The sequence below is a fragment of the Streptomyces sp. NPDC001544 genome (genome assembly GCF_042894285.1).
Lineage (GTDB): Bacteria > Actinomycetota > Actinomycetes > Streptomycetales > Streptomycetaceae > Streptomyces.
Window position 1 is genome coordinate 112,575 of the sequence record NZ_JBIAVN010000014.1, and the last position, 40,947, is coordinate 153,521.

The 40,947-nt window shown below is 70.6% G+C and carries 31 protein-coding genes and 7 pseudogenes; 15 read left to right on the forward strand and 23 right to left on the reverse strand.

Features of this window, described 5'->3' with window-relative positions; genetic code table 11:
• Window positions 1–37: 37 nt before the first annotated feature.
• The gene (locus tag ACFY0F_RS29410) at window positions 38–205 is read right to left on the reverse strand and encodes a hypothetical protein (RefSeq protein ID WP_388800686.1); all 168 of its coding nucleotides are present in this window, start codon (window positions 203–205) and stop codon (window positions 38–40) included.
• Between the two features lie 418 nt (window positions 206–623).
• Here ACFY0F_RS29410 and ACFY0F_RS29415 point away from each other — a divergent pair.
• Window positions 624–863 (forward strand): annotated as a pseudogene (locus ACFY0F_RS29415) (GNAT family N-acetyltransferase); the annotation flags it as partial.
• A 281-nt stretch (window positions 864–1,144) separates the two neighbouring features.
• Here ACFY0F_RS29415 and ACFY0F_RS29420 read toward each other — a convergent pair.
• Window positions 1,145–1,759, reverse strand: a complete 615-nt coding sequence (locus ACFY0F_RS29420) for a TetR/AcrR family transcriptional regulator (RefSeq protein ID WP_388800688.1) — start codon at window positions 1,757–1,759, stop codon at window positions 1,145–1,147.
• A 110-nt stretch (window positions 1,760–1,869) separates the two neighbouring features.
• Between ACFY0F_RS29420 and ACFY0F_RS29425 the strand changes: the two genes are divergently transcribed.
• From ACFY0F_RS29425 to ACFY0F_RS29435, 3 genes and pseudogenes are all read left to right on the forward strand, one after another.
• Window positions 1,870–2,130, forward strand: a complete 261-nt coding sequence (locus ACFY0F_RS29425) for a hypothetical protein (RefSeq protein WP_388800690.1) — start codon at window positions 1,870–1,872, stop codon at window positions 2,128–2,130.
• Window positions 2,131–2,170: 40 nt separating this feature from the next.
• Window positions 2,171–2,944: pseudogene (locus ACFY0F_RS29430) on the forward strand (transposase).
• Window positions 2,945–3,322: 378 nt separating this feature from the next.
• Window positions 3,323–3,799, forward strand: a pseudogene (locus tag ACFY0F_RS29435) (IS5 family transposase); the annotation flags it as partial.
• Window positions 3,800–4,230: 431 nt separating this feature from the next.
• On the opposite strand, the gene ACFY0F_RS29440 reads toward ACFY0F_RS29435, so the two are convergent.
• Together ACFY0F_RS29440 and ACFY0F_RS29445 are read right to left on the reverse strand one after the other, a co-directional pair.
• Window positions 4,231–4,860 (reverse strand): TetR/AcrR family transcriptional regulator, encoded by a 630-nt coding sequence (locus ACFY0F_RS29440; RefSeq protein WP_388800691.1) that lies wholly within the window; start codon window positions 4,858–4,860, stop codon window positions 4,231–4,233.
• Between the two features lie 232 nt (window positions 4,861–5,092).
• Window positions 5,093–9,241, reverse strand: coding sequence for a type I polyketide synthase (locus tag ACFY0F_RS29445; protein WP_388800692.1), 4,149 nt, complete (start codon window positions 9,239–9,241; stop codon window positions 5,093–5,095).
• Window positions 9,242–9,488: 247 nt separating this feature from the next.
• Between ACFY0F_RS29445 and ACFY0F_RS29450 the strand changes: the two genes are divergently transcribed.
• Window positions 9,489–10,523, forward strand: coding sequence for a hypothetical protein (locus ACFY0F_RS29450; protein ID WP_388800694.1), 1,035 nt, complete (start codon window positions 9,489–9,491; stop codon window positions 10,521–10,523).
• A gap of 373 nt (window positions 10,524–10,896) precedes the next feature.
• On the opposite strand, the gene ACFY0F_RS29455 is transcribed toward ACFY0F_RS29450, so the two are convergent.
• Together ACFY0F_RS29455 and ACFY0F_RS29460 are read right to left on the reverse strand one after the other, a co-directional pair.
• Window positions 10,897–12,492, reverse strand: coding sequence for an FAD-dependent monooxygenase (locus ACFY0F_RS29455; RefSeq protein WP_388800696.1), 1,596 nt, complete (start codon window positions 12,490–12,492; stop codon window positions 10,897–10,899).
• A gap of 366 nt (window positions 12,493–12,858) precedes the next feature.
• The gene (locus tag ACFY0F_RS29460; protein WP_388800698.1) at window positions 12,859–13,905 is read right to left on the reverse strand and encodes an NAD(P)-dependent alcohol dehydrogenase; all 1,047 of its coding nucleotides are present in this window, start codon (window positions 13,903–13,905) and stop codon (window positions 12,859–12,861) included.
• A gap of 437 nt (window positions 13,906–14,342) precedes the next feature.
• Here ACFY0F_RS29460 and ACFY0F_RS29465 point away from each other — a divergent pair.
• A pseudogene (locus ACFY0F_RS29465) lies at window positions 14,343–14,926 on the forward strand (chorismate synthase).
• A gap of 243 nt (window positions 14,927–15,169) precedes the next feature.
• Here ACFY0F_RS29465 and ACFY0F_RS29470 read toward each other — a convergent pair.
• Complete coding sequence (locus ACFY0F_RS29470; protein ID WP_388800701.1) at window positions 15,170–16,567, reverse strand: MFS transporter; 1,398 nt, start codon at window positions 16,565–16,567, stop codon at window positions 15,170–15,172.
• Window positions 16,568–16,761: 194 nt separating this feature from the next.
• Between ACFY0F_RS29470 and ACFY0F_RS29475 the strand changes: the two genes are divergently transcribed.
• Window positions 16,762–17,634 (forward strand): helix-turn-helix transcriptional regulator, encoded by an 873-nt coding sequence (locus tag ACFY0F_RS29475; protein ID WP_388800704.1) that lies wholly within the window; start codon window positions 16,762–16,764, stop codon window positions 17,632–17,634.
• Between the two features lie 23 nt (window positions 17,635–17,657).
• Here ACFY0F_RS29475 and ACFY0F_RS29480 read toward each other — a convergent pair whose 3' ends face one another.
• From ACFY0F_RS29480 to ACFY0F_RS29550, 15 genes and pseudogenes are all read right to left on the reverse strand, one after another.
• Window positions 17,658–18,128 (reverse strand): hypothetical protein, encoded by a 471-nt coding sequence (locus ACFY0F_RS29480; protein WP_388800707.1) that lies wholly within the window; start codon window positions 18,126–18,128, stop codon window positions 17,658–17,660.
• Window positions 18,129–18,146: 18 nt separating this feature from the next.
• Window positions 18,147–19,808 (reverse strand): aromatic amino acid lyase, encoded by a 1,662-nt coding sequence (locus ACFY0F_RS29485; protein ID WP_388800710.1) that lies wholly within the window; start codon window positions 19,806–19,808, stop codon window positions 18,147–18,149.
• A 35-nt stretch (window positions 19,809–19,843) separates the two neighbouring features.
• The gene (locus tag ACFY0F_RS29490; RefSeq protein ID WP_388800713.1) at window positions 19,844–20,896 is read right to left on the reverse strand and encodes an AMP-binding protein; all 1,053 of its coding nucleotides are present in this window, start codon (window positions 20,894–20,896) and stop codon (window positions 19,844–19,846) included.
• Window positions 20,897–20,969: 73 nt separating this feature from the next.
• Complete coding sequence (locus ACFY0F_RS29495; protein ID WP_388800716.1) at window positions 20,970–21,710, reverse strand: SDR family NAD(P)-dependent oxidoreductase; 741 nt, start codon at window positions 21,708–21,710, stop codon at window positions 20,970–20,972.
• Between the two features lie 58 nt (window positions 21,711–21,768).
• Window positions 21,769–22,809 (reverse strand): acyl-CoA synthetase, encoded by a 1,041-nt coding sequence (locus tag ACFY0F_RS29500; protein ID WP_388800718.1) that lies wholly within the window; start codon window positions 22,807–22,809, stop codon window positions 21,769–21,771.
• On the reverse strand, window positions 22,806–23,081 hold the full coding sequence (locus ACFY0F_RS29505; RefSeq protein WP_388800721.1) for an acyl carrier protein: 276 nt from the start codon (window positions 23,079–23,081) through the stop codon (window positions 22,806–22,808). Before ACFY0F_RS29505 ends, ACFY0F_RS29500 begins: the two co-directional genes overlap by 4 nt.
• The gene (locus ACFY0F_RS29510; RefSeq protein WP_388800724.1) at window positions 23,068–23,514 is read right to left on the reverse strand and encodes a hypothetical protein; all 447 of its coding nucleotides are present in this window, start codon (window positions 23,512–23,514) and stop codon (window positions 23,068–23,070) included. Before ACFY0F_RS29510 ends, ACFY0F_RS29505 begins: the two co-directional genes overlap by 14 nt.
• A gap of 13 nt (window positions 23,515–23,527) precedes the next feature.
• A complete protein-coding gene (locus ACFY0F_RS29515; protein ID WP_388800727.1) occupies window positions 23,528–25,258 on the reverse strand; it encodes a prenyltransferase/squalene oxidase repeat-containing protein in 1,731 nt (576 codons plus the stop codon).
• Window positions 25,255–26,580: a phenylacetate--CoA ligase family protein gene (locus ACFY0F_RS29520; RefSeq protein WP_388800730.1), complete on the reverse strand. Its 1,326-nt coding sequence runs from the start codon at window positions 26,578–26,580 to the stop codon at window positions 25,255–25,257. The genes ACFY0F_RS29515 and ACFY0F_RS29520 overlap by 4 nt, the downstream gene beginning before the upstream one ends.
• Window positions 26,577–27,965: an aldehyde dehydrogenase family protein gene (locus tag ACFY0F_RS29525; RefSeq protein ID WP_388800733.1), complete on the reverse strand. Its 1,389-nt coding sequence runs from the start codon at window positions 27,963–27,965 to the stop codon at window positions 26,577–26,579. The genes ACFY0F_RS29520 and ACFY0F_RS29525 overlap by 4 nt, the downstream gene beginning before the upstream one ends.
• Window positions 27,966–28,009: 44 nt before the next feature.
• Complete coding sequence (locus ACFY0F_RS29530) at window positions 28,010–29,131, reverse strand: 3-deoxy-7-phosphoheptulonate synthase (protein WP_388800736.1); 1,122 nt, start codon at window positions 29,129–29,131, stop codon at window positions 28,010–28,012.
• 550 nt (window positions 29,132–29,681) lie between these two features.
• Window positions 29,682–29,886, reverse strand: a pseudogene (locus ACFY0F_RS29535) (TMEM165/GDT1 family protein); the annotation flags it as partial.
• A gap of 274 nt (window positions 29,887–30,160) precedes the next feature.
• The gene (locus ACFY0F_RS29540; protein ID WP_388800739.1) at window positions 30,161–32,473 is read right to left on the reverse strand and encodes an FdhF/YdeP family oxidoreductase; all 2,313 of its coding nucleotides are present in this window, start codon (window positions 32,471–32,473) and stop codon (window positions 30,161–30,163) included.
• 36 nt (window positions 32,474–32,509) lie between these two features.
• Window positions 32,510–33,130, reverse strand: coding sequence for an SRPBCC family protein (locus tag ACFY0F_RS29545; RefSeq protein WP_388800885.1), 621 nt, complete (start codon window positions 33,128–33,130; stop codon window positions 32,510–32,512).
• Window positions 33,131–33,372: 242 nt separating this feature from the next.
• Window positions 33,373–33,504, reverse strand: a pseudogene (locus ACFY0F_RS29550) (DUF6042 family protein); the annotation flags it as partial.
• A gap of 508 nt (window positions 33,505–34,012) precedes the next feature.
• On the opposite strand from ACFY0F_RS29550, the gene ACFY0F_RS29555 reads away from it, so the two are divergent.
• The 3 genes from ACFY0F_RS29555 (at window position 34,013) to ACFY0F_RS29565 (ending at window position 35,550) form a co-directional block, all read left to right on the forward strand.
• Window positions 34,013–34,624, forward strand: coding sequence for a hypothetical protein (locus ACFY0F_RS29555; RefSeq protein WP_388800742.1), 612 nt, complete (start codon window positions 34,013–34,015; stop codon window positions 34,622–34,624).
• A 453-nt stretch (window positions 34,625–35,077) separates the two neighbouring features.
• A complete protein-coding gene (locus tag ACFY0F_RS29560; RefSeq protein WP_388800745.1) occupies window positions 35,078–35,233 on the forward strand; it encodes a hypothetical protein in 156 nt (51 codons plus the stop codon).
• Window positions 35,234–35,406: 173 nt separating this feature from the next.
• Complete coding sequence (locus ACFY0F_RS29565; protein WP_388800748.1) at window positions 35,407–35,550, forward strand: hypothetical protein; 144 nt, start codon at window positions 35,407–35,409, stop codon at window positions 35,548–35,550.
• A gap of 136 nt (window positions 35,551–35,686) precedes the next feature.
• Here ACFY0F_RS29565 and ACFY0F_RS29570 read toward each other — a convergent pair whose 3' ends face one another.
• Window positions 35,687–36,025 carry a hypothetical protein gene (locus ACFY0F_RS29570; protein ID WP_388800751.1) on the reverse strand — a complete coding sequence of 113 codons (339 nt, stop codon included), beginning with the start codon at window positions 36,023–36,025 and terminating at the stop codon, window positions 35,687–35,689.
• Window positions 36,026–36,478: 453 nt separating this feature from the next.
• Here ACFY0F_RS29570 and ACFY0F_RS29575 point away from each other — a divergent pair.
• From ACFY0F_RS29575 to ACFY0F_RS29595, 5 genes and pseudogenes are all read left to right on the forward strand, one after another.
• A pseudogene (locus ACFY0F_RS29575) lies at window positions 36,479–36,982 on the forward strand (glycosyltransferase family 2 protein); the annotation flags it as partial.
• Between the two features lie 77 nt (window positions 36,983–37,059).
• Window positions 37,060–37,380, forward strand: coding sequence for a hypothetical protein (locus tag ACFY0F_RS29580; RefSeq protein ID WP_388800753.1), 321 nt, complete (start codon window positions 37,060–37,062; stop codon window positions 37,378–37,380).
• A gap of 192 nt (window positions 37,381–37,572) precedes the next feature.
• Window positions 37,573–37,947, forward strand: coding sequence for a hypothetical protein (locus ACFY0F_RS29585; protein WP_388800756.1), 375 nt, complete (start codon window positions 37,573–37,575; stop codon window positions 37,945–37,947).
• 197 nt (window positions 37,948–38,144) lie between these two features.
• Window positions 38,145–38,510: an ArsR/SmtB family transcription factor gene (locus ACFY0F_RS29590; RefSeq protein WP_388800759.1), complete on the forward strand. Its 366-nt coding sequence runs from the start codon at window positions 38,145–38,147 to the stop codon at window positions 38,508–38,510.
• Window positions 38,511–39,891: 1,381 nt separating this feature from the next.
• A partial coding sequence (locus ACFY0F_RS29595; protein ID WP_388800762.1) for a hypothetical protein occupies window positions 39,892–40,947 on the forward strand: 1,056 nt, incomplete at its 3' end.

Consider the following 40,947-nt stretch of genomic DNA (forward strand, 5'->3'; position numbering starts at 1 on the left):
GCCGGTGGTCCGTCAGTTACGGGCCCGCCCCGCGCGCCTACGGACGTGCCGTGAACCGCCCGTCGCCCCGCTTGTGCAGCCAGCCCCGGGCGGCGAACTTGGTCGTCTTCGCCCGCAAAGGTTCCAGCTTGCCGTGTACCGAGGCGTCCAGCCCCAGCCGCTCGCCGACCGCCCTGACCTGCACCGGGCCGTCCAACTCTCGCACGATCGCCAGGATCTTGCGGTAGTCGCCGGGCAGCCCGCCCTCGTCGGCCGCGTCGCCGTGGTGCGGGATGAGCAGACTGCCCGCCCGGCCACCTTCGCCGATGCCGGAGCGACAGCCCGGCCTCGGCCCGGGCCGGCTCAGCCAGGCCGTTCAACGCTCCGCTCCGCGATCGCCAGTTCGTGCCGCTCGGCCTGCCCCCTGGAGTTGCTTGCCCAACTTTTCGGCGAAAGCGTCCAGTTCACTCCGGCGGGCGGTGATCCGCTGCCGCTCCTGCATCCCCCGCGCCCTCCCGCGTTCTCACGGTGTGCCGACCTGCTGACGGATCGTAGGCGGGGCCCACCGTCCCGGCGGCAGGCGGTGCACCACCTGTTTGGGTGGGCTTGGGTGACGGTGTGAGCGGTGGCCTCGGACGCGCTGCGGCGACCGGCTTGTGGCACACGCCGGCCTCCTCCGGCTGGCTGTTGCGATCGGCGATGTCGAGACAGAGGTGGTAGGCGTCGGTGGAGTGGCCGTCGCACCCGACATGCAGGGCCAGGGGTTGGCCCGGCGCGTGGTCACAGCGGCACTTGACCACGCTCGCACGAAGGGTCCTCAGCATGCGCTGCTGTTCTGCCGACCTCCCCTCGTGCCGGCGCATTTTCATCACCGACGCCATCCGCAGCGGACTCCCTCCTCGCATCGTCCAGGTCATCGCCGGACATCTGCGCCCGCGCCTTCGACACCTCCTGTATTCACGAACACGCCTGCATCCGCTGCTCCATGCTCCGCCCCGACCCCGCCCAACGCCCTCGCCTGACCGAAATCCGCGACAATCTCCTGGCCCGCATCCTCGAAGCCGAACGCGAGGGCTGGCTAAGGGGTGTCCCGTAACTGCTGATCTGCTCTCAGCGGGCTGCATGCCTGAGGCTGGTGCGATGCCGATGTGTTGGGCTGGAGGCGTCAGCCGCGGTCGGATGCGTTTTCCAACAGGTGGTCGATGTGGTGCTGGAGGGTGGCCAGCGCCGTGGCCGGGGATCGGTGGCCTGCCAGGACGTGGACCGTGAGGCCGTCGGCCAGGGCGAGGAGCGTGTGTGCTTCGCGATCGGGGTCGAGGTGCTGGAGGATTTCCTGGGTGTCCTGGCCGTAGCGGATGAGCCACACGATGAGGCTGTGGAGCTTGGCATAGGTGTCATGCAGGACGACGGCCAGTTTCTCGCTGGCAGGGGCATGCGTGATGAAGGCCAGCCAGACGTGAGCCTGTGTCCTCGATTCCTCATCCAGCAGGGCGAGTTCGGCCAGGGTATGGAACAGCAAGGTCGACGCGGCCTGGGGGGTGGATGTGGCGGCGATGCGCTGGTTGGCGCGTTCGCTGACGTGTTGGGAGATGTGCTCCAGTGCGAAGAGCAGCATGTCCTGCTTGGTGCGGAAGCACCGCTGGACAGCGCCCATGGACACGTTGGCCTGGGCCGCGACGTCGCGGAGGCTGACGGCCTCCATGCCCGAGCGCGCGATCAGGGTGCAGACCGCCTCGGCGATCCGTCGGCGTCGGTCCTCGTAGTCGACCTGCCTGGGCACGGTTTGCTCCTTCCCGCGATCTGATGCACTTGCATCGTATCCGGTTCCGCTGCACGATGTGATGCGATCGCATCGGAATGATGCGTGGACACCGGGAGGGAAAGCTCGTCATGGCGAAACAGTTCCAGAGGACGGACAGCAGCTCAGGTCAGGGACTGCTGTGGCTGTTCGGTGCCATCCTGGCCGTCCAGGGCTTCGGCTCCGCCATCACGGAGGCGGGGTGGAATACAAGCTTTGGCGTCGCCGGTCTCCTGCGGGCAGCCCATGTGCCTGAGTGGGCGACGCTCCTGGTCGGCTTCGCGGGTTTGGCCTTGCTAGGAGTGGCGGCGCGCCGTCACTACGCGAGGAGGCGGGCGGACCGCCACCCGTGAGAAGTCCGCAGGCCAACCGGCGAGCTGGGATGCTCCGGGTGTGGCTGGGGGTGTGATCACGGCGTCGGAGTCGTCTTGGACAGCCCCGTTCACCGGGCTGAGCCCGCGGCTGTTCAGCAAGTTGGTGACCTCGCTGCGTCGCGAGGGCGCTGATGCTGTGCGGCGGGGCCGGCCGTGGAGCTTGCCGCTGGAGGACCGGGTGCTGCTAGCAGCGGCGTACTGCGTACGGACTTGACCTTGCGGCAGCTGGCGCCGCTGTTCGGCGTCTCGAAGTCCGCCGCGGACCGAATCATCGACGACATCGGTCCGCGTCTGGCGCTGCAGCACCGGCGCCGGTACCGGCGGGACACGGTGCTGATCGTGGACGGCACCCTGGTGCCAACGCGTGACCATACGATCGCCGAGCAGTCCAAGAACTACCGGTACTCCATCAACCACCAAGTGGTCATCGACGCGGACACTTATCTGGTCGTCGCGGTCGGCCAGCCCGTCGCGGGCAACCGCAACGACTGCAAGGCGTGGGAGGAGTCCGGTGCCAAAGCCGCTATCGGAAAGACCACCACGATCGCCGACGGCGGCTACCGCGGCACCGGTTTGGTCATCCCCCACCGCCGCAAGCGCAAGGACGAAGAGCTGCCCCCTTGGAAGGAGGAGCACAATCGTTCACACAAGAGCGTCCGTGCCCGCGTCGAGCACGCCTTCGCCCACATGAAGACCTGGAAGATCCTCCATGACTGCCGCTTGAAAGGCGACGGTGTGCACCACGCCATGCTGGGCATCGCCCCGCCTGCACAACCTTGCTCTTGCCGGATAACGAATTGCGGGACGTCCCTTAGACCGGATTCGCCAAGACCGGATCCTCGACGAGGCTCTCGCCAGCGCTGGCCCCGCTCAAGCTCATGCGGCTCTTCGGCATCACCGAAGACACCGCCATGCGCTATGTCACCGCCGCCCACCCCGAACGCACCGCACAACTTTCCAAGCAGACGCCCTGATGGCGCTGTATGAATTTGGCTCTGGCCGCAGTTCCGTGAAGGGCCCGATGCGTGGCAGCTCAGGGGACAGATGTGTCCGTGGAGGAGCCAGGGTTCGCCGTGCTTGTGACCGAGCCCGGGAAGGGCGGGCAGGAGGCTCTGCGGGCAGTCGGAGTGGTGACCGGACTGAGTCTGTGGCGTGGCAAGCTTCTACTCGACCGCGCCCCTGTGACGGTTCTAGAGGAAGCCCCGCTCGACGGCCGGGCAGCAAGCACCACGTCCTCACCGATGGTCAGGGGATCCCGCTCGCGGTGTCGCTGACCGGCGGCAACCGCAACGACGTCACCCAGCTGATACCGCTGCTGGACAAGGCCCCAGCCGTGGCCGGTGTCGTCGGCCGGCCCAGGCACCGGCCCGACATGCTGTTCGCGGACCGCGGCTACGACCACGACAAGTACCGCAGGCTGCTCAGGCAGCGGGGCATCCGCCCCGTGATCGCCGAACGAGGCCAGCCACACGGCACGGGCCTGGGCACCTTCCGCTGGGTCGTCGAGCGGACCATCTCCTGGCTCCACGGTTTCCGCCGCCTGCGGATCCGCCTGGAACCACGAGACGACATCCACGAAGCCTTCCTCGGCCTCGCCACCTGCCTCATCACCCACCGCCACGTCCCACGCCTTTGTAAGGACCTCTAAGCGTCGAAGCCTCTCCACAGCGGTTCCCGGATGACAGGTACCGGAGGCATCAGTACCTGTTCAGGCGGGCCCGTGGCCTGCACCAGCGAGGCGGACCTCGAGTACTGCAGCAACACGTCGAGCAGATTGTACACGATCGGAACCGCGCGCCAGACGCCGTGTGCGCCACCCCTGCGGTCGTCGACGGCATCTGCAACCTGCATCAACCACGCCGGTGACCCGGGCCGTGCCTTCCGTACCTTCACCTACGGAACCCTCGTGAGCTCGGGCTGCTCGGCAGCGGCACGGCGCACAGCGACGTTCGGTATGTGCCCTGCACATAGTGGGGACTCGGCTCGCGGTCGCCGGCGTGGTCAGCGACCCCAGGCCTTCCACTACTGCGAGAGGACCGACCATGCCCCCCGGCGGTGCGGCGCCGGAGGCGAGGGGTGTCAGGACTTGGTCGTGCCGGTCATCCCGTCGAGGAGGAGTCGCAGGATCTGCTGGAGTTCTCCCGCCAGTGATCCGGTCGTCTCCGAGGAGCGGTTGGCCCAGCGGTAGAGGGCGCCCAGATAGACGTCGCGCAGGACGTTGCCGACGACGATGGGCGACACCCCCGGGTTCAGCTCTCCTTGGCGTACGCCGCTGTCGACGATCCTGGCGAACACCTCGGCGACGTAGGGCTCTTCCAGTATTGGCCGGCCCGCCTTGACCCAGGCGGTGAGCATGGCGGTGGTGAGCTGCGGTTCCTCCTGGTTGATGCGGGCCAGCACCGCCATGCACTGCTGGAGCCGCGCCACCGAGTCGGGCGTCAGCACGGAGTCCTCGTCGAGTCCGGTCACCAGCGCGGCTCGCCTCCTCTCCCCCCAGGCGGTGATGATGTCTTCCTTGCGCTGGAAGTAGTTGAAGAAGGTGCCGCGCGCGACGTCGGCGCGTTCCGCGATCTCGTCGATGGAGGTGTGGTCGTACCCCTTCTCCACGAAGAGTTCGACCGCGGACAGGAAGAGACGTTCCCTGACCCGTTGCTTGTTGCGTTCCCGGCGGCCGACCGGCGGCGGCGTCGTTGTCGCGCGCGAGTCCATTCCGTCCCTCCTGTTCGTGCCTGGTTCCATCCGACTCATCGAGTCCGGACGGCATGCCCGGATGGGGGGGAAGCGACGTCCGGTCGGCACCCTCCGGGCAGCATCGTGTGGCGAACTTTTTTTATACCACGGTTCATTTTTATTGCTCCGCCGTCGTAGGGCAACGGTCGGGCGTCGGTTGTTCCCGGTTCGGCCGGGATCGGACGTCGCACGGTGATGCGTGTCGTGCGGGCTACGGTTGCGCCTCCTGCCGGGTCAGGTCCGCGCACAGGTCGGCAATGCTCTCGGCGCTCAGGAGGCGTCCGGCGGTGATCTCCGCGCCGTGGCTGCGCTGCAGGTGCAGCCGGAGCCGGGTGGCCATGAGCGAGTCGAGTCCGAGGTCGCGAAGAGACAGCCGCTCGTCTATGTCCGATGCCCGCAGGCCCAGCAGGGCCGCCGAGTGTGCGACGAGCGCCTGCGCGGCCCCCTCCCGACGGGTACGGCCGGAGGAGGGCGCGGAGAAGCGGGGCGCCGCCTCGTCCGGGGCGGTGCGTACGCCCGCCGATCCCTGACCAGCGGCGCGCGCCGCGCTCTCAGCGCTGTTGAACGCCGCCGTCACCTTCCCGGCCAGACGGGTGAGCGGTGTCGCGCACCGCCGGGTGACGGCCGGCACGAGAGAGCGCACGTGGGCCAGCGGGCGGGCCGCGGGGAGCAGGAGCGTGCGCACCTGTGCCAGGGGGAGGGACGCGGGGGGCGTGGGCGTAAGGCGCCGCAGACGGATGTCCGAGAACCGTGCCAGAACGCGGTGGTCCGGAGCGATCAGTACGACGTCGGCCAGGAGCAAGGCGCCGCCGTCCGCCGACCGCACGGTGCTCAGGCTCCAGAACTCGGGTTCCAGTTCCCCGTGGAAGCGGACCGCGCCGAAGGACACCGGCACGTGGGCGGCGTCGTCCTGGCCGGACAGGGCTCCGGGTCGCGCCGCCAGGATCGTCTGCAGCCCCGTCTCCCAGCCGACGTGCGGGAGGAGCTTCGCCGGCCGCACGCGGGCCACAGCTTCGCCGTCGCGCCGCCACAGGTGCCGCGTCCCCCGGAACGGCTCGGCGATGTCGTGTCCGTGACGTTGTGCCAGCAGCAGGAAGTCCCGCGCTCCCACGTAGTCCCGGCACCGGGCGAGCGCGGTGTCGAGGGCGTCGGGGGCCAGGTGACCGCCGTCGTCCGCCCCCGCCCTGACCACCCGTCCCGAGGCGCACAGCACAGGGCTCGCGGCGTGCCGCACCGAGGCCCGCACGGTCACGGAGCGGGCTGCGTGGCCTCCCTGTGCGTCGTCATCCAGGACGACGTGCAGCCTCGTGTCACCGGCGGCGTCGAGAGGCAGGCACTCGTCGCCGAGGTGTACGTCCCGCAGTTCCAGCGGCGCGCCGGGATCGGCCTGATGTGCCGTTTCCACCATCGCCGCCAGGTAGGCGACGGGCGGCACGGCCGCGACACCGTGGACGGCCACGCCGTCGCCCCAGTCGGCGGTCGCGCCCCATGCCCCGAGGTCGATCTGCCGTACAGGGAGGGCGTCGTGGCGGGGGGACGTCACGGGGCCGGCCGGTTCCTGCCGGTACTGCACGGCGTCCCACGCGTAGGTGGGGAGGGACAGCACGTGCCGCGGGCCGTCGCCGTACCACCGCCGCCAGTCCACGTACCCGCCATGGGCGAAGAGCCGTCCGGCCGCCCGGGCGAGTTCGGTGGGTTCGTCGCACGCGCGGTGCAGCGAGGCCACCGCGGAGGCCTCGGCGCCCGCCGCGGTGAGAGTGTCGTCCATGGCGGCGAGGAGGACCGGGTGGGGGCCGACCTCCAGGAAGACGGCGTTCGTCTCGTGGGCCGTCTTGCGCAGGGTGTCGGCGAACCGCACGGGGCGGCGCAGGTTGTCGGCCCAGTAGCCGGCGGTCAGCCGCGGGGCCTCGCCCTCGTGGCCGTCCACGGTGGACACCATGCGGGTCTCCCCGGGCACGGAGGAGATGCTGGCCAGTTCCCGTGACAGGTCCTCGCACACCGCGTCCATCTGCGGCGAGTGGGAGGCCACGTTGACCGGCACCGGGCGGCACAGGACGCCGTCCCGTTCCAGTTCGGTGCGCAGCGCGGTGAGGGCGGCGGCGTCCCCCGCGAGCACGGTGACGGTGGGAGCGTTCTCGGCAGCCACGGACACCGCGTCGCCGTAGGGCTGGGCGCGCCTGCGGGCCCGGTCTGCCGGGAGCTCGACGACGAGCATGGCGCCCCGACCGGCCCTGCGCTGCATCAGCCGGCTGCGCCGGCAGATCACCGCCGCCGCGTCCTCGAGCGACAGGCCGCCCGCGACGTGCGCGGCCGCGACCTCTCCCATGCTGTGTCCCATGCACCGGTGCGGCTGCACGCCGCGTTCACGCCAGGCGGCGGCGAGGGCCACCTGCACGGCCCACAGGAGGGGTTGGACGACGTCGACGTCCGTGGGCAGTTCGGCGCCGGACGTCAGTCGGTCCACGACCGACCAGCCGAGTTCCTCGCGTACGGCCCGGTCGCACGCCTCCAGCGCCGACCGGAAAGACGGTGAGGAACGGTACAGTGCCCGGCCCATGCCCGCCCATTGCGCGCCCTGCCCGGAGAAGACGAACACGGTCGGCCGGTCGCCCGCCGGGCCCGGGTCCGCCGTCCCTCCGTCCGGGATGTTCTCGCCGTCGGCCAGGACCCGCAGCCGCCGCGACAGGGCGTCGTGGTCCTCCCCCACGACCCACAGGCGGTGACGGTGCGTGTCACGGCCCAGGGCCGCGGCGGCGCAGATGTCGCGCAGCCGGTGCCTGCGCCCGGCCCCGCCGGGGCCGAGGTAGTCCGCGTAGTCCGCGGCAAGGCGGCGCAGGGAACCTGCCGTTCGCGCGCTGAGGACCAGGAGGTGGGTTCCGGTGAGTGCGGCGGTGTCACCGGCGGTGGCGGTGCCGGCAGTGTCGCCGAGGGTCGCGCTGGTGGCGGTGTCGCCGATCGCCTCGGTGGCGTCGGCCGGTTCGGCAACGCCGACGGACGGGCGGACTCCGGGTGCGCGGACGTGGGCGCTGGAAGCGGGAGCGCCCGCGCCGGACTCGGGAGTGTGGGCGCCGACGACCACGTGGGCGTTGGTCCCGGACAGGCCGAAGCTGCTGACACCGAGCAGGGCGCGGGGACCGGATGGGGTCAGCGGCTGGTTGCGGGTCACCACACGCACCGGCAAGCCGTCCTGGGCGAGCAGGGGGTGCGGTTCGTCCAGGTGCAGCGATGCCGGGATGACCCCGTGACGGAGGATCAGCACCGACTTGATCAGTCCGGCGATGCCGGCTGCGGCTTCGGCGTGTCCGATATTGGTCTTGACCGATCCGGTCAGCAACGGCCTCCCGCTCGCTCCCTGCCCCACCGCTTCGGCGAGCGCCCTGAGTTCGACCTCGTCGCCGACGTGGGTTCCGGTGCCGTGGGCTTCGACGTAGTCGAGTTCCGACGGCTTGACGCCCGCGCTGGCGCAGGCTTCGCGCAGCATGTCGGCCTGGCCCTCGACGGAGGGACGGAGCAGCAGTCCGCTGCCGGTGCCGTCGTTGGTGACCGCGCTGCCGAGCAGGAGCGCGTGCACGGGGTCGCCGTCCCGCAGCGCGTCGTCGAGCCGCTTGAGCACCACCGCGCCGACGCCCTCGCTGCGGACGAAACCGTCGGCGCGGGCGTCGCCGAACCGGCACCGGCCCGCGGGCGAGAGCATGCCTCCCTGGGAATAGGCGATGGAGTCGTGCGGGGACAGGATGAGGTTGACGCCGGCGGCGATGCACAGGTCGCTCTCGCCGGTGAGCAGACTCTGCCGTGCGGCGTGCACGGCAACCAGCGAGGAGGAGCAGGCGGTGTCCAGGACGACGCTCGGTCCGCGCAGGTCGAGGGCGTAGGAGACCCGGCCGGCCGTGACGGCGCGCAGCCGGCTGCCGACCATGCCATGCACGTCGGGTTCGTCGGTGCGGGGCGCTGTGTCCGCGTACTCGGAGGTCGCCTGCCCGACGAACACGCCGCCCCGGCTGCCCGCTAGGCGGGAGGGGCGTATCCCGGCCGATTCGAGGGCTTCCCACACGACATGCAGCAGGAGCCGCTGCTGCGGGTCCATGACGCGCGCCTCGGCGGGCGAGACGCCGAAGAACGCCGCGTCGAACCCGAAGGGGTCGGTGAGGAAGCCGCCGTGCCGGGAGACGGTCCGTCCGGGGGTCATGGGAGTGGCGTCGTGGCAGCGCTCGACGTCGAAACGGTCGTGTGGGACCGGGGTCACGGTGTCGGCGTTGGCCGTCAGGACGTCCCACAGTTCGTCGGTGGTCTCGATGCCCGGTAACCGGCATCCCATGCCGACGATCGCGAGGGGCGTCGGCGTCGACAGCTCAGTACGCATGTGTGACTCCAACCTTTCCAGGCGCGTCAGACGGTCCGTCAGGGCGGGAACGAAAAAATACACTCCAGGCCATTAATGGCCCGGGATGCCCTCAAGCTCGCCCTGTAAACCCACGTCGAGCACCGCATAATGCGGATATTCGGTGCATTCTGCCGCCAAGGTGGCGGATTAAAAGATGTACTTGCGTTCATAAGTAGTCTCGTGTTTATGCTTTTTCCACCGTTGCCGCAGCAGGTGAGGGGGAGACATGGACGTCGACCGGATCGTTCCGCGCATGGGAGACGAGGAACTGGCTGCCTATCGGTTCCTGATCACCAGCGGCGGGGCCCGGCCCGAGAGAGTGGCGAGCAGCCTGGGATGGGGCGCGGGCCAGACCGAGCGCGTGCTGTCCCGGCTGAGCCGGATGAAGCTGGCACGGTCCCGTGAGAAGGACCGCAGCGACTGGACCGCAGTCCACCCGGACATGGTCAAACTCCAGTACGCCAAGCCCCTTTCGGGTGTCATCGACGCCTGGCAGGCCCAGCTGGAGGGACTGCGCGCACAGCTCGACACGCTCAGCGGCCTGTGCAGCGAGGAAGAGGGCGAAGGCGTCACCCCTGTGGTCACCATCGAGGGCGCGCCCGACATACGCGACGCCCTCGCGGTCGCTGCGGGGCGCTGCGCCGAGGAGCTTTTGGCGGTGCAGCCACTGGGCCGTGGAACCGTCGCTCCCGCCCGGGACGTGGTGTGCCGGGACGGTGAGGCGATGGCGTCGACGGTCAGTGTGCGGGTGCTCCTCCCCCACCTGTCGCGCTACGACGCGGAGGTGCGCGACTGCACCGAGCGGATCTTCGCGTCGGGGGGCGAGGTGCGCACCACCGCCGCGTCCCTGCCGCCGCTGCTGGTGTTCGACCGTTCCGTGGCCTTCCTCTTCGACGACGGGGACACGGACAGGGCGCACATGATCCAGCACAAGGCACTGGTGGGATTCATGGTGCACATGGTGATGAGCGCCTGGGCGAGCAGTGCCGCCTTCGAGCGGACGGGCGGCAACAACCGGATTCCGGAGTGCCTGACCCAGGAGACGAAGACGGCGATCGTCCGGCTGCTGGCCGCCGGCTACAAGGACGAGGTGGTGGCCAGGCGCCTGGGCATCGGGGTGCGGACGTGCCGGAAGTACATCGCCGAGCTGTTCGGTGAACTGGGGGCGGAGAGCCGGTTCCAGGCCGGCTGGATGGTGCGCGACCAGATGCTCCTGGCCGGCTCGGACGAGGCGGAACCCATCACCGCCCGGGTGAACTGAGCGAGCGGGCGGCTCCCGCGGGGGTTGCAGATATCGAGTGACGGCCTTCCGGCCTGGCGCGGACCACACCGTCCGCGCCAGGCCGGAAGGCCGTTCGCCCGCGGGCCTGCTCACGTCCCCGGCGCTTTCCCGGCGGCGGACGGCGGCGGGCGGCGGCGGGCGGCGGCGGGCGGCGGTCTGCCGACGCGCACACGGCGCGCCGACTGGCACCCGGCTCGTCGGCTCGCGCACCGAACGGACGCGCGGCGGAGGCCACTTCGTCAGCGCTCGGGCTCGGCGGCCACGGAGAACAACCCTGCGGTCCTGTGCGCGGGCCCCGGCGGCTGCCGGGGCGCCACTCCTCCGGGCCGATCAGCCCACCTCCCGGCTCCGGTCAGCGCGCGAGTATCGCCCGGAGTACTGCCGTCAGCTCGCCCTCCGGGTCACCCGCCGCCTGCGGAGCACGCCACGCCACCACGGCGTCGGGACGGACCAGCACCGCACCCGTCGGCCCGACCCCGTAGCGGTCGCACCAGGTGCCGTCGCGATCGGCGAGGTGCTCGCCGATCCGGTAGGCGTCCAGGTTGACCCCGAGCGTGCCGGCGGCCTTCTCCGCGGCGACGACCCAGTCGCCGCCTTCATGACCGGCCAGCAGCACGAATCCGCGGCCGAACAGGTCGTGCGTGGACAACTCCCGTATGCCATCGGTCAGGACGACGTGCGGGGCCCGGCCGCCGGGACGCCCGGTGGGATGCCACGGGTCCTCCTGAAGACTGCCGTCGTCACCGGCCTCAGTGTGGACCGCTGAAGAGTGGTACCGGAATCCCAGGAACTCCTTCGGCATCGGGATGGGTGCCTGGGGATCGGCCGGGTTGTAACTCGCGGGCACGCGGCCCTCGGAGATCTTCGCCAGTTCGACCTCGCGCTCCAGGGTGATGGTGACTTGGGGGCGGCGCTCGGTCTCGTACGTGTCCAGCAGGACGGGTCCCGCCTGCCCGGTGAGCACCAGGGCCAGCCGCCAGGACAGGTCGTAGGCGTCCTGGATGGCTAGGTTGCCGCCCTGCCCCCCGTTGGGCGGGCAGGCGTGCGCGGCGTCGCCGGCCAGGAACACCCGGCCGTCGCGGAACCGTTCGGCCAATTTGTGATTGATCGGGAAGAAGCGGGCGTTGACGAAAGTGACGTCGATGTCGGGGTCACCGATGGCGCGCCGGATCCGCTCCAGGCAACGCTCCTCCGTGAAGTCTTCCGGGCTCTCCCCGCGTTCGGGGAAGTAGTCGACCCACAGGGTGTGCCGCTCCGAGCCGTCCAGGATGAAACTGGAGCCACTGCCGGGCATCCCGATGACCTCGACCGCGCCCTTCTCCACGTACCGCGTCAGGTCGGCCTCGAAGGTGATGATGTACATGTGGCCGATCGTCCCGCCGCCTTCGACGGCGATGCCGAGCATGTCCCGCAGCTGGCTCGTGTTGCCGTCGGCCGCCACCAGATAGTCCGCCTCGACCGTGTACCTGCGGCCCGTGGCCGCGTCGCGGAGCGTCGCGGTGACCTTCTCGTCGTCCTGGGCGACGGCGACCATCTCGGTACCGTGGCGCAGTTCCGCGCCCGCCTCCTGGGCGCAGGCCCGCAGGATGGCCTCGACCCGGGCCTGCGAGATCCAGGCGAGCGGCGGCACCGAGGACAGCTCCCGCGGGTCGGGCTGCCCCTCCGGGTCCAGGAAGCGGCGTTCGGGATCGGCCAGGCACGCCCCATGGCTGATGCGGGGCCACTGAGCGTCCCCCACGGCCGCCTCGAGACGACGGCGCACACCGGGCAGGGTGTGCAGCAATTCCTGCGAACGGGTGTTCAGGCCCCACGCCTTCGGCAGCGTGGAGCCACCCGGACGCCGCTCCACGAGGAGCGGGCGCACACCGCGTGCGGCAAGGCTCAGGGCAGTGGTGAGCCCGGTGTAGGCACCACCGACGACAAGGACGGGAACGCGCTGGACTGACATGCGATATGCCTCCGTTTACTGCTGTGTGCGGAGCGGGACCGGAGCCGGGCCGGAGAAGGGCCGGGCGTGGTTGGGCCGGACCGGACGGGGACGCGGCCCCGGTGACGAGGCGAAGGGTGATGAGGGCACCGGCCCCGGGGAGCGGGACGCGCGAGGCCGACCCGGCTGGAGCGCCGGCGCCGATGAAGCGTGCCCCGGCGCGGATTCGACCACGGCAGGTGCCGGTGCCCGGCGAACCACCCTGAAGAGGCCCGGTGTTGCGAAGACGCTGCCGCCTCGTCGGGGCCGCGAGGACAGCGAGCGTGATGGGGCCCCGCGAGGGCAGCAGACGCTACGGGCCCCACCGGCGCTGCGGGCGCTGCGGGGTCAGGGTGCGCCGAGTGTGGCGATGTCGATGACGTACCGGTAACGGGCCCGGGACAAATTCTCCCAGGCGTCGGCGACCTGGGCCGCCGCGATCCGCTCGATCTCGGCCGCGATGCCGTGCCGGGCGCAGAAGTCGAGCATCTCCTGCGTCTCGCGGATGCCGCCTGTCGAGGAGCCGACGATGCCGCGGCGCGCGCTCAGCAGCGAGAACGTGTTGTACGAGGCGACCGGATCGGCGGGGGCTCCGACGTTGACGAGCGTACCCCCGAGGCCCAGCAGTCCGAGCCAGACATCCAGGTCGAGGGAGGCCGGCACCGTGTTGAGGAGCACGTCGAAACAACCCCGGAGGGCCGCGACTTGGCCGCTGTCCCGCGTGTCCACGAACCGCGCGGCACCGAACGCCAGGGCGTCGTCCTTCTTCTCGGGCGACCGGCCCAGCACCGTGACCTCGGCACCCATGACCGCGGCGATCTTCACGCCGAGGTGCCCGAGGCCGCCCATGCCGAGGACGCCGACCCTCGTGCCCGGCCCCGTCCGCAGTCGGCGCAGAGGTGAGTAGACGGTGACGCCCGCGCACAGCAGCGGCGCCGCGCTGTCCAGTGGGAGCCCGTCGGGGACCGCCAGGACGAAACGGTCCGCGACCACGATGGAGCGGCTGTAGCCGCCCTGCGTCACCGAACCGTCGAGGTCGCGGGCCGAGTACGTCGCGACGAATCCCTCGACGCAGTACTGCTCCTCGCCGGACACGCACGGGCGGCACTTGCCGCAGGATCCGACCATGCAGCCCACCCCCACCCGGTCCCCCGGTGCGAAGGCGGTGACCTCATCGCCGACCTCCGACACGACTCCGGTGATCTCGTGTCCGGGCACGAGGGGGAAGAGCGTGCCGCCCCAGTCGTCGTGGCCGAAGTGGACATCGGTGTGGCAGACACCGCAGAACGCGATGTCGATCCGGACGTCGTCGGGGCGTAACGGGCGCCGTTCGACAGCGGTCAGCGTGAACGGTGCTCCTTTGGCGGGCAGGCAGAGAGCGGTGGCGGTGGGCATGGTGATCCTGTTTCCCTCGGCTGGAAGGGGCTACGGGCAGCCCCGGGTCAGTGTCGGAACGCCCCGGCCGAGCCGGTGACGCCGCGGGAACGCACGACAAGCAGCTTGCCCGCCGGGACGGACCGTCCGCCATCACCGCGGAGTGCAGCAAGCTGTGGTGCAGTTTGCTGCACACCGGGGCCCCGGACGGGGTGGCACTACCATGAGCGGCGGTGCGTCACGGAGCCGCCTCTCGCGCGGGAGCGCGCGTCGGTGACACGGCCCGTTGCACGGCCGCAGCAGCGTGACCAGCGGCGCCGCACCCGTGCCGGCCGACTCCGCGACCGTACCCACGACTCCGTACGCAGTGCCGCCCCCGAGGAGCTTCGCGTCCTGTTCCACGGCGACGGTGTGCACGCGTTCGGCACCGTTACGACCGACACGACGAAGGAGCATCGTTGAGCAGGCTGCGTTGGCTGACCGCGGGTGAGTCCCACGGTCCCGCACTTGTCGCGACGCTGGAGGGCCTTCCCGCCGGCGTGCCGATCACCACGCAGATGGTGGCGGATCACCTGGCGCGGCGACGGCTCGGCCATGGCCGCGGTGCGCGCATGAAGTTCGAGCAGGACGAGGTCACCTTCCTGGGTGGTGTCCGGCACGGGCTGACCCTGGGTTCCCCGGTCGCGATCATGGTGCGCAACACCGAGTGGCCGAAGTGGGAGAAGGTCATGGCGGCCGACCCGGTGGATCCGGAGGAGCTGGCCGCGCTGGCCCGCAACGCGGCGCTGACGTGCGGGCGGCGATGAAGCCGATCACGACGGTGCCGCGGGCGCTGCAGACGGTGGACGTGACCACCGGTGAGGCCACCCAGGCCCATCACCAGCGTTCCGACGTCTCCGCGGTCCCGGCCGCCGGGATCGTCGCGGAGGCGATGGTGGCGCTGGTACTGGCGGACGCGGTGGCGGAGAAGTTCGGCGGCGACAGCGTCACCGAGACCCGCCGTAACGTGCGTTCCTACCTCGCCGACATCGCGATCCGCTGACCGCCCTGCGGTCGGCAGGCACCGTCGCCCTCACCGTGCAGCAAGGCCGCACACCGCCGGGCGGCCTCGCGGCGAGACACCTGGCTCAGGCCCACCGGCCCGTGCGCCGGGAGTTCGCCGCCCCGGTCCTACCGACGAGGTCACCTCGGCGGCACCGGACGTCACCTGAACGGCGGTGCGACCGCGTGCTCGCTGCGGGCGCACCGCCGTGTGCTTGCTCGCAGCGCTCGCGCCGCCGTTTGCTCACCGACGCGGCAGCAGCAGGGCCGCGCCGAGCGCGTTGCCCGCCAGCAGAGCGGCGGCCAGCAGCAGGCTTTCGCGCATGCCGGGCATGAAGTCCCCGGCGAGGAGCGCGCCGAAGACGGCGATGCTGAGCGCTCCGCCGGTCTGGCGGCTGGTGTTGAGCAGTGCCGCCGCCGTACCGGCCCGTTCGGCCGCGACGTTGTCGAGCATCAGGGAGGTCAGCGCCGGCATGGCGAGCGAGCCGCCGATGCCCAGAGGCACCATGGGCAGGGCGATCAGCCACCACGGTGTGCCGGCGCCGACGGCGGCCAGGCCGCAGCAGCCGGCCGTGCCGACCAGCAGCCCCGCGACGATCACCGCGCGCGGGCCGTACCGGGCGACGGCCCGCGGGGAGAAGTAGTTGAAGTGGGCGGTGATCACGGCCATCGGCACGAACATCAGCCCGGCCGAGAAAGCCGACTGCCCCCGCTGCTCCTGGAAGAACAGGCTCAGCACGAACACCCCGCCGTAGAAGGCGGCGTTGCAGGCGAAACCCGCGACGACGGGCACGCTGACGCCACGCCGGCGGAACAGCTCCAGCGGCAGCATGGGGGTGCGCCGCCGTGCCTCGACCGCCACGAAGCCCGCCCCGGCCAGCACCGCGATCCCGGCCGCGGCCAGGACGGTGCCGGTGAGCCCGTCGTGACCGCCCTCGATCACGGCGAAGGTCAGCGCGGCCAGCGTCACGACCGCCGTGAGCTGACCCGGCGGGTCGAACACGGCGGGGTGACGCGGGGAGGGAGCGGCCCGCAGCAGGATCAGGAAGCCGGCGAGCCCAGCGGGCACATTGAGGAAGAACACCGCACGCCAGCTCCACTCCGTGGTGAGCAGGCCGCCCAGGAGGGGTCCCGCCGCGATGGCGACCGCGCCGCCCACCGTCCACAGGGCGATCCCGCGCGCCCGCGCCTGCGCGTCGGGGTACGCCTGGCGGATCAGCGCCAGCGAGGTGGGCACCATCACGGCGGCCGCGCTTCCCTGCACCACGCGCGCCGCCGTCAGCGCGCCGAGGGTCGGCGCCACCCCGCAGGCCAGCGAGGCGAGGGTGAAGACGGCGAGCCCCCAGCCGTACGCGCGGCGCGCACCGACGGCGTCCGACAGCGCGCCCGCGGAGAGCATCAGCGCCGCGAACATGAGGGTGTAGCTGTCGGCGACCCACTGGAGGCCCGACAGGGAGCCGCCGAGGTCGTCTCCCACGGCGGGCAGCGCCACATTGACGCCGGAGACGTCCAGTGTGATCACGAAGAAGCCGAGGACGGCGGCGACGAGGGCCGCGGTGGTGGAACCGGTCGTATCCGGGCCGTTTCGGCCCCGCTCGCCGGTGGTCGGTCCGGTGCCTTCCCCGGATCGCGTCAAGCTCATCGTGCACTGCTCCTCACTGCGCCGCCCCTGCCGGGGCAGGGGGTCGGCGCCGGACGACAAAGGACGGAAAAGACCAGGTCCCCCCAGCCTTCCCGGCGTGTGCGGCCCTCGGCAGACCGGGCCGTGCGGGGGAACGGTGTTCCTGGCTGTGACAGGGCCCCCCTCCGGGCGGGACCTTTTGGGACAATGGGTGGATGAGTGAAGGCACGGAGTTGGGACGCTTTCTGCGCGCTCGGCGGGGCCAGGTCCGGCCGGAGGACGTGGGACTGCCGGCCGGCACCGGTATCCGCCGCACTCCGGGACTGCGCCGCGAGGAGCTGGCGACGCTGGCCGGAGTCAGCGTCGACTACTACACGCGACTGGAGCGTGGCCGTGAGACACGACCGTCGCCGGCCGTCGTCACCGCGCTCGGCCAGGCGCTGCGGCTGTCCGGTGACGCGCTGCAACGGCTGCACGAACTGGTGGCGCTCGCCGCGGGACAGGCTCCGGCACCGTCCCCCGATCCGGCGCACACCGTGCGGGAGTCGGTGCGCGTGCTGCTGGAGACGCTGCGCCCGGCACCGGCGTACGTCGTGAGCCGCGTCAACGGTCTGCTGGCCGCCAACCGGCCGGGGCTGCGCCTCTTCCCCGGCATCACGGACTGGCCCCCGGAGCACCGCAACATCACCCGCTACATGTTCCTGCATCCCATGGGGCGCAAGCTGTACCGCGACTGGGAGCAGATGGCGGCCCACAGCGCCGCGCACCTGCGTGCGATGGCGGGTGCCGATCCGGACATGCCGGAGCTGTCCCAGCTGGTGGGGGAACTGGTCGTCAAGAGCCCGGAGTTCGCCCGTCTGTGGGAACGGTACGACGTCCAGGCGCGAGGCGGCGGAGAGAAGCATTTCCGTCATCCGGAGGTCGGGTCGATGTGCCTGCACTTCGAGGTGATGGCGATCTTGCGTACGGACGGTCAGCGTCTCGTCACCTATCAGGCGATGCCCGGCACCCCGGACCACGACGCCATGCTGCTGCTGGACATGGCCAGCCCCAGGGAAGCGGCGTACTCCGAACGGCCCGGGCGATGACGCCGGCGGCGCCGAAATGACGCTCACCTGTCGAGCACGATGTGGTAGGTCTCGTGCGGGGTCTGGATGTCGTTGCAGGTCAGTTCGCCGGTGGCGCCGCGGTAGGTGCCGGTGCCGCCGGTGACGGCCATCCGTACCGTGTCGCTGCCCTTGGTCCACAGGGACTGCGCGGTGAGCTGTCCGTCCGGCAGCCGCACGGACAGCACGCAGTTCGTGGTGATCTTCGCGCCGTCCAGCTTGGTCACCTGGCAGGAGCTGCCGTCCTCGCCGACCTGCTTGCCGTCGCGGAACAGCTTGTCGGCGTAGACGAACTCGTCTCCGACGCTCAGCCCGTGAGTGCCCACATCGGTCTGCACGACGCCGTCGTTGCCTATGGCGAGGTCGATGGTCCTGCGGGAGGTGGCCTGTGCGGGAACGGTGAGCACACAGGACGCTCCCAGGGCCAGCACGGCGGTGCCGACGGCGCCGAAGAGGGCGAACTTGCGCTTGGTCATGTGACACACACTCCTAGGTCACGCACCGCCCGACGCGGTGCTCGGGTCGTCTCGTACCAGGTCGTGGTCGGCGAACCCTGCGGCGCGCCGCAGGGCCCCCGTCTCGATCAGGCGGCTCACCGCCGCGATGTCCTCGTCCAGCCGGCGGTCGTGGGAGACGAAGGCGCTGTGCTCCCTGATCAGCGCGTGCACCGCCCGAACGGCCGGTGACGCCTGCTCGACGCCCCGCAGTTCGATCGCCTGCGCCAGGGCGAGCAGGTGGATGGCCGCCACCTCGCGCACCAGGCCGTTGACGGTGCGCGCGTCACGCGCCGAGATCGTGCCCATGCTGACGATGTCCTGATTGTGTGACTCGGTCGAGCGCGAGAACACCGACACCGGCCCCGTCTGTTTGAGGGCCTCGGCGGTGACGGCCGAGGCCGCTATCTGCATGCCCTTGAACCCGTGGTGCAGGCCCGCTTCGGGATCGTCGGCACGGCGCGCGAGGACGAGGTTGGGCGGGAGTCCTTCGTTGAACTTCTCGTCCACCACGAGTGCCAGTTGACGGTCGAGCAGGTTGGCGAGATTGGCCACCGCGGTCTTCAGGCTGTCCATGGCCTGGCCGACGTGGCCCGCGTAGAAGTTGCCGCCGAGGTGGAGGCCCGACTCCTCGACGTCGAAGAGCGGGTTGTCGCTGGCGGAGTTGATCTCGGTGTCGAGCCAGTCCTCCGCCCAGTCGAGCGTGTCGTGGGCGATCCCGATGATCTGCGGTGCGCAGCGCACCGAGTACTTGTCCTGAATGCGCTCGTTGAGCTGGACGTAGCTGCGCCCGGCCAGCGGGCGGCGGCGCATGAGGATGTCGTCGAAGGACGTGGCGAGCCGCGATCCGGACAGCAGGGTGCGGACGGTCGCGGCGGCCCGGACCTGGCCGGGATGGGGTTTGTTCTCGTGGATGAAAGGGTGCAGCGCGGACGCGTTGCCGTGCAGCGCTTCCAGTGTCATGGCGGTCGCGAGTTCGGCGGTGAAGGCCAGCTCCCGGGCGTCCGCGGCGGCCAGGACGGCGTAGGCGGTGGCGAAGGCGGTCCCGTTGACCAGCGCGATGCCCTCCTTGGGCGCGAGCCGCAGCGGCTCGATTCCTTCGTCGCGCAGGGCGTCGAGCGCCGGACGTACGGTGCCGCGGTGCCGTACCTGTCCTTCGCCGATCAATGCCGCGGCCAGGTAGCACAGCGGTACGAGGTCGCCGCTGGCGCCGACCGAGCCGCGTTCCGGGATCAGGGGCAGGATGTCCCGTTGCAGGCAGTCCAGGAGCGTGGACACCGCCTCCGGCCGGATCGCCGAGACTCCCCTGGCCAGCGCGTTGGCCCTGATGAGCATCGCCGCCCGGGCGACGGCCGGGACGGCGGCCGGCCCCACGCCGTTGAGGTGGTAGAGCACCAGGTTGCGCTGGAGCTCGTGGGCCTTGTCCGGCGAGATCTGCCGAACGCAACTGTCCCCGAACCCCGTGGTCACGGCGTAGATGGGGATTTCCTGGGCGAGCAGCGTCTCCTTGAGGCCGACAGAGGCGTGCATCCGCTTGACGGCGACTTCGCTGAGCTGCACGCGTGTCCTGCCGTCGTCACCGCGCGCGACGGCGGCGACCGCGCGGGGCGACAGGCCCGTTCCGTCGATCTCGAGGTGCCGGACCGTGGGCACGTGCGCCATCGGTACTTTTCCTCTCCGGAGTCGGGGAGGCGTCCCTAGTAGACGCCCTCGATCATCTTCTGGCCGTCCACCTCGGCGACGGGGTGGATGTCCCGCAAGGAGTCCCCGGCGCCCGTCGGGCTGGGGACCCGCGTGGCCAGGTCGCGTTCCAGACTGTTGGGCACCAGGCCGTACTCGGTGAGGTAGTTCATCACCACGGCTCCTTCCGATCCGTAGGGGACCGGTGTGCCGGTGTCGGGGTCCACGACCCGGTACAGGACGTAGGGGGCGTACGAGTCGAACACCGTCTCACCCGTGCCCTCCGGGTCGGGCCGCTGGACCGTTCCGCTGAGCACGGAGGTGCTGCCGTACGACCCCCTGAACCGCACCTTGGGGAAGAACTCCGTGGACAGGTAGTCCAGGGTGTCGGGGTCCATGTGCGCTCCGGTCCAGATCACCAGGCGCACCTTCTCCTGGATCAGGGCGCGGACCGCGGGCCGTTCGGCCATACGGGCGAGCACCGGGGGCGTGGTGATCAGGAAGGCGATGTCCTGGGAGCTCAGGACCAGTTCGGCCTGGTCGACGAGGTGTTCGACGTAGGCGGCGGCGCCGGCGGTGTCTCCGGCGGCCATGAGGCGTTTCACCCAGCGCGGGTCCAGGTCGATGGAGAACCGGACACCGCCCCTGGCCTGTGCGATCCGCCGGGAGTACTCGCCGAGCATGTGGGGGCCGCTGGGTGCGACGGCCAGAGTGTGCCCCGTTCCGTCGTCCGGGTAGTGGGAGTTCTCCCACTCCATGTACCGGTCGAACCAGCCCTCGAACATCATGAAGCGCTTGGGCGCGCCCGTGGTGCCGCCGCTCTCGTACACGGCGAACACCTTCTCGGTCGCGTCCAGTCCGCGCGGGATCAGGTCCTCGATCGGGACGTCGCGGAGGTCGTCCACGAGGTTGGGGAACTTCAGCAGGTCGTCGACGCAGCGCACGTCCTGGACGGGGTCGAAACCCAGCCGGTCGCGGCGTTGCAGCCAGTACCGGGAGCCCGTCGCCGGGTCGAAGTGCCAGCGCATCATGGCGCGGACGTGCGCGTCGGCCTGTTCGCGCGCGTTCATGGTGGGTCACCGTGCTTTCTCGGTCGGTCGGTCGGGGGTCGGGAGGCGGTGGCGGGCCGGGGCGTCGCAGCCGTCAGACGCCGTGGTGCGCACCGCCGTTGATCTGGACGATCTGCGAGGTGATGTAGCCGCCGGGCTGCCCGCAGAGGTAGAAGCCGAGTTCCGCGATGTCGACGGGATCGCCCGCGCGGCCCAGGGCGGTCTGGCGGACCAGCTTCGCCTCGCGGGCCGCGGGGAGGCCGTCGCCGAAGAGGTCGGTGCCGGCCACGTAGCCCGGTGCGATGGCGTTGACGTTGATGTCCCGTGGGCCCAGGCGCGTCGCCAGGAGGTGGACGTAGGAGTGGAGGGCGGCCTTGGCGGCGCCGTACCCGCCCGTCCCGCCCGATCCACGGTAGGCGGCGACGGAGCTGTAGAGGACGATGGCGCCGCCGTCGGCCATCAGGGGGACCAGTGACTCCACGGCGAGGACGGCTGTCAGGACGTTCGAGCGGTACGCGTCACGCCACTCCGTCAGGACCGGTTCCACGTCGCCGGCGTCCGTGCCCGGCGAAGGCGGCACCGCGCCCGCGCAGCACAGCAGGCCGCCCACGGGCAGTCCCGTCGCGGTGACGTGGTCGCGCAGGATGTCCGCCGAGCCGGGGTCGGCCATGTCGAGCGCGAGCGGCTCGACGTCGGCTCCCGGCACGTCCGCCTCGATCTCCTGCACCGTCCGGGTGAGCCGCTTCTCCTGCCGGGCGATCAGGAGCACCTTGTCGTCGTTCTCGGCGAATCGCTTCGCCGTCGCCTTGCCGATGCCGGCGCTCGCGCCGGTCACCACGATCAGCCTGGACAGAGTGAACCCTCCTATGAGGTGTGGTCGAGGTGGATCAGGGTCAGGTCAGGGATTGCGAACAGGACGGGAGCGTCGCGAGCAGGGCGGCCCGGTCCGGTTTCCCGCTGGCGGTCCTCGGTACGGCCGCGAGGTCCACGAGCCGTGACGGACCGGGGAAGTCCCGCAGCGCGGCCCGGATGTCCGCCTCGTCCACTCCGCTGCGCCGGCCGGACCAGAAGATGACGTAACCCTCCCCGGCGAGCGGGTCACCGGTGAGTGGCAACGCGACGCAGTCCGCGTGCGGCAGGCGGGCCCTCAACTGCTCCTCCACGCGCGTCAGATGGACCTTGACGCCGTTCACCTTGATCAAGGAGCTGCTGCGGCCGACGAGCCGGAAGGACCGGTCGCCGGTGAACTCGACCAGGTCTCCGGTGGCCCAGCGGGCGGGAGGGCGGGTCCCGCCCTCCGGCCGGGCCAGCCGCGGGCTGCGCACGACCAGTTCCTGCGTGTGTCCCATCGGTGCGCCCCGGTCACGCATCAGGGTCACGTCGGGCAGCGCCTGCCAGGGGGCCGCGCCGCTTCCCTCGGGGGCGACCGGCCGGTGGGCGATGCCTCCGGTCTCGGTCGATCCGAGGAGTTCCCAGGCCCGCAGCAGGGGGCCTGCCCAGCGGACAAGCCGGTGGGCGGCCGGCGGCGGTGCCGCCGCGCTGTGCAGGGCGACGACCGAGCGGGCGCGCTCCAGTGCCGACCGGCCGCGGTGCAGCAGGTTCCAGGCCATCGGGACGCAGACGATCAGGACCCGTGCGCCGGAGGGGACCGACAAGGGCGCCAGGGGATCGGTCCACGCCCGGTGGACGGGGACGCCTGCCATACGGGGCAGCCACTGGCCGAACAGAGCGCCGAAGAGGTGCTGCGGCGGGGCGTAGGTGATCACCTGGTCGACCGGCCCGACGAGTTGGGTGCCGATCAGCTCCACCTCGCGCTCCATCTGCCGGGGCAGCCGGAACCAGCGGCGCGCGGCTCCGGTGCTGCCGGACGTGTCGAAGGGCACCTCGTCGGGCCCGGCCCGCCATCCCTCGGTACGGGTCGCCGGCTGTGTCATGCCGCCTGGTCCTCCGCGCACTCGCGGACGTACGCGGCGGTCCGTTCGAGGGTGCTGAACCAGTAGCGGACGTCGTCGCCCACGAAGTCGACCTCGATGCCGAACTCGCCTTCCACGGCGGTGACGTACTCCAGGGCCGCCAGGCTGTCGAAGCCCGGCAGTGCGCCGGACAGGTCCGCGTCCGCGGGCAGCGCGCGGGCGGCCTCGCCGAACCGCTTCTCGAGGAGGGTGCGGACGCGGGCCTGGATGTCGGTCTGGTCAGGGGCGGGCATGCTGGAGTCCTTTCTGCTGGTCGCGGCCGGCCGGTGCCGGGCCGGCGCTGGTCATGGAGCCTTCGTGCAGGTAGAAGACGTGGTCGGGCCGTGTGGGACGGAAGTGGACCGTCAGATGGGCGCCGTCCGGGTCGACGCCGAGCGCCTGCGCGATCTCGTCGGCGAGTCGGGCCCGGTAGTCGTGGTCGCGGTCGCGGTGGATGTGGCACACGACGGACGCCCAGCGGGCTGTCCGCTCGGGGCCGGCGTCGTCCTCGTACGTCGTCAGCGGCATGCCGCCGGCGAAGTACGCCATGGGTTCGGCGGTTCGGAAGGAGACCACGACGTGGGCGGGGTCCGAACCGCGTGCTGCCATGAACCGGGTGAGGCGCAGCGCGGCCCTCAGACGGGTGGAGGGGGTCAGCGGATTGCTGGTCACTTCGACGGTCGGCAAGGCCGTGTGCCTTTCACGAGAGGGCCAGCGGCGGCAGGGGGTGCCGTTCCGGTGCCAGGCGCAGTTCCAGGCGCCGTCCCAGGCAGTCGGCGAGCGGGCCGCCGCTCGTCGGCATGAGGGGGGTCCAGGCGAACCCGGAGTCCGCCGTGCGCACGCTGTCCAGGAAGCGCGTCAGGTGGCCGGCGTCCCACTCGATGCCGAACGTGTCCGCCGTCAGCACGGCTTCGTAGGTGCTCAGCAGGTCCGGGACCCGGTTGTCCACGTCCGCGTATCCGCCGCCGCGCACCCGGTGCCGGGCAAGGGCCTCACGGACGTGCTCGGCGTCGGCGCCGGCCGACCGTCGCAGCGCCCGCAGGGCCTGCAGGGTGGCCCGCAGCGTGGGCCGTCCGCCGGGCACGTTGGCGTACCGGCCGGGAGCCGTCTCGCAGGTGGCCACGTAGGCGGCGATACCGCGCAGGGAGCCGGTGACGCCGGTTCCGCCGCTGCGGTGCAGGATCTCGGCGGCCGAGGAGGTCGACACCATGTCGGAGGCGCGGCCCTCCCAGTAGCCGAAGCCGCCGTCGGGGTTCTGGATGGCGCCGGTGAGCCAGTGCGCGATCCTGGCGCGGGCCGGGGCGTCGTCCGCGAAGGCTCCGGCCGACAGGGCCCACAGGGTGCACCGAACCTCGCTGCCCCGCCCAGGCATGTACATGATGCCGTCCTCGTTGGGCAGCATGCAGCTCTCGGTCCACTCCAGGGCCTGGCGGGCCGCGGTGCCGGACAGCCGGCCGGCCAGCAGGTGCGCGGAGGTGGTGAGGACGTCGGAAGCGAGTTCGGGGGTGCGGTAGGTGAAGCCGCCGTGCGCCGTGCGGAAGGTCAGGAGCGTGCCGACCACCCCGTCGGCGACGCCGTCGAGCGCGGCGCCGAGTTCCCGTAGCGCTCCGACGGCGCAGAACGCGGCCCACACGTCCGTCACGGGGTAGCCGGGCCACCGGGTGAAGGACCCGCCGGGGCGCAGCCGGGCCAGGATCCAGGCGACGCAGGCCTCGCGGTCCCGCGGGGCCTCGCCGAGGCGGCTCAGGGCGCTGACGGCCCGGAACGTCGCCCACAGGCAGTCGGTCCCGTCACCCTCCTGGAAGGTGAAGCCGCCGGCCGGGCTCTGCCGGTCCTGAAGCCAGTTCACCAGCCGCTCACGGTCCCACGGCAGCGGACCGCGTCCGCCCGTGGCCGTGCTCCACGCGGTGACGGCGTAGTAGCAGGCTCGCGCGTCGGAGGTGCCGTCCTTGGCGTGGGCGGGACTCCAGGCCAGTCCGCCGTCCGCGGCCTGCAGCGCCGCCAGCCAGCCGGGCAGTCCCTCCGGCGGGCGCTCGCCGTAGATCTCCACCAGGGTGCGTACGGCGTAGTAGGTGGCCCACACGTCGGACGTCTGGCCGGGTGTCATGGCGAACCCGCCGTCCGCGTGCGCGGTGCTGCGCACCCAGTCGGAGCTGGACGCGCGGAGCGTGCCGCGGCTGCCCTCGGGCAGGTCGGCCAGGGCCTGCGTGCAGTAGTAGGTCGCCCAGGCGTCGGAGCTCATGCCCGCCGACCACGCGAATCCGCCGTCGGCGTTCTGCCGGGAAGCCAGGAAGGAGGCGACGGTCTCGGGGGCGGGCAGATCGCCGGTGCGGCCGAGCCAGGCGAGGGTGCGCACGGCCGCATAGGTGCACCACAGGTCGGACTCCCCGGAGACGGTGCCGGACGACTGCCGCAGCGCGTCGTACGTCATACCGGCACCACCTCGGAGACGACCCGGAAGTTGGAGCGCTTCCAGCTCTTCTGGGAGCCGCCGCTCTTCGTCGTCGCGGGCAGCCGGTTGACGAAGCGGACCTCGTCCCAGCGGAAGCCGAGGCGTTCGCCCGTGCGCCGCTGGATCAGGTCGTTCTTCGCGGACTCGGTGTCCCGGTCGGTTCCGGGGTCCCGCTCCAGCAGCAGCCTGGCCCACGTCCCGTCCTCGGCGAGCTCGATCAGGTAGCCCATGACGTCGCGGTTCGCGTAGACGACGCTCTCCAGGTCGCGGGTGCGCACCCGGCTGCCCTTGATCTCGGTTCCGTCGGTGCCGCGGCCGTGGACGGTCACCACCGGGGCGTCGTCACCGCAGGGGCAGCCACCCGACAGGGACACCTCGTCGCCCATGTCGAGGCGCAGCAGGGGGCGGGCGTCGTTGTTGAGCGGGGTGACGACGAGCCGGCCCTCGCGGCCCGCTTCGGCGGGCACGATGCCGCTCTCGTCGGCGATCTCGCAGTAGTTGGCGCCGCGCAGCAGGTGGAGGCGGTCCTGTGCGCAGCAGGCGGCCAGCGTGCCGCTCTCCGTGCTGCCGTAACTCGCGTCGTAGGCCCGCGCGTTCCACCACTGGCCGGCCATCGCGCGCAGCTCGGGGGTGCTGACCTCGCCGAGCAGCATGAGCAGTTCGACGGACTCGCGCATCCGGGCCAGCAGGCCCCGCCGCTTGAGGACCTGGGAGAACTCCAGCAGCACGCCGGGCGCCACGAAGAGCACGGTCGGCCGGAACACCTCCCACAGCTGGATGATGCGGTCCCAGTCGGAGATCCCCGTGGTGTACGGGTATGCCTTGGCGTGGGGCACGCCGAGGAACTCGCAGACGCCGACCATGAGGTCGGCCACCGGCACGATGTCCGAGGGCAGCAGGATCAGGGCGCGGTGACCGCCGTCCGCCAGCATCGTGCGCCAGGCCTCGGCGACGGAGACGGTGTTGGCGATCATGTCCCGGTCCGTGCGGGGGGTGGGGGTGGGCACGCCGGTCGTGCCCGTGGTCTGGTAGTACTTCAGGCCCGCGCCGACCGGCACCCGCAGGTAGTCCAGAGGCCGGGCCTTGAGGTCGTCCTTGGAGGTGGCCGGCAGGTCCCGGAATGCCCGCATCGAGAACGCGCCGAGCGAGGCGTAGGCGGACGTGCCCCGAGCCCGGTGCCAGACCTCGTCCAGCTTGGACGTGTAGTAGGCCTCGTCGGAGCGGGAGGCGCGGCGGCGCGCGGTCACCTCCTGCTGGATGCGCTCCATGAAGTCGAGGCCGCTCCTGGAATTGATCTTCACGTGTCACTCCTCTTCTCGTCGGCGTGGGCCAGGCCCTTGGCGCGCATCAGGAACTCCCCGAGGAAGCCGTCGTGGGGGACGTCGGGATGGAGCCACGAAGTCGGCCTGCTCCCGTACACGTTGGAGACCGAGGGCAGGTCCAGCGCCCGGGCGTGCAGTTCCGCGTCCCGGGAGTGCAGTGCCAGCACCAGGGAGCCGTCGAGCACGTCGAGGGCGCCGCGCTCGAAGGGCGCGACCCACACGCAGGGAAAGGGCACCTCGTACGACAGCAACGGGTCCTTAGCGGACGCCAGTTCCACGACCGCGGGCGTCACGGCCGACAACGAGCCGTCGCCGCCGAGCCGTTCCACCCGGGGGGCCAGGTGCACGACCGCGTCCTTCGCGCGGTCCAGCACCGCCGCCACCAGGAGTTCCGCGTCCGCCTGCGGCATGCACGGCAGGCGGGCCGCGTCGTCCGCGGGCGGTGCGGGTGCCACCGTCGCCAGGGCGGTGGCCAACTCCTCGGCGAACGCGGTGACATCGTGCTCGACCAGTACGCCCGTGGTCGCCGTGCACGCGGTCCCCGCGTGGTACAGGGCACCAGCGGAGGCGAGCCCGAGCCCGGTGTCCCGGTCAGCGTCGGCGGTGACGACCAGTTTCGAGCGGCCCGGGCCCTGCGGTCGTACGTCACCGCGGTTGCGGTAGGTGTCGACGACCGCCTGCCCGCCGTAGACGACGGCCCGATCGGCGCGGTCGACGATCAGTCGCGCCGTCGCGTGGTCGCACGGTGCCAGGACGAGCTGTCCGGCCGGCAGTCCTGCCTGCCTCAGTGCGGCGACCAGGCGGAGCGGGGTCAGCGGGTCCCGGTTGGAGGGACGGACGACGACCCGGTAGCCGAGCGCCAGTGCCTCGGGCCACATGGCGTGCACACCTGGGCTGTTGCCGGCCGCGTGGACGGCGAAGACGTCACCGACGCGGCACCAGACGGCGCCGGCCGACGGTGCGTCGGCCACGGCGGTGCCGACCGGGAGACAGCCCGACGGCCGCGCCGAGGACACCGTCCGCCCCGCGTCGCGCAGGGCCGCTGTGATGAGCCGGTCGCACTCGCGCACGACGGCGACGGGCGTGCCCGTCAGTTCTGCCACGCGTCGCTGGTGGGCCGCCAGGTCGTCGCCGAGGATCTCCTGGTCCTCGAAGACGTCGGCCGCCTTGCCGAGCACGGCCGCGGCCCGGGGGGCGGGCAGGGGCGCGGTCGCGCGTAACTGGTCGATCCAGTGGGAGACGACCAGTGCCGGGACCGACGCCAGTTCGAGCGCGGGAACGCCCGAGGCGTCCTCCACGGTGGTGCGTTTCCGCGTCCGGTAGGGGCCGGCCGGACCCAGCGCGGGGATGTCCAGCACGCTCACTCTCCTGTTCCTTCCAGCCGTGACGGGGTGGGGTGATGAGCGGATCAGCGTGCGGCGGACGTCGCGGTGCGGCGCCTGCGGGTCGCCGCCGCGAGATCGCGCAACACATCGGCCGTGGTGTCCCACCCCATGCAGGCGTCGGTGATGCTCTGGCCGAACACGAGCCCGTCGAGGCCGGGTTCCTGACGTCCGGGAACCAGGAAGCCCTCCAGCATGACGCCGCGGATGTCCACGTCACCGGCCGCCACCTGGGCTGCTATCTCGCGGGCGACCACGGCCTGCCGCTCGTGGTCCTTGCCGCTGTTGCCGTGACTGGCGTCGATCATCAGACCGGTGGGCAGCCCGGCCGCCGTCAGCAGCTCCACCGCCGCGCGCACGTCCTCGGCACGGTAGTTGGGCCGGCCTGAACCGCCCCGGAGGATGACGTGGCAGTCGGGGTTGCCGCTCGTGCGCAGGGCCACCGGCCTGCCGTCCTGACCGAAGCCGAGGTAGGCGTGCGGGGCCGCCGCGGAGCGGACGGCGTCGACGGCGACGCGCACCGAGCCGGTGCTGCCGTTCTTCATACCCACGGGCATGGGCAGGCCACTGGCCAGTTGCCGGTGCACCTGACTTTCCACGGTCCGTGCGCCGATGGCTCCCCAGGAGACCAGGTCGGCCAGATAGGCCGGCGCCGCCGGACTCAGCCACTCGGTGGAGATGGGCAGCCCCATCTCGGCGATCTCCAGCATGAGCGCCCGTGCGGTGCGCAGTCCCCCGTTGAGGTCGAGACTGCCGTCCAGCGCGGGGTCGGCCAGCAGTCCGGTCCAGCCGACGGTGGTGCGCGGTTTCTCGACGTACACCCGCATGACGATGGCCAGGTCGTCGGCGAGGCGGGCGGCCAGTTCGCTCAGGGACCTGGCGTACGCCAGACCGGCGTCCACGTCGTGGATCGAGCACGGCCCGACGACGACGAGCAGGCGGTCGTCGTCACCCTGCAGTACACGGCGGGTCATCTGGCGTCCGGCGCTCACCGAACGCGCTGCGGCGGCGGTCGACGGCACCGCGCGCAGCAGCTCCCGGGGGGTGCTGGCCGCGTGCGCGCGGTGGCGCCCGCCTACGCCGTTCGGGGGTAACCGCTGCGTCAAGGAGCCGGTGCGTTCCCTGGCCGGCAGGTGAAGACTCTGCATCGTTCCTCAATTCATTCCGTTTCAGCGCATATACGGGCGTCGGCAACGAATGATTCGGGCGGACGTCGGCTCCCCCGGGGGTGCGCAGGCTGACCGCGTCGGTGACGGCGACCCCGCCGTGTGCGCGATCGTCCGGGGAGCACACGCATCACCGTGCCCGATGCGCGAGAGCGCTCGCCACCTGTGCCGGTTGCAGCAAGTTGTTGTGCACCTTGCTGCACGCCGGCGATCCCGGAGCCGGACACGGTGGCGGCCCGGCGCGCCGCACTCGTAGAGAGCCTGGAGGCCGGGTGTGCCGGGCTCCCCGGCTCCCGACTTCGACGCCTTCATCATGGGGCTGTGCAGTTGAAGCCGGCGACGCCCGCGGTACTGCGGCCTGCTGTCGTTCAACCCACGGAATCGATCGCCTCATCCGACGACGGGGCCGGTGGCGGAAACGTCGCGCTGCCTGGCGGTTCGGCCGCGTTCACCGTCGTCATGCGCTCGGTCACGGGCCTCACAGGCGTCTGCAACGGCCGGACAGAGCGCCACAGCGGAGCAGTCAAGCGGCGGCGATCAACCGCCCCGCCAGCAGGGCCAGGGCGGAGACCGACATCAGGGCGGCGGCGGATCCCACGGCGGTGGGCAGCCAGCCGTCGGTCGCGGCGAGGTTGGCGGTGGTGATCTGGGTGAGGTCGCCCCATTCGCTGATGAATGAAGACGGCCATGAAGGCGGTGCTGTAGACGAGCCAGAAACCGGTGACGGTCTCGCCTTCGGACCCGACACCAACGTCCCCCGCCTTCTCGCCTGGATGAACGAAGTCCACACCACCCCCAACTCCGTTCGGAAACGAGACATGACGACCTGGCTGCGCCTCATCGGCGCATCGATCATGGGCATCCTCGTCCCCGTCCCCTCCAGCGTGACCTCCCCGATGACCGAGGCGGAAGGCGCCTGGGTCCGCGCGAACGCGCCAGACACCTGTGCCGCACGGCGGGGCCCCGCTGCTGTCATCGGGCCCCGCCGGGGTGCGGCGTCGTCGGTTTCGGTCAGACGGGTGCCGGCCGGGATCGGTCGGCCGTGGTTTCGAGGCGGACGACGATGCCCTTCGACGTGGGCTGGTTGCTTACGTCGGCGACGCTGTCGAGCGGCACCAGGACGTTCGTCTCCGGGTAGTAGGCGGCGGCCGAACCCTTGGCCGCGGGGTAGGACACGACCTCGAAGTTCTCGGCCCGGCGCTCGGTGCCGTCCTCCCAGACGCTCACCAGGTCCACGCGATCGCCCTGCTCGAGGCCGAGTTCGGACAGGTCGGCCGGGTTGACGAGGACCACGTGGCGGCTGCCGTGGATGCCGCGGTAGCGGTCGTTGTTGGTGTACGGGACGGTGTTCCACTGGTCGTGCGAGCGCAAGGTCTGCAGCAGCAGGTGACCCTCGGGGGCCCGGGGGACCACCCGCTCGTTACAGGTGAACCGGGCCTTGCCGGTCTCGGTCCTGAACACGCCCTCGTTGACCGGGTTGGGTAGCTGGAAGCCTCCCGGACGGGTCACCCGGGCGTTGAAGTCGTGGAAGCCCGGCACGATCCGGGAGATGCTGTCGCGGATGGTGTTGTAGTCGCCCTCGAACTTGGCCCAGGGGATGTCCCCCTCGCCGTCGAGGCTCAGCCGGGCGAGCCGGCACAGGATGGCGACCTCGCTCAGCAGTACGCGCGAGGCCGGTTCGAGTCGTCCCTGGGAGGTGTGCACCTCGCTCATGGAGTTCTCGACGGTGACGAACTGCTCGCCGTCGGCCTGGACATCACGCTCGGTGCGCCCCAGCGTCGGCAGGATCAGGGCGGTGTCGCCGCAGACGGTGTGCGAGCGGTTGAGCTTGGTGGAGATGTGGGCGGTCAGCCGGCACGAACGCATCGCCTTCTCGGTGACGTCGCTGTCGGGCGCTGCGCGCACGAAGTTCCCGGCCAGGGCGAGGAAGACCTTCACGCGGCCCTCCAGCATCGCCTTGATCGAGTTCACCGAGTCCAGGCCGTGCCGGCGCGGCGGGTCGAAGCCGAACTCCTTCTGCAGGGCGTCCAGGAAGATGTCCGGCATCTGCTCCCAGATGCCCATGGTGCGGTCACCCTGGACGTTGCTGTGGCCGCGCACCGGGCAGGCGCCCGTACCCGCGCGCCCCAGATTGCCGCGCAGCATCAGGAAGTTGACGATCTCCCGGATGGTCGGCACGCCGTGCTTGTGCTGGGTGATGCCCATCGCCCAGCACACGATGACGCGTTCACTGCGCAGGACCTCGTCGCGGACCTTCTCGATCTCCTCGCGGGTCAGTCCCGTCGCCGCGCGCACGTCGTCCCATTCGACGGTGCGGGCGTGCCGGGCGAACTCCTCGAAACCGGAGGTGTGGGCGTCGATGAAGTCGTGGTCCAGGACGGTGCCGGGACGCGCGTCCTCCGCCTCCAGCAGCAGCCGGTTCAGTGCCTGGAACAGGGCGAGATCCCCGCCCGGCTTGATGTGCAGGAAGCGGTCGGCGATCTGGGTGCCCCGCCCCACGACCCCACGCGGCTTCTGCGGGTTCTTGAAGCGCCGCAGCCCCGCCTCCGGCAACGGGTTCACCGCCACGATGCGGCCGCCGTTGCGCTTGGCCTCCTCCAGGGCCGAGAGCTGCCGCGGGTGATTGCTGCCCGGGTTCTGCCCCACCAGGAAGATCAGGTCCGCGTGGTGGAGGTCGTCGAGACTCACGGTGCCCTTGCCGACGCCCAGCGTCTCGTTCAGGGCGAAGCCGCTGGACTCGTGGCACATGTTGCTGCAGTCGGGCAGGTTGTTGGTGCCCAGGGCGCGTGCGAAGAGCTGGAAGACGAAGGCGGCTTCGTTGCTGGCCCGGCCGGAGGTGTAGAAGACCGCCTCGTCGGGCGAGTCCAGCCCCTTGAGTTCCTGCGCCAGGACGCCCAGGGCGTCGTTCCAGCCAATGGGCTCGTAGTGGTCCGATCCGGGCCGTTTGATCATCGGCTCGGTGAGCCGGCCCTGCTGGTTGAGCCACATGTCGGAACGGGCCGCCAGATCGGACACGCTGTGCTCGTGGAAGAAGTCGGCGGTGATCCGGCGCGTGGTGGCCTCGTCGTTGATGTGCTTGGCGCCGTTCTCGCAGTACTCGTTGCGGTGGCGCCGGCCCGGGGCGGGGTCCGCCCACGCGCAGCCGGGGCAGTCGACCCCGCCCACCTGGTTCATGGTGAGCAGGTCGACCCCGGTCTTGCGCGGGGAGGTCTGCTCCAGGGAGTACTCCAGCGCGTGCACGACGGCGGGAACCCCGGCCGCCCACTTCTTCGGCGGTGTCACGGAGAGGGAGGACTCCGGCTCCTCACCGGGCGGGTTCTGCATCGCTTGGCCTTTCTCTTGCCGTGTGCGGTACCCGGGTCAGCCGACGGGCCACTGGGCGACACGGCTCCTGGGCGGTTCCGGGGTGTCGTGCTGGACCCGGCCGTTGCGGATGGTGCCGCGCCAGGCACCGCCCTCCTGACCGAGTCCTTCGATGAAGTGCTTGAAGCTCACCAGTTCGCCGCGCACCAGGCGGGCGGTCAGTCCCGTGACCCTGGACGAGCGGGTGAGGGCCTGCGCGGCCCCCTGCGGTTGGAGGAGCATACGGACCGTGATCGCGGTGCCGCCGAACTCCGTGGGCCGGAACTCGACCTCGCCCTGGTGGGTGGGGTGCTGCTCCAGGCCACGCCAGGCCAGGTAGGCGTCGGGGTCCTGTTCCACGATCTCGACCGCGAAACGGAGGCGCAGGGGGCCGTAGCCGATGGTCCACGCGGTGACGGTGGGCCGGAGCTGCTCGACGTCGCGCACCACGGTCGAGAAGCGCGGGAACGTCTTGAACTGTGTCCACTGGTTGTAGGCCGTGCGGACCGGCACCGCGACCTCGACCGTCTCCTCGACGTGCCGCTCGCGCAGCGGACGGCGGCGTGTGACGCCGTCACCGTCGGAGCGCCTGCCCGGGGTGTTCGGCGGGGCCTGCCCACCGTCGTCTTCGTGCGCCATCATGGTCCTTCTTCCGGTGAGGGAGCCGGGGCGTCCGGAGACCCGGCCCTCCCCTTTTTGGGGCAGGGCATCTCTTCCGGTTCCCCGATCCCGGGTTTCGAGTCACCCGACCGCGTAGGCGCCCCGGGCGGCCCCGAGCGCGAGAAGGGGCCGGGCCCGGCTGGCAGGGGGGCGCCGAGCCCGGGGCGTGGTAGGGGCGTTGGTCACGGGCTTCTCCAGGTGGCCGACGGTCACCTCCGGCTTCACCCCGGGCACGGCCACCACCGGGTGCCGTCCGGTGTCTCCTCGCGGCGGGCCAGGCCCCACGTCAGGTAGAGCTCGAACAGGTCCCGCACGGTCTTGGGCACCGGGTAGCCGACGGCCGTGAGCATGGTGGCGCGCGCAGCCTGGCCGTCTCCGTCACGCGTGACAGGTTTGCACGGTCTCCTGGCAGGACGAGCAGTTGCTGTTCCCCGCCGGGCAGGGGGACTGGCGGGCGTCGCGCTGGTCGGTCCCCATCAGTCGGACGAAGTCGCCGCCCAGGGGCAAATATTCCGCGTCGTCGTCCGCACCGACGACGGCTACCAGTCCGTTACCACTGTCGGGGAACTCGCCGACCCCGACTGGGCCACGGATCCAGCAATCTGCCAGATACTGTCCATCTGTCTGCGTAACGCTCTCCCCTGACGCCGGCGAAGCCACAGCGCGGCCGGACGACCGATGGGCAGCGGGCTCGACGAGGAGACGAGCACGGCCGGCCCTCCGGCGTGAGCGCCACTGCGCGTAGAGCGGGCGGAGGGGTACGGCGACACCGACCTGCAGGCGTCGACCGGCTCACTCACTGCTGGTGTCCGTCCCTGGGAAACGGCCCACCAGCCCGAGCCGACTGGTAAGGATGACGATATGGATGATCACCAGCCCGGCCCCGACGGTGAGGCCGCCCTCCAGCACGCCCGCGAACTGTTGGCCGCGGGCGACCGCGACGGCGCAGAGGAGCGATTCGCCAAGGCAGCCGAACTCGGTGCCTTGGACGCGCCTTGGCGGATCGCGCAGGCCTATCTCGAGGCGCACGACGTGCGCACCGCCCCGTGGATGCGGCGAGCCGCGACCTCCTTGAGCCGGCCCGGCGGCATCACCGTCGCCCCCCACACACTGCCGATCACCACCATCGAATGCGAGGACTACGAGGTCCTTGTCGAACAGGTCTGGTGCGTCGCGGTCACCGACTGCGACCCGCAGGCGGCCATCGCGGCGCTGCGAGCCGCCGCCCCCTCGATCGGCCAGGCGACCGAAGACGGCCGCGTACCCGCCGCCGACCAGATCGCCACCGCGCCTTATTACGCGAACTGCACCTGGGTCGACGAAACGAAGCTGACACTGACCCTGGACGCCAAGGGCGGGGTCATGCCGATGCTTGCGCGCGTCGTCCTGACCGTCCTCGTGGCAGAGCTCGAGCGCACCGGTGCCACCCAGGCACGACTTCACACCCCGCGTTCGGCTTGGCCCCTGTACTGAGACGCGCCTGGTAGCGGTGGCCGATGCCCCCCGCATCAGGACCGCGCGCCGACAGCTGGGCCTACATCACCGCCGGCTGCTGGTCCTCGGTCGAGACCGACGGCCACGGCCTGGAATCGTCCTCATGCGCCCGTCCGCGACGAGCGTTTCGCCGAGCTCTTGGCCATGACCCCCTACTACCACGCCGATCCCCCGCCTCGACATCGAGCACAGCCTGCCCATCGGGGAGTTGTGCTGCCCGGGTCCCACTGCGACCACCTGTGATCACTCCCCTACCTCCACCGCCCCGGTCTGGAGTCTGCCGATCTGATTCCCCATCAAACCGGACATGCGAAACCCTGCCGGCTGATGTGAGTCGTGTCTGCAGACCGCCCATTGGCTGGGCCTGCGGTCGGGACCTGAGGGTAAGCAGGTGGTGCGGACCAGTAGTTCGACTGAATCACGAGGAGGCTTATGAAGCAGGCTGCTGACGGTACTGGCCAGGAGCTGGCCAGCCGGCCGATAGCGGTGTCCACAGCGTTCGACGGCAGTGAGAAGATCTCCGACGCCCGTGATCTCGCCAGAACCTTCCTGACAGATCTCCGCGCCCAGCACGGACTGGGAGTGTAGAGCGTGCTGCGGCCATGGTTCAGCTGGTGGTGAGCGAACCGGTGACCAATGTGCAGAAACAGCTCCCGGTCCCCTCCTGCTGACCCTGGAACTCAAAGACGGCGCCCTTGAGGTGACCGTGTGGGACAGTGATCCGACCCTGCCGACAGCGAGGGAAGCGGACCCGGGCCCGGGTGGGCCTGCACGGTCTGGAGATCACAACGGCGGTCTGCCGGGACCTGGAGATGCACCGCGAGCCGGTGGGCAAGCGCATCAAGGCGGCCGTCGTTCTTGCCGACGACACCGTCGGTGACGAAGCCGGCCATCGAACGATGTGATCAGCCAGCCAGGGACTCTGCCGACAGCCGGCTCCCTGGACCGCCCGGTCATGGCCTATCCGTGCTCACACGCCCGCACTCCGGGCCCTGTTTGTATTCCAGAGACCGGAGTGCGGGCGTCCTAGGTGTACTTCGTTCAGCTGCAGACCGAAGCGATGCAGACGGTGATGTTCTTGACTGTCACGCTGGGGTTGAAGGACTTGTAGGTGTTGACCGTCACGTTCTTCAGGGCCGTCGCGCTGATGGTGGACTTGTCGAGGTTGTTTTCCAGTACTCCCAGCTCGTTACCGGTCAGTGCCCGGTTCCCCGTGATCTTCAGGCTCACCGGCCCGGTGCTCGTGCTGTTGCAGGTGACGACGTTGGCGAGGCCGTTACTGCAGCTGAAGTGGCCCGTAGCGGACGCCGTGGAGGCGCCTCCCAGCACGACGGCGGGGACCAGAGCCATGAACAAAGCGGCGGGGACAAGCTTCTTCACGACGGTGTCTTCCTCTCACAGTGCGAACCCGTGGACTGCCCTTCCCGGGCTTCTCAGCCAACGGAGTGCAGGGCCCCAGGGTCTTTCCGCCACATGGACTAACCGCTGGAAGGCCTTCGACACTCCAGGCAAGAAGACACCACCCAAATAGGGGCACTCCGGCCCATTTGTTCGAAAACTCTTCTCGGTCGAGGATGCCGAGGGCGGTGTCGGGTCGGCAGTGGATGCAGGGCGGCACCTGTCAGCGCAGGGCATCGATCGCTTACTGCCGGCTTGGCCGGACGGCATCGGCCGCTCTTGGCCGCCGCCCAGCAGTCACCGGCGTGCACAGCGTCCACATTCGAGTGGTTGAGACCGTACTGGATCAGCCAGTCCGGCGAGGCCGACGGCATCTCCTCACCCGTGGGGGGACGGCTAAGCTGCGGCCGTTCGCCGTTCGATGGGAGTTGGCCTGTGAGTCACACGCGCCTTGGGGTTGCCGTCCTGACCATGGGCAACCGGCCTGCTGAACTGGCGGCGCTGCTTGAGTCGGTGGCCCGGCAGGATTTGCCGCCGGCGGGGGTGGTGGTGATCGGCAACGGCACGCCGCTGCCCGAGCTGCCGGATGGCACGGACGGGGTGGAGATGGCGGAGAACCTGGGGGTCTCCGGCGGCCGGAACGCCGCGATCGCCCACCTGCGCCGGTGCGGAGATGTCGACGTGGTCGTAGACCTGGACGACGACGGTCTCCTGGTGGACACGGACGTGTTCTCGAAGCTGGCCGCGATGTACGAGACCGACCCGACGCTGGGTGTGGTGTCGTTCCGGATCGCCGACGAACACGGCGAGACCCAGCGGCGGCACGTTCCGCGTCTGCGGGCCAAGGGCCCGATGCGTGGCGGTGAGGTCACGACGTTCCTGGGCGGCGGGCACGCGCTGTCCATGCGGCGTTCTTGCACCTTGCGGCGGTGTGGCGGGCGCCGCGATGCTGAGGGCTCTCATTGGTACGCGGCTGGTGTCATCGAGCTCGTAGCCCCGGCAAGCCGTACCACCTCATGAGCGGTGACCGAGGCGCGGGCGCCGAGGCGTTCTCCAGTTGGGACTGGCTCCTGCCTGCGCACAACGAAGGCGACCAGGGGCAACCGGTCGTCTGCCACCGCCACGAGAAAAGCCACTACTACCGCATCGAGCACACCGGGCCCCATCGGGGCGGCCACACACCTACGGGCGGGAAGCACGGCGAGAAGGTCATCTACCTCGACAAGGAAGGCTCCAACACGACGCCGGCTCGACGAGCGAGGACCTGCCCACGCGGCGCTTCGACCGAGCGGACCGCTTCGCCGGAGCCGGTCGCCCTCATTGTCACCTCGGCGTGAAGTACTTACTTCGGCCCTTGTAATGCCAGTTCCCGTCGCTCGAACGGACAAGGGGCGCAATTCTTCGGTCATCATGTGTCAGTCCCAGATACCCCGTCCCGGTGTCACTCCCCCGGGCCTACGGTCCGTGCATCGGGCGGGACGGCAAGCGCCGGTCCGCCGCAACCGACAGCCAAAGGGGAGGACGCCGCCATGGCGAGCGTGGAAGTGTCACTGAAGGAAATGATGACCGCGGTCGAGGGGGCGCTGGGAGCCGCGGTCGTCGACTACACCAGCGGCATGGCCCTGGGGACCCTGGGCGGAGACAAGGACCTCAACCTGACGATCGCTGCGGCCGGGAACACGGACGTCATCCGCGCCAAGGTGCGCACGATGGAAGAGCTGGGCCTCAAGAGCCGGATCGAGGACATCCTGATCACACTCGAGAGGCAGTACCACCTCATCCGCCTGATCACCGGTCGCAGTGGGAACGGCCTGTTCCTCTACCTGGTGCTCGACAAGGAACGCTCGAACCTGGCCATGGCCCGCCACCAGCTCAAGCGGGTCGAGGAGCAGCTCGAGGTCTAGCGACCGTTCAGAGCCCGGGCCGTCCTGCGCCCATGATGTGAAGACTTCTTCAAGTCACCACATCAGCATGATCCCAAATCGTGCCGGCGCACGGCCCGGGGCAGCAAGGATCAGTCGTCAAGGGCCGGTGCGGCGGTGTCCCAGGACGCCGCCGCACTCCGCCGAACCGCAGCCGACCGGGCAGAGAGCGAGCGCTCATGCAAGTCCCCCTCTACCAGGCCAAGGCGGACTTTTTCCGCATGCTCGGCCACCCCGTGCGGATCAGGGTCCTGGAACTGCTCCAGCATGGACCGGTTCCCGTACGGGACCTGCTCGCCGACATCGAGATCGAGCCGTCCAGCCTCTCGCAGCAACTGGCCGTCCTGCGCCGATCTGGCATCGTGGTGTCCATCAGGGAAGGCTCCACCGTCCGCTACGCACTGGCCGGCGGAGATGTCGCCGAACTCCTGCGCGCGGCCAGACGAATCCTCACAGAACTCCTGGACGGGCAGAACGTACTCCTCGCCGAACTGCGCCAGGCGGATGCGTCCGCTCCGCCCGTGTCCATGAACAGCCGCGGCTGACCGGTGCCGCGCACATGGACGGAACCGCCATCGGCCTGGCCTGCGCCTGGCTCACCCGCCGCGCCCCGCGCCTGGTCTGGCGCCACTGGCTGCCGGCGCAAGGGCAACACCCTCATCAACTGCCGCGAAACCTCCGCGAAGCGCTCAGCAACTGACCGACCCCGCGCGTCCGGCCTGCGCCGACCCGGTCATGATCTGCGCGCGCCAGCACGGTCGGGGCAGTAGGCCGGCCTACTCAGGGTGTGGTCGGGCTCGGCAGTTCAGGGCTGATGGGGTCGTGCTGGGACAGGTGGAGGGGACTGCTCTGGCGCCAGTAGCCATGCACGAGGGCTTCGGCTTCCCGCACCGCCCGCTGAGCGCACGGCGCGTCCGTCGCCACGCACGGCCCAACCCAGGTCGCGGTGGAAACCGAGTGCCGGGCATCCCTCAATGCCGTCCGACGTGAGGCACGGCGGAACACAGCGGCAGCGCGTGAGCTGCTGCTGTATGCCGCCAGGCGCCATCGCGCGAGCAGGATCGCTGCCACCGCCGACAAAGCGCCGGCGGCGCAGACGTCATGATCGGCCACTAATTCCTCCTGCCAGTTACGGACCCTGCGGAATGCATGCTGGACGAGGAGCTGTTGACGAAGCTGGAGGGCGACAGCGGGCCGTTGAAAGGCAACTCGAGATGAAGGTGCTGTTGGCGGAATTCGTGGACTGCAGTCAGCGATTTCTCCGCCGAACCGGGGCCAGCAAAGAAGAGCGATAGGCCAGCCAACCGGTGCTCCGCGGCCCGGCGCCGACTGCCTTGGCCATCGGTTCCACAAGCGAACCGCGAGACCTGTGGAGGCGCGGGGTAACTGTGCATACCTGGCCAGGGCCGGTCAGTTCCAGCATGCGCCGTACGCATGCGTGACCAGCGGCACATCCCGCCACCGCATCCGGGTTCGCACCCCGTGACCGGTCAATCTCCTCTCGGAGAGGAAAAACAGACATCGGCCTGCACCGCTGGTGCCCCGGGAAGCAGACCAGGACAGTCACTGGTAAAGGTCCGCCGCAGCCAACCACCCACCGGGGTACGGGACTCCAGGGGAGTGCTAGCGATTATGTGCACTCTGAGCACCATGTTGCCCCTGTGCCAATTGTGAGATTTGGCAAGGAGAACATTAGACCGTTCGGGTTAATCCGAATCCTGCATATGGTCGCGATTTGGCTTCTGTGCCTGTAATGGAGTAACCGACTGTGGGTGCCCATCCTCTGTCGTGGTGTCAGACGGCGATCGCTGGATCGTTGTCCACATGCATGGGCACCCCGGCAGGTGAATGCCTGAACCGCACCAGCAAGGCGTGCGGCCGTATGCGGCAGCCCACACCCGACTCTCCTCAAAAGGGGCTGCTCTCATGGCAGTAATCGTCATTCCCTCAACGGTGGCGGCTTGCTCGACCTTCACCGCCATCGTCACCGGCGCGCCCGCCGGGGCCACCTCGGCCGTCTTCACCTACGACGGCGCCACTGCCCTGACGCTGCCGGTGGTCGCCGGCGTCGCCGGCCCGGCGACGTTCACGGCCGTCGGCTCGGGCGTACAGCTGGTCTCGGTGAGCTACGTCGACGCCGGCGGCGTCGTGGTGGGGGCCGACAGCGGTACCGTGACCGTCACTGCGGCGCCGGCCGGGACCATCTCGACGACGGTGTCCACTCCCGGCGGCGGGACCACGACAGCCACCACCACGCTGACCTGCAGCGCCGGCCTGGCCTCCGTCAACGGGACGCTGACCTACACTCTGCCGGGCGGGACCACGGTCACGGCCGCAGTGGTCAACGGCGTGGTCGCCCCAACCAACTTGGGGGTCGCGCTGACAGCAGGTCAGACGGTGGGCGTCAGCTTCACCCCGGCAGCCGGCTCCTGCGTCGCCTGCACCTTCGCACCCATCACCGTCACCGTCCCCGCACCGCCGTCCTGTCTGGTGTTCCTGCTGCCGCCGTCGGGGGCGGTGGTGGCCGGTCAGCCGACCAGCCTGACCGCGCTCGTGCTGTGCAACGGTGTACCCGTCTCGGGTGCCTCGGTCACCTTCAGCGGCGGCGGAGCGACACCGGTGACCGTCACCACCAACGCCTCCGGAATCGCCACCGGATCGCTGACCTTCCCCACCGCCGGGCCGGCATCGGTCACCGCAACGGTCACCGCGGCCAACACCGCCTGCTCCTGCACCAACGTCACCTCCACCCCCATCACCGTCAACGTCACCACGCAGCCGACTTGCTCGGTGGTGATCCGGCCTGTGATCGGTCCCGTGGTGGCCGGTCAGCCGACCAGCCTGACCGCGCTCGTGCTGTGCAACGGTGTACCCGTCTCCGGCGCCTCGGTCACCTTCAGCGGCGGCGGAGCGACACCGGTGACCGTCACCACCAACGCCTCCGGAATCGCCACCGGATCGCTGACCTTCCCCACCGCCGGA

Bases quoted from the DNA above. Each gene is read 5' to 3' on its own strand.
- ACFY0F_RS29425 (WP_388800690.1), top strand. From the start codon at position 1,870: ATGGCGAAACAGTTCCAGAGGACGGACAGCAGCTCAGGTCAGGGACTG.
- ACFY0F_RS29440 (WP_388800691.1), bottom strand. From the start codon at position 4,860: ATGGACTCGCGCGCGACAACGACGCCGCCGCCGGTCGGCCGCCGGGAA.
- ACFY0F_RS29445 (WP_388800692.1), bottom strand. From the start codon at position 9,241: ATGCGTACTGAGCTGTCGACGCCGACGCCCCTCGCGATCGTCGGCATG.
- ACFY0F_RS29450 (WP_388800694.1), top strand. From the start codon at position 9,489: ATGGACGTCGACCGGATCGTTCCGCGCATGGGAGACGAGGAACTGGCT.
- ACFY0F_RS29455 (WP_388800696.1), bottom strand. From the start codon at position 12,492: ATGTCAGTCCAGCGCGTTCCCGTCCTTGTCGTCGGTGGTGCCTACACC.
- ACFY0F_RS29460 (WP_388800698.1), bottom strand. From the start codon at position 13,905: ATGCCCACCGCCACCGCTCTCTGCCTGCCCGCCAAAGGAGCACCGTTC.
- ACFY0F_RS29470 (WP_388800701.1), bottom strand. From the start codon at position 16,567: ATGAGCTTGACGCGATCCGGGGAAGGCACCGGACCGACCACCGGCGAG.
- ACFY0F_RS29475 (WP_388800704.1), top strand. From the start codon at position 16,762: ATGAGTGAAGGCACGGAGTTGGGACGCTTTCTGCGCGCTCGGCGGGGC.
- ACFY0F_RS29480 (WP_388800707.1), bottom strand. From the start codon at position 18,128: ATGACCAAGCGCAAGTTCGCCCTCTTCGGCGCCGTCGGCACCGCCGTG.
- ACFY0F_RS29485 (WP_388800710.1), bottom strand. From the start codon at position 19,808: ATGGCGCACGTGCCCACGGTCCGGCACCTCGAGATCGACGGAACGGGC.
- ACFY0F_RS29490 (WP_388800713.1), bottom strand. From the start codon at position 20,896: ATGAACGCGCGCGAACAGGCCGACGCGCACGTCCGCGCCATGATGCGC.
- ACFY0F_RS29500 (WP_388800718.1), bottom strand. From the start codon at position 22,809: ATGACACAGCCGGCGACCCGTACCGAGGGATGGCGGGCCGGGCCCGAC.
- ACFY0F_RS29505 (WP_388800721.1), bottom strand. From the start codon at position 23,081: ATGCCCGCCCCTGACCAGACCGACATCCAGGCCCGCGTCCGCACCCTC.
- ACFY0F_RS29515 (WP_388800727.1), bottom strand. From the start codon at position 25,258: ATGACGTACGACGCGCTGCGGCAGTCGTCCGGCACCGTCTCCGGGGAG.
- ACFY0F_RS29530 (WP_388800736.1), bottom strand. From the start codon at position 29,131: ATGCAGAGTCTTCACCTGCCGGCCAGGGAACGCACCGGCTCCTTGACG.
- ACFY0F_RS29540 (WP_388800739.1), bottom strand. From the start codon at position 32,473: ATGCAGAACCCGCCCGGTGAGGAGCCGGAGTCCTCCCTCTCCGTGACA.
- ACFY0F_RS29545 (WP_388800885.1), bottom strand. From the start codon at position 33,130: ATGGCGCACGAAGACGACGGTGGGCAGGCCCCGCCGAACACCCCGGGC.
- ACFY0F_RS29555 (WP_388800742.1), top strand. From the start codon at position 34,013: ATGGATGATCACCAGCCCGGCCCCGACGGTGAGGCCGCCCTCCAGCAC.
- ACFY0F_RS29560 (WP_388800745.1), top strand. From the start codon at position 35,078: ATGAAGCAGGCTGCTGACGGTACTGGCCAGGAGCTGGCCAGCCGGCCG.
- ACFY0F_RS29580 (WP_388800753.1), top strand. From the start codon at position 37,060: ATGAGCGGTGACCGAGGCGCGGGCGCCGAGGCGTTCTCCAGTTGGGAC.
- ACFY0F_RS29585 (WP_388800756.1), top strand. From the start codon at position 37,573: ATGGCGAGCGTGGAAGTGTCACTGAAGGAAATGATGACCGCGGTCGAG.
- ACFY0F_RS29590 (WP_388800759.1), top strand. From the start codon at position 38,145: ATGCAAGTCCCCCTCTACCAGGCCAAGGCGGACTTTTTCCGCATGCTC.